Origin of the sequence: Dyadobacter frigoris, assembly GCF_005280585.1 — a bacterium.
In the GTDB taxonomy this organism is placed as follows: Bacteria; Bacteroidota; Bacteroidia; order Cytophagales; family Spirosomataceae; genus Dyadobacter; species Dyadobacter frigoris.
Genome location: NZ_SZVO01000017.1, coordinates 57672 through 115342 on the forward strand (window position 1 = coordinate 57672; position 57671 = coordinate 115342).

General features: G+C 43.3%; 42 protein-coding genes (2 of these 42 cut by a window edge). 33 read left to right on the plus strand and 9 right to left on the minus strand.

All coding sequences use genetic code 11. The annotated features are described in order from the left end of the window. From FDK13_RS28115 to FDK13_RS28160, 10 genes are all read left to right on the plus strand, one after another. Positions 1–1244, plus strand: partial view of a condensation domain-containing protein gene (locus tag FDK13_RS28115; RefSeq protein ID WP_137343356.1) — the 3' portion only. 55 nt of this gene lie to the left of the window's left edge; the window shows 1244 of its 1299 coding nt (coding positions 56–1299); its start codon lies off the left edge, out of view; the stop codon is at positions 1242–1244. After that, entirely contained in the window at positions 1241–2518 is a 1278-nt protein-coding gene (locus FDK13_RS28120; RefSeq protein ID WP_137343357.1) for a condensation domain-containing protein, read from the plus strand. The genes FDK13_RS28115 and FDK13_RS28120 overlap by 4 nt, the downstream gene beginning before the upstream one ends. A gap of 1 nt (position 2519) precedes the next feature. Continuing rightward, complete coding sequence (locus FDK13_RS28125; protein ID WP_137343358.1) at positions 2520–3782, plus strand: condensation domain-containing protein; 1263 nt, start codon at positions 2520–2522, stop codon at positions 3780–3782. 1119 nt (positions 3783–4901) lie between these two features. Beyond that, entirely contained in the window at positions 4902–5504 is a 603-nt protein-coding gene (locus tag FDK13_RS28130; RefSeq protein ID WP_137343359.1) for an RNA polymerase sigma factor, read from the plus strand. Positions 5505–5611: 107 nt separating this feature from the next. Continuing rightward, complete coding sequence (locus FDK13_RS28135; protein WP_137343360.1) at positions 5612–6682, plus strand: FecR family protein; 1071 nt, start codon at positions 5612–5614, stop codon at positions 6680–6682. A gap of 179 nt (positions 6683–6861) precedes the next feature. Beyond that, positions 6862–10482: a SusC/RagA family TonB-linked outer membrane protein gene (locus tag FDK13_RS28140; RefSeq protein ID WP_137343361.1), complete on the plus strand. Its 3621-nt coding sequence runs from the start codon at positions 6862–6864 to the stop codon at positions 10480–10482. Between the two features lie 18 nt (positions 10483–10500). Further along, complete coding sequence (locus FDK13_RS28145; protein WP_137343362.1) at positions 10501–12237, plus strand: RagB/SusD family nutrient uptake outer membrane protein; 1737 nt, start codon at positions 10501–10503, stop codon at positions 12235–12237. Between the two features lie 136 nt (positions 12238–12373). Then, positions 12374–15163 carry an RICIN domain-containing protein gene (locus FDK13_RS28150; RefSeq protein ID WP_137343363.1) on the plus strand — a complete coding sequence of 930 codons (2790 nt, stop codon included), beginning with the start codon at positions 12374–12376 and terminating at the stop codon, positions 15161–15163. A 46-nt stretch (positions 15164–15209) separates the two neighbouring features. Next, positions 15210–21032: a cellulose binding domain-containing protein gene (locus FDK13_RS28155; RefSeq protein ID WP_137343364.1), complete on the plus strand. Its 5823-nt coding sequence runs from the start codon at positions 15210–15212 to the stop codon at positions 21030–21032. 201 nt (positions 21033–21233) lie between these two features. Then, a complete protein-coding gene (locus tag FDK13_RS28160; protein ID WP_137343365.1) occupies positions 21234–22289 on the plus strand; it encodes a serine hydrolase domain-containing protein in 1056 nt (351 codons plus the stop codon). Between the two features lie 433 nt (positions 22290–22722). Here FDK13_RS28160 and FDK13_RS28165 read toward each other — a convergent pair whose 3' ends face one another. Then, on the minus strand, positions 22723–23619 hold the full coding sequence (locus FDK13_RS28165; RefSeq protein WP_137343366.1) for a helix-turn-helix domain-containing protein: 897 nt from the start codon (positions 23617–23619) through the stop codon (positions 22723–22725). Between the two features lie 204 nt (positions 23620–23823). On the opposite strand from FDK13_RS28165, the gene FDK13_RS28170 reads away from it, so the two are divergent. The 9 genes from FDK13_RS28170 to FDK13_RS28210 all read left to right on the plus strand — a co-directional run bounded on the left by FDK13_RS28170 (position 23824) and on the right by FDK13_RS28210 (position 34385). Next, positions 23824–24318 carry a (R)-mandelonitrile lyase gene (locus FDK13_RS28170; RefSeq protein ID WP_229216246.1) on the plus strand — a complete coding sequence of 165 codons (495 nt, stop codon included), beginning with the start codon at positions 23824–23826 and terminating at the stop codon, positions 24316–24318. A 75-nt stretch (positions 24319–24393) separates the two neighbouring features. Beyond that, positions 24394–24579, plus strand: coding sequence for a hypothetical protein (locus FDK13_RS28175; protein WP_137343367.1), 186 nt, complete (start codon positions 24394–24396; stop codon positions 24577–24579). A 44-nt stretch (positions 24580–24623) separates the two neighbouring features. Then, positions 24624–26543, plus strand: a complete 1920-nt coding sequence (locus FDK13_RS28180) for a pyrroloquinoline quinone-dependent dehydrogenase (RefSeq protein WP_137343368.1) — start codon at positions 24624–24626, stop codon at positions 26541–26543. 203 nt (positions 26544–26746) lie between these two features. Further along, positions 26747–27637, plus strand: a complete 891-nt coding sequence (locus tag FDK13_RS28185; protein WP_137343369.1) for a helix-turn-helix domain-containing protein — start codon at positions 26747–26749, stop codon at positions 27635–27637. A gap of 256 nt (positions 27638–27893) precedes the next feature. After that, positions 27894–28940, plus strand: coding sequence for an efflux RND transporter periplasmic adaptor subunit (locus FDK13_RS28190; RefSeq protein ID WP_137343370.1), 1047 nt, complete (start codon positions 27894–27896; stop codon positions 28938–28940). Between the two features lie 102 nt (positions 28941–29042). Further along, on the plus strand, positions 29043–32165 hold the full coding sequence (locus FDK13_RS28195; RefSeq protein WP_220417441.1) for an efflux RND transporter permease subunit: 3123 nt from the start codon (positions 29043–29045) through the stop codon (positions 32163–32165). 159 nt (positions 32166–32324) lie between these two features. After that, positions 32325–33614, plus strand: coding sequence for a TolC family protein (locus tag FDK13_RS28200; protein WP_137343371.1), 1290 nt, complete (start codon positions 32325–32327; stop codon positions 33612–33614). Between the two features lie 8 nt (positions 33615–33622). Beyond that, a complete protein-coding gene (locus FDK13_RS28205) occupies positions 33623–34027 on the plus strand; it encodes a response regulator (protein WP_137343372.1) in 405 nt (134 codons plus the stop codon). A 31-nt stretch (positions 34028–34058) separates the two neighbouring features. Continuing rightward, entirely contained in the window at positions 34059–34385 is a 327-nt protein-coding gene (locus FDK13_RS28210; RefSeq protein WP_137343373.1) for an NAD(P)/FAD-dependent oxidoreductase, read from the plus strand. Between the two features lie 425 nt (positions 34386–34810). On the opposite strand, the gene FDK13_RS28215 is transcribed toward FDK13_RS28210, so the two are convergent. Then, the gene (locus FDK13_RS28215) at positions 34811–35986 is read right to left on the minus strand and encodes a DUF2252 domain-containing protein (protein WP_137343374.1); all 1176 of its coding nucleotides are present in this window, start codon (positions 35984–35986) and stop codon (positions 34811–34813) included. 359 nt (positions 35987–36345) lie between these two features. Here FDK13_RS28215 and FDK13_RS28220 point away from each other — a divergent pair, with 359 nt between their 5' ends. Continuing rightward, positions 36346–38703, plus strand: a complete 2358-nt coding sequence (locus FDK13_RS28220) for an ABC transporter permease (protein ID WP_137343375.1) — start codon at positions 36346–36348, stop codon at positions 38701–38703. A 174-nt stretch (positions 38704–38877) separates the two neighbouring features. On the opposite strand, the gene FDK13_RS28225 is transcribed toward FDK13_RS28220, so the two are convergent. Next, positions 38878–39819 carry a hypothetical protein gene (locus FDK13_RS28225; protein WP_137343376.1) on the minus strand — a complete coding sequence of 314 codons (942 nt, stop codon included), beginning with the start codon at positions 39817–39819 and terminating at the stop codon, positions 38878–38880. Between the two features lie 573 nt (positions 39820–40392). On the opposite strand from FDK13_RS28225, the gene FDK13_RS28230 reads away from it, so the two are divergent. From FDK13_RS28230 to FDK13_RS28285, 12 genes are all read left to right on the plus strand, one after another. Then, positions 40393–41391, plus strand: coding sequence for a helix-turn-helix domain-containing protein (locus tag FDK13_RS28230; RefSeq protein ID WP_137343377.1), 999 nt, complete (start codon positions 40393–40395; stop codon positions 41389–41391). A 622-nt stretch (positions 41392–42013) separates the two neighbouring features. After that, entirely contained in the window at positions 42014–42577 is a 564-nt protein-coding gene (locus tag FDK13_RS28235) for a DUF4136 domain-containing protein (RefSeq protein ID WP_137343378.1), read from the plus strand. Between the two features lie 95 nt (positions 42578–42672). Continuing rightward, complete coding sequence (locus FDK13_RS28240) at positions 42673–43218, plus strand: DUF4136 domain-containing protein (protein WP_137343379.1); 546 nt, start codon at positions 42673–42675, stop codon at positions 43216–43218. Positions 43219–43573: 355 nt separating this feature from the next. Continuing rightward, positions 43574–43807, plus strand: a complete 234-nt coding sequence (locus FDK13_RS28245; RefSeq protein WP_137343445.1) for a helix-turn-helix domain-containing protein — start codon at positions 43574–43576, stop codon at positions 43805–43807. A 236-nt stretch (positions 43808–44043) separates the two neighbouring features. After that, complete coding sequence (locus tag FDK13_RS28250) at positions 44044–44373, plus strand: ArsR/SmtB family transcription factor (RefSeq protein WP_137343380.1); 330 nt, start codon at positions 44044–44046, stop codon at positions 44371–44373. Positions 44374–44421: 48 nt separating this feature from the next. Next, positions 44422–45000 (plus strand): DUF6428 family protein, encoded by a 579-nt coding sequence (locus tag FDK13_RS28255; protein WP_137343381.1) that lies wholly within the window; start codon positions 44422–44424, stop codon positions 44998–45000. A gap of 18 nt (positions 45001–45018) precedes the next feature. After that, entirely contained in the window at positions 45019–45516 is a 498-nt protein-coding gene (locus tag FDK13_RS28260) for a GNAT family N-acetyltransferase (RefSeq protein WP_137343382.1), read from the plus strand. Between the two features lie 4 nt (positions 45517–45520). Further along, the gene (locus FDK13_RS28265; RefSeq protein WP_137343383.1) at positions 45521–45934 is read left to right on the plus strand and encodes an arsenate reductase ArsC; all 414 of its coding nucleotides are present in this window, start codon (positions 45521–45523) and stop codon (positions 45932–45934) included. A gap of 72 nt (positions 45935–46006) precedes the next feature. Next, a complete protein-coding gene (arsB, locus tag FDK13_RS28270; RefSeq protein ID WP_137343384.1) occupies positions 46007–47074 on the plus strand; it encodes an ACR3 family arsenite efflux transporter in 1068 nt (355 codons plus the stop codon). Between the two features lie 8 nt (positions 47075–47082). Continuing rightward, entirely contained in the window at positions 47083–48135 is a 1053-nt protein-coding gene (locus FDK13_RS28275; RefSeq protein WP_137343385.1) for an ArsO family NAD(P)H-dependent flavin-containing monooxygenase, read from the plus strand. 5 nt (positions 48136–48140) lie between these two features. Further along, positions 48141–48917, plus strand: a complete 777-nt coding sequence (locus tag FDK13_RS28280; protein ID WP_137343386.1) for a metallophosphoesterase family protein — start codon at positions 48141–48143, stop codon at positions 48915–48917. Then, complete coding sequence (locus FDK13_RS28285) at positions 48914–49663, plus strand: metallophosphoesterase family protein (protein WP_137343387.1); 750 nt, start codon at positions 48914–48916, stop codon at positions 49661–49663. Before FDK13_RS28280 ends, FDK13_RS28285 begins: the two co-directional genes overlap by 4 nt. A 261-nt stretch (positions 49664–49924) precedes the next feature. Here FDK13_RS28285 and FDK13_RS28290 read toward each other — a convergent pair whose 3' ends face one another. The 6 genes from FDK13_RS28290 to FDK13_RS28315 all read right to left on the minus strand — a co-directional run bounded on the left by FDK13_RS28290 (position 49925) and on the right by FDK13_RS28315 (position 54488). Beyond that, positions 49925–51142: a DUF3570 domain-containing protein gene (locus tag FDK13_RS28290; protein WP_137343388.1), complete on the minus strand. Its 1218-nt coding sequence runs from the start codon at positions 51140–51142 to the stop codon at positions 49925–49927. Between the two features lie 22 nt (positions 51143–51164). Then, on the minus strand, positions 51165–51335 hold the full coding sequence (locus FDK13_RS28295) for a DUF4266 domain-containing protein (RefSeq protein ID WP_229216253.1): 171 nt from the start codon (positions 51333–51335) through the stop codon (positions 51165–51167). A gap of 56 nt (positions 51336–51391) precedes the next feature. Continuing rightward, positions 51392–52321: an FAD:protein FMN transferase gene (locus FDK13_RS28300; protein WP_137343390.1), complete on the minus strand. Its 930-nt coding sequence runs from the start codon at positions 52319–52321 to the stop codon at positions 51392–51394. Between the two features lies 1 nt (position 52322). Continuing rightward, entirely contained in the window at positions 52323–52760 is a 438-nt protein-coding gene (locus tag FDK13_RS28305; RefSeq protein WP_137343391.1) for a thioredoxin family protein, read from the minus strand. A 12-nt stretch (positions 52761–52772) separates the two neighbouring features. Continuing rightward, a complete protein-coding gene (locus tag FDK13_RS28310) occupies positions 52773–53303 on the minus strand; it encodes a Rieske (2Fe-2S) protein (protein ID WP_137343392.1) in 531 nt (176 codons plus the stop codon). 483 nt (positions 53304–53786) lie between these two features. Next, entirely contained in the window at positions 53787–54488 is a 702-nt protein-coding gene (locus tag FDK13_RS28315) for a FadR/GntR family transcriptional regulator (RefSeq protein WP_137343393.1), read from the minus strand. 177 nt (positions 54489–54665) lie between these two features. Between FDK13_RS28315 and FDK13_RS28320 the strand changes: the two genes are divergently transcribed. Continuing rightward, positions 54666–57671, plus strand: partial view of a SusC/RagA family TonB-linked outer membrane protein gene (locus FDK13_RS28320; protein WP_137343394.1) — the 5' portion only. Its footprint extends 381 nt past the window's final position; 3006 of the gene's 3387 nt are visible here — the first part of the coding sequence; its start codon is at positions 54666–54668; the stop codon falls past the right edge of the window.

Genomic DNA, 57671 nt, shown 5'->3' on the forward strand with positions numbered 1-57671 from the left:
CTTTTCACGGTGTATTTTCAGTGAAAATTACCGGCAGAATTGTACACGGAAATTTTCCATTGGCCCTAAAAAAGCTGCAAACCAAATACCCAGCGCTGACTGCCTGTATCGAAGAAGACGAAAAGGGGGACCCTTATTTTGTTCAGCAATCGCCCGCACCTGAAATTCCTTTGCGTATTGTAGAGCGCTTGTCAGATCAGGACTGGATCGATGAATCAAGATATGAATGGGCAACTTCTTTCCAGATCAAAACCGGTCCGCTACTGCGGGTGGTCTGGATACGTTCCGATAATGTGTCGGATCTGATCCTGGCTTTTCACCATTGTATGTGCGATGGTGGCTCGGGGATGGCTTTGCTGACAGACTTGCTTGCAGTTTTAGATAACACAGACCACGAAATTGGCACTTCATCAACATTCTCATCAATCGCTGATCTTATTCCCGCTGATATTTTAAATAACAGAGGGAATAAAATCAAGGCGGGATTTTCTTCTGGCCTGGTAAATACTTCGCTGGCATTTATGTCAAAATTTATTTCGGTAAAAAATAAAGTGCTTCCGCAGCGGGCATCTGACTATTTAATAAGCTGGAAGTTAAGCCAGGAAGAATCCTCGGCGCTTTTTGCTGTTTGCAAGCAGCATCAGGTAACGGTTAATACTGCGTTGTGCCTTGCATTTTTGGAGGCGTTTAAAATGGTTAACAAAACCGCGGCGCATGGTAAGGCTACCTGTCCTGTGGATATCCGCAGATACATGCCAGAAGTAAAAAAGGATACCATTTTTGCATTTGGGCTCGCCATGAATATGCAGCTTGATAAAAAACCGACGGCTAATTTTTGGGTAAATGCCCAAAAACAGCAGGTGCTGATTTCAAAACAAATGGAAAAACTGAACCCGTACGAATTTATCATGGGCATGGAAGGCTCTCACAAAGCGGTCAGGCATCTGATAAAATTTCTAACTTATGCCAAAGCCGGAAACGATTTCATGTTTTCAAATATGGGCAGGCTCGACATCCCGTCGAGCTACCGGACCTTTACGATTGAAACGGTTTATAGTCCAACGGTGATTGGCCCGTTTGGGAATCCGACTACAATTATTACCACCACTTTTAACAAACAAATGGATTTTTCGTTTGTGTCAAACGAAACTTTTATGGCGCGTGAAAATGCCATGAAAATCAAACAGGAAGCCATGAAGTTGATGTTTTCTGAGACATTTGTTGCAGATACTGTTGGCGTATGAAAAGAAAAATGAGCTTTTTGGAAGGCTCCATGTTTGCAGGGAGGAATACACCGGTGAATCTGATTTTTACCGTGACCATTGAAGGATATCTTTCGCGGGGAAATCTGGAAAATGCACTGCGTAAAGTGCAAAACAGACACCCGCTTTTAAAAATTGTGGTGTGGCCGGATGAAAACGAAATTCCCTGGTATGTGTCACCGGATAAAATAAGACCTATACCACTACGAATTGTTGAGAGGAACTCCGATAAAGACTGGCAAAAAGAAGCCGAAAAAGAGTGGCATACATTATTTGAGAGCGAAATAGAACCTTTGGCAAGATTGGTCTGGGTAAAATCAGATCGCACTTCGGAGTTGATTCTGGTTTGCCACCATTGCATTTGTGACGCAACTTCGGTGATTCATCTGATGCGTGAAATACTGGAACTGACCGACAATCCGAATATGGATATTGGTTCTTATCAGGCCATTTCGTCAATCAGAGACCTTGTTCCTGTTGAAATTCAAGATAGCAGAGTTAACATTTTCAAAGCTAATTTAGTTGCCGGAGCAACACGTCTTTATCTTGGAGCCGTCAGCTGGATGAAGGAAAAGAAAAAAGATAATTTTTATACAATCAACTGGAAACTGGATAGTGATATTACAAGTGTTATCCTGGAAAAATGCAAAGAGCAGGGCCTTAGTATCAATACCGTATTGTGTTTGGCCTTTTTGAAGGCATTTGAAAATGTCCGGCATCTTTCAACAAACAGACGGGTGTTCTGTTCTGTGGATGCCCGCCGCTTTTTACCTGAGATTGGTAGCGATCATCTGTTCCCTTTTCCGGTGATGATTGATCTTTCACTGAGGAATAATAAATACTCTTTCTGGGATCAGGCCAGGTTTCTGCGGGATAAACTCTACAAAGAGATTGAAAAAACAGACATCCGTAAAATACTGATGTATACAGAACACTTGGTCCCTTTGCTGCCGAAAAGTATCCGGTACGCGAAAGCAGGAAAGGGTCTTCACGATTTTGCCTTTGCCAATTTGGGAAAGATTAAAATCCGTGAGAACTATGAGAATTTTAGCGTTCGAAATGTGTATAGCCCGTCGTCAAGATTTCCGATGGGAAATCCAACGAAAATTTCAACGTCTACATTTCGTGGACAGATTGATTTTGTCTTTACGTCAGAAGAAGAATTTTTAAGCTATAAGGATGCGCTCGTGATCAAGGAAAATGCCATGCAGTTGCTCTTAAACCAGACCGCCACCCACGAAAGCAGTGTATTTTAATATGAACAGAAGATTAATAGTTGGTGAGAGAATTATGTATGCCGATGGGCTGGCACCCGTCAACTGCACATTTACGGTGACCATTAAAGGAGCGCTCAAGGGAGAACGAATAAGTGATGCGCTGCTGAAATTGCAGTTGAAACATCCGCTTTTAAGGGCAAATATTAAACATGATAAAAAAGGGTTTCCATCGTTTGTTATGAACCCTGACATACCTGCTATCCCGGTCAAGGTTTTGGAAAGGTACGATGATGATCAGTGGGAAAAGGTAAGTATTTCCGAATGGGTAGAGCAGTTCGATGCAGGTAACGATCCGCTTGCCCGGCTTGTCTGGCTGAAATCTGAAAATATATCAGATCTTATTTTGGTTTGTGCACATTGCATTTGCGACGGAACAACCTTTGTTACACTCATGAGGGAGTTTTTGCAGAGTCTGGACGAGCCGGATACAAATTTGACAGCCTATCAGTCTTTCACAGATATTCATGAATTGCTGCCAGGCTCTTACACGCAAAAGGGCGGTCTGAGGCTTAAAGCAATATTCTTTTCTGCTCTTGCAAAAGGTTTGTTTTTTATAACAAACCGCAAACCCAAACTGGAAAACGAGCGTTTTTACTTCATAAACTGGAATTTTTCTTCCGGATTTTCTTCCGCTTTGGTGAAAAAATGCAAGGCTGAAAATACCTCGGTACAGGCAGTGCTGTGCGTGGCATTTTTGCAGGCTTTTGCATTTGAGATGGGAAATGGAGCGAAAAATAAAGTGATAAGTCCGGTTGATATTCGCAGGTATATTCCCGATATAAAAAAGGATAATATGTTTGCTTTTGCGCCAATCGTAGAGCTATCGATCCCGAAAAAAGAAAAGGATAATGATTTCTGGACTATTTCGCGAAGTATCAAAAGTGACCTGGTTGAGAAGGTAGATAAGATCAATATGGCGGAAATTATTGTAATGAGTGAGTTTTTTCATTCAACGGCCCGACAAATGATCGGTCATTTGCTATCGACCAGAGGCAGCCATGACGTAACATTATCGAACATGGGCGTTTTGGACATCCCGTCAAGTTATCGGACATTTTCGGTTGAAGCGCTGCATAGCCCGGCCGTGGGTTTTCCATGGAGAAATCCGAATACGTTGGTTGTAAGCACCTTTCGGGGAAAGATTGATTTCTCATTCTCATCCAACGGAGCGTTTTTGCCAGTCGATAAGGCAAGAGATATCAGAGAAAGAGCGGTGGCTATTTTGTCAGAAGAAATTAGCTGAATTTAAGTAAGTAACTTTTTGAATCCCTGATGCGTATTTTTAAATTTCTCTTAGTTGTTGTAAAGCAAATCCCAAATTCTGTACCGATACTTACTAAAATTATCTCAGAATCTTCCAAAGCCTGAATGTTGTTTAAAGCAACATTTCCGGTTAAAAAACTTTTGTAAGCACCAATAAATTCATTTTCATAGTTGAAATAACCTGTAAGTTCTGCACCATCTTTGACGTAATAATATCGAACAGAACCGGTTAAGATAAAACCATAATAATTACAGACTGCTCCGGCTTCTAAAAAATGTTGTTTTTTTTGTATGAGGCATAGCCAAGATATTGTTTAAAAATTTCCCATTCGGTATCATTAAGAGCAACATACTTTAATAGCTGTTGGCGAAAAATATTGAGTTGGGCTGGAGTTGGAATATTCATCTGTTTACATTTTCAAAAAAAAATCATGGGCACTAATATTTGCAGGTGCTTTTTTTCCTCGAAACTATACTATGAGAACTGGCTATCATATAAAATACTCACGATTTGTTGGACAACCCTTGACCAAACTTAAGATTATTTATGACCCTTTTTTATGGGTTTGATAGAATAGTTCGTTGTTGGCCTGATGTCTTCGCAGAGCTCTACATATCCATTTGTTCCTAAATAATTCCATTCCACCATTTGGAGGATGCAGATAAATATATTACTACTTGAGTGTGTTATGATTTAAGATTCCCGCGCTAATGTATACGACAGCATTGGTCCGGGTTTGCCTGTTCATTGGCAGGCGGCCCGTCATAAAAACTGAACGCAATTTGAGGCCTTTACCTTACAAAGGATCTTGAGAAATATGAAATGATACTTTATGTTAATATTTCTTCTAAATATGATAATTTACTGCCAGTTCTTTGTTGTAATATATATTTTCTTTGTATTGTTAAATTTTTAGCGAATCAATATTTACACAGCTTCGGCTATTTTTTATTTCAATTCTTTATAAAGTCAGCCATGGACTACAAAAATGCTTTGGGCGATCAAATTATGAAAATGTATATTTTATGAGCTAAGCGCAAGGTATTCTGAGTTGTTTTAGACATTGGCGGAGACAATTTTTAAACGTATAGTAACCCGATGACCGAGCAGGAGAAAGATTTATGGAAAGCTTTTCAAAATGGCAATAAAGATGCCTTTGAAGAGATTTTGTGTATTTTTTATCGTCCTATGTTTGATTATGGGTTTAAATTTCAAAAAGATCACGATCAGCTTAGTGATGATATACATGATTTGTTCCTAAGTCTATGGGATAGGCGCGCATTCTTAACACCAACGGCTAATTTAAAGCTCTATCTGTTTAGTGCTTTACGAAATCAGATATGGCGGTCTAAAAAAAGGTTACCATTGATGGAAGAGTTTTCGGATGAAGATGATGATTCCCAGTTTCAGGAAACAGACTATGCTGAGACCAAAATAATCCGTAGTGAAGTCACTGACGAGCAGTTATGCCGGATTGATTGTGTGATGCTAAAACTTACAAAACGCCAACAGGAAATACTTCATTTACGGTTTTTCGAGAACCTGACTAATTCTCAAATCGCAGAAGTATTAAATATTTCAGAACCTTCTGTATATAATCTGTTATCTCTCTCCTTAAAACTCTTTCGTAAATTTTGGAATATATATTTCAATGTTTTACCGTCTGTTTTTTTCTTGTGTAATATTTTCATTATCAGGTAGTTATTGTTGTGTTTGAATTTAATTATCAAATAACTCATATTTTTTGGTGAGATAATAACACAAATTGTACCATATATATGTAGGCTAATTTCTAATTGTGCTTAGGTATGGATAAATATAATAATTATCATATAGATTTTTTTCTTGCAAATGATGAGTTTGTAAAATGGGTTCATTCGGGAGAATCTCTTGAAGGCACATCCTGGGAGATTTTAGTTAATTCTGATCCAAATATCCGGTCGGAGTTTGAACAGGCCCGGACGCTTATTCTAGAGTGGAAAGATCTTCCTTCGCAAATATCCGATAATAAACGCTCTTATGATATAAAAAGGATCATGTCAAGTGTAAATGAAAGGGACCATGTAAAAACAACTTTTTATTTTAATGTCTGGTTTAAAATGGCTGCTATTTTACTCTTGACTATTGGATTGGGCTGGGTTGTCACGTTAAAACTCAGGGATGCAAATAATTACACCTACGAAAAACTTACCCGGCGTGTTGGATCTGAATTAATCGAAATCTCAAATGATCATAGCAGTGACTATGAAATTGCCCTGCCCGACGGGAGTAAAGTAATACTTGCAAAAGGCAACCGCATTAGCTATTCAAAGCATTTATTAGCTGATTCAACCAGAGATGTTTATTTAAAAGGGGATGGTTTCTTTAATGTAGCTAAGGATAAAAAGCACCCCTTTCTGGTTTATACCGGTGGACTTGTAACAAGAGTTATTGGTACATGTTTTAAGATATCCACCAACGGAGTGAAGGTTTCAGTGGCAGTAAGATCAGGAAAAGTTGCTGTGTACCAAATGCAGGAGTTTAATAGCAATAGCAGGAATGATGTTTTACTGACACCAAATCAGCAAGCTGTTTTTTTAAGTGACCAAAATCAGATTTTAAGGAAATTGGTAGAAAACCCGGTTGTTTTGAGGGGGCAAGAGGAAAATCTAAGTTTTGATTATGTTGAATCGCCTGTCTCAAAAATATTCGAGTCTCTGGAAAAAGCTTATGGAATTAAAATTATTTACGATCCGGAGTCTCTTAGGAACTGTATCATAACCATACCACTCAGGGACGAACCGTTTTTTACTAAACTTGACATCATTTGCCGGACGATACAGGCAAACTATAATGTTTCTGATAACAGTGTTATTATTTCAGGCAAAGGCTGTAACTGAAATTTTGTTTAACCAAACCAATTTAATATGAATATAAAAATTACACAATAAAAAAGCCGGTGATGTGTCCAGCATCACCGGTTATGTTTACTCCCCATCTCACGCCTAAATGAAACTCTTTATGAAAAAGAGCCAGGGGAGGGTTTTATCTCTATAAGTTCAAAAACCAATGTCAAATTATGAAAAAAAGAATTACGAGGCACGATTGTGTCCATTTAATTATGAAAATCAGCGTCCCGTTTGTGTTGATACTGTTGATGGCGGGCATTACTTACGCAAGGACCGGCCATGCCCAGGAAATGCTCAACCGTAAGGTAAGTATAGAAGCCGAAAGCGCAGAACTTAAAAGTGTATTGAATCAAATATCAAAATCTAGCAAGGTCCGTTTTTCGTACGTTGCAAGTTTGGTTAATAACCGAAAGGTAAGTATTACTGCCAAAAACGAAAGATTGGAAGTTATACTTGAAAGATTGCTGGTACCTTTACGTATAGCATATTCCGTTTCAGATAATTTTATCATTCTGAATAAAGAGGCCGACCAGGAACAAGCTCCGATAAAAACCGGTGCTCAGGAAATGGACGCATCTCATTCATCCGACTATATAGCTACTGTTATCGAAAAATCTGTCTCGGGGCAGGTTGTGGCAGAAAACGGAGAAAAATTACCTGGTGTTAACATTACGATTAAAGGAACTACAACCGGAACTACTACCGATGCCAATGGTAAATATTCGCTGGTTGTACCTGTCGATAATGCTGTTTTGATATTTTCGTTTGTTGGATTTACTTCTCAGCAAATACTGGTAAATAGCAGGTCAAAAATTGATGTAACACTTCTGGTGGACAACAAAGCGCTGGAAGAAGTAGTTGTGGTAGGATATGGAGAGCAGAAAAAGGCAACTTTAACGGGGGCCATTTCTTCGGTAGACTCAAAGGTATTCCAGGATCGCGGGGTGGTATCGAATCCGCTGGCGACCCTGCAGGGGCAGGTAGCCGGTGTGATTGTTACCCGTAATTCGGCGGCACCCGGACAAGAAGGTTGGAATTTTCAAATCAGAGGAGCGGCTTCTGTCAACGGTTCTGAACCTCTGGTCATCGTGGATGGGATTCCTCTTGTCAATTCAAACGCCCTGAACTCCATTAACCCGCAGGATATTGATAATATCTCTTTTTTGAAAGATGCTTCTGCCGCTATTTACGGTGCCCGTGCTGCCGGTGGTGTAGTGTTAATCACTACCAAAAGAGCTAAATCCGGTAAAGCTACCATCCAATACAATGGCTCGGTATCTCAGAAAAGAATGGGTTTGAAACCATCCTTTTTAAACGGTGATCAATACGGGAAGTACATGTTGGAAGCCATATCAAATGCTTCCACGGGCGGTATACCGGATGAAAACTGGATCTGGACGAAATACGCGAGGGCCTGGATCAACAGACCCGCCAGCGGATACATTGATAAAAATACCCCGGAATACATTGCCGGTGGCGAAACCATAGGTTTTACCGATGTAAAAGACTATACTTTTTTTGATACCAATCCGATTGATATTTTATGGGGTAAAGGCAGGGCTGTCTCTAACCAACACGACTTAAGCCTGGCTGCCCGGACCGAAAACCTGGGTTACCGGTTATCTTTCGGTTACCTCAATGACGGCAGTATGCTCCAATGGGGTCAGAACTCCAGCAAACGTTACAATACCCGTCTGGCCTTTGATTATACCTTTTCGCCCCGGTTTAAACTGGAAACCAATATCTCTTTGGAGAAAAATGATGTAGTTGTTCCCAGCCGGCAAGGGGAAATAAACTTCGGTTCTCAGCCAGGATTCCCGGTGGCTACTATTAACGGCAATCCGTATGCCTGGGGTACACAGCCAGCCCGTAACTGGCTGCTCAAATTGGGCGGAGAAAATAAAACGATGAACAACCGGGTTTTTGTTAACACGAAATTGCAATTCAACATCGCCAAGGATCTGAACCTGATAGCACAGGCTGGTTACAACTGGGCAGCGACCGATGGGCAGAACCAGTACAAATACATTTCGAATATCTATAATTATACCGAAACCTATCAATACCAGGCCAATCCATCTCAATCCCAGTCCGGATACGAGCGCTCCCTAAAAAAAGATACTTATTTCAATACCAATGCCTTTTTGGAGTACAAAAAAGTACTGGCACATGATCATAGCATCGGTGTGCTGGCGGGAGGTAATTTTGAGAAGGATGAATTTAATTATTTCTCAACCCGAACCGGTTATCTGGCTAGCAATGATGTTCCTTCCTTGGGCCTTAGTTTGGGTGATAATACGACCCGTACGAACCTGGAAGTGCGTAACCATTGGGCTATTGCTTCTGCCTTTGGTCGTTTTAATTATGCATATAAGGACAAATACCTGTTCGAAGCCAATGCCCGGTATGACGGCTCCTCCAAATTTGACGCAGCCAATCGATGGAAATTCTACTCAGGTCTATCGGCAGGCTGGCGGATAACGCAGGAAAGTTTTATGCAAAACGTCCATGCCCTGGATGAATTGAAACTTCGTGGGTCGATTGGTACGGTAGGGAACCAAACCGGGATTGGTCTTTATGATTACATCCAGCTGACGAATCTTAGTAACACAGGTGCCGTATTGGGTGGCTATACTTCCAGGTCTGTGACTGCTGCGCCTTCCGATACGCTCGTAAGTACAAACCGGACCTGGGAAACCATCCGGAACTCCAATATCGGGGTTGATTTTGCCGTGCTCAAACATAGGTTAACAGGTAGTTTCGATTATTTCTGGAAACAAAACAAGAATATGCTGTTGCCCCAAACATACTCCGCTGTTCTTGGTGCAGTAGCCCCCACGGCCAACATTGGCCATCTGAAAGTATGGGGATGGGAAACATCTTTGGGTTGGAGAGATAAAATTGGCAGCGTTTCGTACCATATCAACGGAACCCTTACCGACAATAACAACAAGCTGGTGAGTTACGGAGGTGCAAACATTGTGACGGCGGGGAAAAAGAATATCGAAGGCTATGCCCTGGATTCTTATTTTGGTGTGAAATACGACGGTCGTATCCAAACGGAGGAGCAGGCGGTTAATTATGCCCTCCTGGTGCCGGGAAGCAGTATTTTTATGCCAAGTGCCACACAAATGATTAAAGGGATCAACATGTACCAGGATATCAACGGGGACGGCAAGCTTACCAATGCCGGTGCCAACCAGCATTTGCTTGGGCAAAAAGATGCGAATGGCAAAGAAATAGGGGACGGCGATGTGGTTTATTTGGGCAGGAGCGATCCCCGCTATGTTTTTGGTCTCAATATGGGTGCGGAGTGGAAAGGCTTTGATTTCTCTGCTGTTTTCCAAGGTGTAGGGAAGCGAATTGTTTACCGCCGTTCCGACTGGAGTACGCCTTTTGGCGACATTTGGCAGGGGCACGCTAACTGGTGGGTGGGTAAAACCTGGACACCAGACAACATAAATGCGGAATTGCCGATATTAACCACAGCAACAAATAAGGGATTTGGCGGCTACGGTGGTTATAACTACCAGATATCTGACTGGTCCATGCAAAACGGTGCTTACGTTCGCTTGAAAAATATAGTACTGGGATACACGCTTCCAAATACAGTTACCCGAAAAGCAAAAATTGAAAAGCTGCGGGTATATTTTTCAGGAAATGACCTGTGGGAATTTACTAAATCACAAGACAAATGGGATCCTGAACAAAATGTAGAGGCCTGGGTTGGAGGGTCTACACGCTATCCTTTCTATCGCCTGTTGACCTTTGGGGTAAACGTTACATTTTAATCCGAAAAAATTAAAAATATGAAAAAGAAACTATTCAACTACCTGACCATCATAATCGTGGCGGCCGTATGCACTGTGGTGCCTTCCGGTTGTAAGAATGCCTTGGATTTGGAGCCGCTGGACCGTGTTTCAGATGCTACCTACTGGAAAGACGCCAATGAATTCAAACTGGCCGCCAGCGCATTTTATGGTTATTTGCGCACATTTGGCAATGGAAATGGAGATGGGCACACCGGATCCGATTTAGGTCCCGACAGGGGTACTATTGCCAGAGGTACGAACACGATCGTGTCCAATGATGATAATTATAATAATGCCTACAAATGGATACGCAATATCAATTACCTTCTCGCAAAAGCCAAAGACTTCAAAAGTCCGGATCAAATAAAAATATCTGTAGCTGAGGCGAAGTTTTTCAGGGCTTATGTTTATTTTGATAAACTGCTTACTTCTTATGGAGGGGTTATTCTGGTAAAAGACGTGTTAACCACCGAATCTGCCGAGTTGAAAGCTGCACGTAATACCCGCGATGAAACAATTGATTTTATTATCGGGGATCTGGAAGCGGCTATTGCCGATTTGCCAGTAGAAAGTGAGATCGCTGCTGCTGACAAAGGACGGATAAGCAAGGGGGCTGCAGAGGCTTTTTTAGGAAGGGTGTGTTTGTATGAGGGTACGTGGCAAAAATTCAGGAGCGGAAATGCAACCAGGTATAATGCTTTGCTGGATAAAGCAATCAGCAATAATAATGCAGTCATTACCAGCAACCAGTATTCTCTATTCAAACCGGCGGTTTTAGGTGATTCCGCGCTAAAATATTTATTTATTCTGGAAAACCAGAAATCAAATCCTGCAGGCATCACTAAGTCCTCCAATCAGGAATATATTCTGGGTGTTCGCTATGAATCTAACAACCTGCTCAAAACAATACCAAATCAGATTTCTTTCTCCTCATTGGGGGGAGACGCAAGCCGGGTAATGGCCGATATGTACTTGTGCAATGATGGTTTACCTATTGATAAAACCACTTTGCCATTTAGCCGTGCCACGCTGACCTCGGAATATAAGAACAGGGAGCACCGCATGCGTTATTTTATGATGATACCAGGGCTTCCTTATTGGCAAAATGCTGTAAACTATCATATAAACTGGGACTGGAGTGCAGCAGACCTGGCGATTGCACGCATTCACAATGCATGGAATGGTGATGTGACCGGTTATAGCAATCAATATTGGTCAGCAGAAAGACAAGTGCCTAATGGCCAGGAAGGTTGGGATTATCCTGTCATCCGCTTGGCGGAAGTGTATCTGAACTATGCCGAAGCATTGTTCGAACGTAACGGAGACATCTCTGACGTCGATCTGGATAAATCGCTCAACCTTGTCCGTAACCGGGTAAATGTATCCATGCCCAAGTTGAGCAATGCATTGGCCAAGGCCCACAATTTGGATATGCAACAGGAAATACGCCGCGAAAGAACAGTGGAGTTACAGGCAGAAAATTTTCGTATGGACGATTTGAAACGCTGGTACATCGCTCACATTGAGTTGGCCAAGGTGTCATTAGGTGTTCGCTGGAAAGGTACGGAGTTCGAAACGAAATACCCGGATAGTCCACCACCTTTAACTGCTGATGGTGATGTCATTGCAGACCCGGTTACTGAAAGAAAATTTTCTGCGAAGAATTATTTGATTCCACTGCCTACGAATCAATTGCAACTTAATCCCAATCTGGTGCAAAATCCGGGTTGGTAATAAACCCACTTTACGTTTACGAATTTATTTAGTGCAGTCATTTCTGAGGGTAAAAGCTTCCCCTCAGAAATGACTGATTAGGATCTTTTTGCCTTTGCATTACCGGAAACTATTATATCTTCTAAATCTAAATTCTATGAATGCTCAACAGTTATTTCATATCTTTTTTTTCGTTTATGCCATAAACAGGAAGCTGAAAACACTTCTTTCAGCTTCCTGTTTATTAGTCTGTCTGCTATGGTGTACAGCATCCCAGGCGCAGACTTTTGTACACCCAGGCGGTCTGCATACCCTGACCGATCTCAACCGGATGAAAGCCAAAGTGGCCGCGGGAGAGCATCCCTGGATAGATTCCTGGAACGTAATGATCACTGATTGGCAGGCACAAAACACGTATACGGCGGTTCCTTATACCAATATTGGCGGTTCAGGGAATCGTCAACGGGCATCTCAGGATGCCCATGCAGCTTATCTCAATACGATCCGATGGTATGTCACCGGAGATGTGAGCTATGCAGATTGTGCAGTCAGAATCTGTAATGCCTGGGCAAACACGGTAAATCAAGTTGCCAGCGGTGAATTGTTTCAGCTCCCCATCAACAATTTCATGCAGGCGGCAGAGCTTTTGCGGACATACCCGGGTTGGGCGGCTGCGGATATTGCTAAATTTAAGACCATGGCACTCACGTATTTTTACCCTGCCTGTCATAATTCACTGGCTCAGTGCGGGCTCCCTTCCAGTTGGGACAGTCCATTTGCATCATCCATTATGGGCATCGGTGTGTTTTGTGATGATGCAGCCAAGTTTAACGAAGCCGTTACCTATTTTAAAACCGGAGCAGGTAATGGTAGCATATTAAAGGTTGTTTCACAGCCATCGGGGCAAGTAACAGAGATGGGACGCGACATGGTCCATGCCAATATCGGGTTGTCCTGTCTGGCGGAAATGTGCCAGACAGCCAAGAATCAGACCAACTTTGGGCTTGATTTGTACGGCTATTCGAGCAACCGGTTATTAGCAGGTTTTGAATATTATTGCCAATATAATCTGAACCATCCGGTTACCTGGGTACCTACGAATACTTGCGACAATGATAACTTTCTAGGTATTTCTTACTACAATGCACGGGGATTTCTGACGAACAACCCCACCTTTGAAATGGTCTACAATCACTATGGTGTTGTGAAAGGGCTCAGCACGCCATATGTTAAAGCTATGGCTCAACTGGCCAGACCGGAAACACAAAATGCTGACTTTTTTGGATATGGCACTTTTACCCATTCGCTGAATGCAGCGGCTTCTCCTTATCTTCCTTATCCCGTTCCCGCAACACCGACTGCTTTGGTCGCAAAACCCGCTGCATCGAAAGTGTATCTGGAGTGGACAGGTCCAGGTGGAGATGTAGCCAATGGGTACAACATCCTCCGTTCCACCACAGCCGGTGGCCCCTATACCAGCATCGGTTCCTGGACTAATAATACCCTGACGACCTATACCGACTGGGCCGTGACCAATGGTACTACCTATTACTATAAAGTGTCGGCCAACAATCAGTCAGGAACCAGCGGTACCTCCGGTGAAGCCAGTGCCCAACCGGTTGCGACAACGGTGTCGTTACCTACGGGATGGACAACCAAAGATATAGGCAGCACCACGACTGTTGGCAGTGCCGGTTATGGCAATGTCGTCAATAATACTTTTGTCGTCAATGGATCGGGAAGTGGTATGGGTGGTACTTCCGATTCCTTTACTTATACCTACGGGATGGTGACTGGCGATTTTATCATTACTGCGCATATGGCGGTAACGAATTGGGCCTGGACCGGTGGTGATAAGGCGGGACTTCAGATTCGCGAATCGCTTGATCCGGGAGCAAGAATGCTCACCGTATATCAAGGAGAGTTAGGTAACCGTTTTACAGGATTTCTAACAAGAGCTACCGCTGGCGTAACTTCAACTTTTCAGGGTGGCAATAAATTCAGCTTTTCGCCGTGGTACCGGTTGCAACGATCGGGCAACATCTTTACCGCCTACCAATCGACTGATGGAATCACTTACCAGATTATTGGAACGAGCACTCTTGCCATAAACAGTACCTGCTATGTTGGGTTGGCAGTATGCGCGGGCGCAACAGGAAGTTTTTCAAATGTTACTTATGAAAATGTGGCTATTTCCGGAGCCACTCTCCAGCCAGTCCCTGACGGAACGTATAAAATTATTGCCAGGCACAGTGGCAAAGCATTGGATGTATCCGGCGCATCCACAGCCGATGGTGCCAACGTACAGCAGTGGCCCTACGGCGGCGGCGGCAACCAGCAGTGGACCCTGACTCACCTGGGAGGCGGGCAATACAAGATCATTGGTGTGGGCAGCGGTAAATCACTGGATGTTGCCAATAACTCCACTGCCGACGGTGCTAACGTTGATATCTGGTCGTACAGTGGTAACAACAACCAGCGTTTCACATTTGCATCCACTGGTGGGGGATATTACCGTATAACACCTGTGCACAGCGGCAAGGCACTGGATGTAGCCGGTATTTCCACGGCCGATGGTGCCAATGTGCATCAATGGAGCTATAACGGGACAAACAACCAACAATGGCTGATCGTGGCTCCTGCCACTGCTACTGCCAGAATAGGAGCAACCGAAGTAACACCAGAGATAAATACCGGCGAGGTCGGCACTGGTCATGTAATTATTTATCCAAATCCGGCAGCAGACCAGGTTACAGTGAGGCTTGGGAAGGATTTTGAGAAAGGGGCTATGATCACAGTTCGGGATAGTAATGGCCGCTTGTTATCCACGTTGCCGGTAAAGGGTGCCGAACATGTACTTAAACTGGGCAAACTCTCCTTTGGAATTTACTTTATAGAAGTAAGTGATGGGACAAAAAGTATAACGAAGAAGCTGCTGAGAAACTAAGAAAAATCAACTTAATAAATTCCTTTTACATCCAGATCCAACGATTATGAGCGAACGGTTATCCTATTTATTTTTTCCCATTCATCCCACAGACAAGAGGCCAAAAGGACTTCTTTGTGCCTCCTGTCTGTTTGTTTGGATGCTATTTTGTGCAGTAACCCAGGCGCAGGCGCAGACTTTTGTACACCCAGGCGGCCTGCATACCCTGACCGACCTGGATCGGATGAAAGCCAAAGTGGCTGCGGGCGAGCATCCCTGGATAGACTCCTGGAACGTCCTGATCACTGATTGGCAGGCACAAAACACGTATACTGCGGGTCCGTACACCAATATTGGCGGTTCAGGAAACCGCCAACGGGCTTCACAGGATGCCCATGCCGCTTACCTTAATATAATAAGATGGTACGTTACCGGCGATACGACTTACGCAGAATGTGCAGTCAGGATCTGTAATGCCTGGTCATCCACGGTAAATCAAGTTGCCAGCGGTGAATTGTTTCAGCTCCCGATCAACAATTTTATGCAGGTGGCAGAGCTTTTGCGAATATATCCGGGTTGGAAACCGGCAGATATTGCTCAGTTTAAGACCATGGCACTCACTTATTTTTACCCTGCCTGTCATGATTTTCTTGGCGCTTGTTCGCGCCCCGCCAGTTGGGATGCTCCTGCCGCATCATCCATTATGGGCATTGGATTGTTTTGTGACGATGCAGCCAAGTATAACGAAGCCATTACCTATTTTAAAACCGGGGTAGGTAATGGCAGCCTCCTGAATGCTATTCCACTTGAATCAGGGCAAATAACAGAGATGGGACGCGACATGGTACATGCCAATATCGGCCCGGCCAGTCTGGCAGAGATGTGCCAGACAGCCTGGAACCAGGGACTTGATTTGTACAGCTATGGTAACAATCGGTTATTGGCTGGCTTTGAATATTATTGCCAATATAACCTCAACCACCCTGTTACCTGGGTACCTGTTAATGATTGTGATCAGGATAATTTTTTAGGTATTTCTTATTACAATGCACGGGGATATCTGACAAATAACCCGGTCTTTGAAATGCTTTACAATCACTATGGGCTTGTGAAAGGGCTCAGCACGCCATACATCAAAGCGATGGCTAACCTGGCCCGACCAGAAGGGCAGAATGCTGACTTTTTTGGATATGGCACTTTTACCCATTCGCTGAATGCAGCGGCTTCTCCTTATCTTCCTTATCCGGTTCCCGCAACACCGACTGCTTTGGTTGCAAAACCCGCTGCATCGAAAGTGTATCTGGAGTGGACAGGTCCAGGTGGAGATGTAGCCAACGGATATAACATACTTCGTTCAATAACCGCTGGCGGCCCATATACCAGCATCGGTTCCTGGACTAATAATACCCTGACGACCTATACCGATTGGGCCGTGACCAACGGTACCACCTATTACTATAAAGTGTCGGCCAACAATCAGTCAGGAACAAGCGGTACCTCCAGTGAAGCCAGTGCCCAACCGGTTGCGACAACGGCGTCATTACCTACGGGATGGACAACCAAAGATATAGGCAGCACCACGACCGTTGGTAGTGCCGGTTATAGCAATGTCGTCAACAATACTTTTGTCGTCAATGGATCGGGAAGTGGTATGGGTGGTACTTCCGATTCCTTTACTTATACCTACGGGGTTGCAACCGGTGATTTTACCATTACTGCGCATATGGCAGTTACTAACTGGGCCTGGACCGGTGGTGATAAAGCGGGATTTGTGATAAGGGAATCGCTCGATCCGAATGCGAAATCGCTCACATTATATCAGGGTGAATTAGGTAATCGTTTTACCAGATTTGAAACCAGAAGCACCACAGGGGGAAGTACAACCTGGCAGGGTGGCAATAAATTCAGCTTTTCGCCGTGGTACCGGTTACAACGAACAGGCAATATCTTTACCGCCTACCAATCGACTGATGGAATCAACTGGGGAACTATCGGGACCAGCACTGTTGAAATGAACAACACCTGCTATGTGGGATTGTCCGTGTGTGCGGGAGCAGCAGGAAGTTTTTCCAACATTACCTACGAAGAAGTGACTCTTTCCGGAGGAAGCGGTATTGTTCCCGCAGCTCCTACGGGCTTGACAGGAACAGCTGGCAACACCAACGTTTCGTTAAGCTGGGAGAGTGTCAGCGGGGCAGCGGGTTACACGCTAAAACGGGCGACGGCAAGCGGTGGGCCTTATACGACTGTTGCTTCCGGGCTCAATGCACTTAATTATACCGATACGAATCTTCAAAACGGAACGACATACTACTATGTGGTTGCAGCAGCCAACTTCGCAGGCGAAGGGGGGAATTCAGCAGAGGCGGCTATTGCTCCGGTACTAAGTCAGGCACCGGTTCCAACTGAGGTGATTGCTTCGTCGGTTTCAAGTTCTCAGATTAAGCTGAATTGGTCACCAAGTTTGAGTGCAGCATCTTATAATGTCAAACGTTCAACTGTCAGTAGTGGGCCGTATACCGCCATTGCAAGTCCCACGACAACCAGCTATGTAGATAATACCGTTACCACATCGATAACCTATTATTACGTAATTTCAGCTGTCAACGCAGTTGCAGAATCTCTGAATTCTATTGAAGTCAAGGCTATACCAGGACAGGCAGCATATTGGAAATTTGATGAAACCAGTGGCAGCACTGCACTTAATTCCTGGAGTTCAGGGCCCGGGGTTCTGGCTTCCGGTTCGGTTTTTTCGCCGGGCTACATTAATAATGGTGTCAGCCTTGACGGTAGTGCCAACGGATACGTTACGCTTCCTAAAGGAATCGTAAGTTCTTTGACCGACTTTAGTATATCGGCCTGGGTGAAACTGGATATCAATGCTGTATGGGGACGGGTTTTTGATTTTGGCTCGGGAACAGGGTCATATATGTTCTTATCGACAAATAATGCTGTCAATTCAACGGTTCGTTACGCGATAACGACAGGTTCGGGCGAGCAGGCGATTGGAACCAGTACAGTGATCGCGCCGGATACATGGACGCATCTGGCCCTGACACAGGCCCGTCAGGTATGTATTCTTTATGTTAACGGCATAGAGGTTGGTCGTAACAGTAATATGAGCCTTAACCCTTCCAGCCTTGGAAATACCACTCAGAACTGGATCGGAAAGTCTCAATGGGCTGATCCTATGTTTGTGGGTAAAGTCGATGATTTTCGTATCTATAGTCGTGCGCTGAGTGCGTCAGAAGTGCAAGGTATGACTGTCGCTGCAGGTCCTCCTGCCTCCCCAACTGCTCTCAGCGCTGAACCAACCAGCAATAAGGTGTCTTTAAACTGGACAGCTTCGGCTGGTGCGACCCGGTATAAAGTCAAGCGTGCCACAGTAACCGGCGGTCCTTATACAACAATTGATAGTGTAACAGTGACTAAATTTGCGGATATAACTGCTATCAATGGTATTGTATACTATTATGTGGTGTCCGCGTCAAATACACTCGGGGAAAGCTCCAATTCTACGGAGGTTAGAGCTAAACCAACTACTGCACCATTAAGTTATTGGCGTTTCGATGAAACCAGTGGCTCCATAGCGGCCGACTCAGCAGGCATTCGAAATGGAAACCTTGCCTCTGGAGCAAGCTGGCAGGCTGGTGTGCTCAACAACGGTTTGCATCTGGACGGTAGTTCAAACGGATATGTAACCTTGCCGGTTGGTGTAGTCAAGACCCTTGATGATTTTAGTATATCGAGTTGGGTTAAAATAGATGCAAATAAAGATTGGAACCGTGTTTTTGATTTTGGTTCCGGTTCTGCTGTGAACATGTTTTTATGTCCAAAAAATGGAAGCACAGGAACTTTAAGATACGCAATTACCACAGGTTCAGGAGAACAACAGATTAATTGCAGTACCGTGATGCAAACAGGTGTTTGGACGCACCTGGCGGTGACACAATCTGGTACCGTGGGTATCTTGTATGTAAATGGTGCAGAAGTTGGACGTAACAACAATATTACACTGAAACCCTCCAGCTTGGGTAATACCACTCAGAATTGGATTGGCAAGTCCCAGTGGAACGATCCTGCCTTAGCGGGTTCTGTGGACGAATTCCGGCTTTATGGACGTGCGCTTACCCCAGCCGAGGTAACCAGATTAGCGACAATTCAGCAAAGCCAGAACATAGTCTTCCCGGCACTTTCCATCAAAGTTTTAGGTGATTCTGCCTTTGTATTAGGGGCCGCTGCAAGTTCGGGTTTACCTGTAACCTACGAGAGTACTGATACAACGGTGGCTCAGATTGTAAACGGGTCCGTTCATCTGTTATCAGCAGGCAGTACCACAATTACTGCTAAGCAGCAAGGCAACTTTTACTATCTGGCAGCCAGTCCGGTCACTCAGACACTAACCGTGGTAAAGCGGTCGCAAAACATTACATTTATTTCTTTGGTGAAAAAACTCGGTGGTGATGCAGATTTTCCCCTGACAGCAACTGCCACTTCCGGCTTACCTGTGAGTTACATAAGTTCAGACACGACAATTGCCAGAATTATAAATGGAGAGGTTCATATTGCTGGCATTGGAAATACAACGATTACAGCTTCTCAGAGTGGAAATGCTATTTTTTCTGAGGCGACTTCTGTTAATCAGATTCTAACGGTGACTCCTCTGAAACTAAAAATTCTATACCAGAATGCTGATAACAATCAACCGGCTAACAATGTGATCAGGCCGAATCTGAAAATCGTTAGTGAGGATTCTATTTCAATTGCTTACAATGAACTTACCGCCCGGTATTGGTTCACAGCCGAGAATTACGCCGGTATCAATACCTGGATTGACTATGCACAGTTAGGCAATAGCAAAGTGAAGATACAATACGTTGCACTTGGTCAGCCGCGTAACGGAGCTTATGGTTATGTAGCATACAGCTTTGATGTTTCGGCTGGTAATCTGGGAGTAAAAGGAAACTCAGGGGAAATCCAGTCAAGGTTTGCGAACACTGACTGGTCTGTACTAAATGAACCGGACGATTATTCTTACCTGGCATCATCCGGTTATGTTCAGAATGAGCACATCACCCTTTATCGCAATGGAATACTGGTTTGGGGAATAGAGCCGGCTGCCACCGCACCGGTTGTCGCGCTCAAAGTTTATTCAGAAAATAAAAGCCCGAATGTGAGTTCAAACACGATCAGCACCTATCTGAAAATCAATAACGAAGGGAATGTACCTGTAAATTATGGTGATGTTAAAGTTCGCTATTGGTTTACCAAAGATGGCATAACCAACCTGAACTACTGGACAGATTATGCAAAGCTTGGAAGTTCAAATATAAGCGGACAATTTGTTACACTTAGTCCGATTTTGACTGGTGCAGATACTTATCTGGAATTGGGGGTAAATCAATCTGTCGGAGCATTTTATCCGGCAAGCAGTACGGGCAATATCCAGTACCGGATCGCTAAAGCGGATTGGTCTGCATTTGATCATGTGAATGATTATTCATACAAACCAAAAGGGGACTTTATTGAAAACGGCCATATTGGGGTGTATTATCAGGGTGTACTCATTTATGGGACAGAGCCTTCAGCAGCTACTGCCCGGTTGTCGGCAGAGACCGCTGATTCGGAATCAATGCCTTTTCAGGTAACGATCCTTGGAAATCCTGTTATCGGTGACCAGGCAATTGCCCAGATACAGGGGGCCGGCGGCCAGTCTCTTCAAATGACGATAACCGATATGAATGGCCGACAGTTGATAAAGCAGGATTTGGAAATAAAATCAAATCTGGAACGTCATACCTTTAAGTTAAGCCGTCAGGCAGCCGGATTGTATTTGCTTCGGATAGCAGGTAAGGGAAAAGCTGTTACCGTGAAATTGATTAAGCAATAAATTCTTATCCGTCGGATGTTTTTTGGCATCCGACGGGTTTAAAGTAAATACCTTCCTACTGTGATTTATTCTATCAGAGATGAGATTGTTTAGAGGCTGCCTTGTTTAGGGTAGCTTTTCTTTTAAATTAATAGGTGTAAAGTGATGTATAAAACAAATTCTAATATTACAGGTCAATTAATAATTTGAAAAATAAAAAATATGAAAAAAATATTCCTGGTATTTCTGCTTACCATAAACCTGTTTGACCATACTTTGCAGGCTCAAAGGCAATACAATTTTTCGCTTGTTGACACAAAAATACAAAGCTGGATAGACTCCGGTTTTTATAAAGGCGCTTCCATTGTCATTGCAAAGGACCATCAAATCATTTTCAATAAATACTTCGGAAATTACAAGCCCGAAACCGTTGCCTACATTGCATCTGCGGGGAAATGGCTGGCCTCGGCAACGATAGCCGCCGTAGTGGAGGAGGGGAAGTTGAGCTGGGATGATCCGGTAGAAAAGTGGCTTCCCGAATTTACTGGTCAGAAAGGTAATGCAACCTTACGCCAACTGTTATCGCATACCGCTGGTTATCCCGATTATCAGCCCCAGGGTGTCCGTCCCGATAATTACCAGACATTAAAGGAAGCGGTTATCAATATTGTCGATCTGCCTGCTGATACGATTCCAGGTACAAAATTCAGATATGGTGGCTTGGCTATGCAGGTAGCCGGACGCATGGCTGAACTGGCTACCGGGAAATCCTGGGAATCTATTTTTCAGGAAAAGATTGCACTACCGCTGGAAATGAAAGACACCCATTTTACGCCGGTTGATGAAACGCCTGGCCATAATCCTATGCTGGGTGGCGGAGCCAGATGTCGTTTGGATGATTACGGACATTTTTTAGATATGATACTTCACGATGGTGTGTTTAAGGGAAAACGGATCTTATCTCAAAAATCAATTAATGAAATGCAAAAGGATCAGGTGAGAGGCGCTGCGGTTAGAAAAGGAGAATATGTTGAGAGAGCCCGCGGTGAAAGACGGAGAGACATTTACGGGCTGGGAGAATGGCGGGAGGAAACAGATGCGTCAGGAAATCCGACTTTGATCAGTAGTCCGGGCTGGGCAGGAGCCTATCCCTGGATCGACAAAAAGAACAATGTCTATGGTTTTTTTTTGGCAAGGATCAGTCATACCAGGAATGGGTTTTCAAGTTTTTATGCAAGTCCGGTATTACCGATGTTGGTGAGAGAGGCGCTGAAATAGCAGTTCGTTTTCAGGTTTTGATAAGTGCGTAATTCGGAGCCACTGATCACAGCAATTCAGAAATTAAGGACATGTTGTTTCGCTTGGAATTGACCAGTTTAAATGATTAACAGTTATTTAATTCGTGCTGAGTACTAATTTGCTGATGGTCAATTTGCCACGGAATTAGATGGTCAACGCATCCGAATTCCCCATGTATGGCCTCTTCCACGACACAATCGGTATTAAAAAGTACTCAACTATTGAACCCTCAATGTAAGGATAAACAGTGATTACACGGATGTAACTAACCTTGTAGTGCAATTAATTGGTTACCAGAATTTTTATTCTGATTTCCAGCTGAATGTATCGCTGAAAACATTAGTTATTGGTACGTGCCTTGATCTAAATGTATATAAGTGGTCCAAAATAGCGGCAGACCTTTAACCGGTATTTAATTTGGCGATCGGTAGTCCTGTGGTGCAAGACCGGTAGTCTTCTTAAAAAGCCGGGTAAAATGCTGCGGATATTTGAACCCCAATTCAAAGGCTATTTCGCTGATTGATTTATCCGGACTCAGTACTTTTTCTTTGGCCAGATCCATTACCTTCAACCGGATATATTCGATGGCTGTTTTACCGGTTTCCTTTTTTATCAGGTCCCCGAAATAATTGGGTGACAGGTGCAGCTGCTCCGCACAGTAAGCGACCGCAGGCAGGCCAATGGTTTGAGGTTTGTCGGACTGAAAATATTGATTAAGTAAATCTTCAAACTTTTCTAATGTATCCTTATTGACATCAATGCGGGTAATAAACTGACGGTCAAAAAAGCGGCTGCAATAATTCAGGAAAAGCTCGATGTTTGAGGCAATAAGTTTCCGGCTGTGTTTGTCTGTTCCCAGTTCAAGTTCATATTTAATTTTCTCGAAACAATCCAGGACGATTTTTCTTTCCTTTTCAGATAAATGCAGCGCTTCCTTGCTTTCATAAGAGAAGAAACTGTAATCATCCATGTGTTTTCCCAAAGCAGTGCCGCGAATTAGATCCGGATGAAACATTAAGGCATAACCCTGTGGCTTGTAATCCGTATTGATGTCCACATTGATGATCTGGCCGGGAGCCACAAATACCAGTGTTCGGTCCTGATAGTCATAGGTATGACGTCCGTACTTCATATCTCCGCATTTTACGTCTTTCAGGTATATGGCATAGAACCCAAAATTCATGCGCGAAGCATACATCTCAGGCGTCCTGCCGTTAAAGTTGATCACGCTCACCAGCGGGTGCAGGTTTTCGTGATGGTAAAAGGCATCGTGTTCGCTTACGGTATCAATCCTTAAAATGGTCTTCATATTCTTTTATGATTTGCGGATATAAATTTACCCGATATTTTTGGCCAACCACATTTGTACTGCGGGATCAGTAAAAATGGTAGGTAAACCTGTAACCTGTATAAGCACAGATTCTCTGAGGTATATGACCTTTGTACTCAGATCATATTGATATAATCGCCCTGACTAACCCGAATTCAACAAAGAATGCAAATTATGGAAGTAATGAAAAATTTCATCCTACTTCTGGCCGCAGGTATCTTAATATCACTTTGTGGCTGCAGCAGGAAAAACCATCAGCAAACCATGTCAGAGCAAACAAGTGCTTCTATTTTCTCAAAAGGCGAACGGTTGCCAGCTTCTTATTTTAGCGGTGATGCGTTTCTTTATCCATTGGTATCCAAAGACAAAAACAATGAGTTTGCACTGGGCAGCGTAACATTCGAACCAGGCGCGAGAACATATTGGCATACCCATCCGAAAGGGCAGGTGCTGATTGTTACAGAAGGAGAGGGCTTTACCCAGGAGCGGGGAAAGCCTGCACGGGCTTTGAAAAAAGGCGATGTAGTCAACATTGCTGAAAATACCGAGCACTGGCATGGGGCCTCTGCTAATAGAAAGCTTGTTCATATTGCGATAGCCAATTACAAGGGAAATGAAAATGTGGTATGGCTTCAGCCGGTGACAGAACAGGAATACAATCAGGTAAATCAGAAATAAAAAACCGGTAATCATGAAAAACCCTGGTTTTATACATGTATACTTTTAGCTGGGTTTCTATTGATCACCATGACAATGAAAGCGCAGCATAATGCAGTCGGAGATTTACTGAATCTAAAAGCACAGTTGAACGCGGTCCTTGATGCAGATACTTCCAGCCAAAAGATCAGCTCTGCCGATATGGGTTATAACCCGCTTCTCAGGACAGTATTTGTGCCGACGCTCACGCATAATACAATAAAAGCTTACTTTATTAAATGAACATAATATTAGACGATCAATAGACATCTATCACGCCTTGCAATATGAAAAAAAGAAAATTAGGTACACAGACTTTGGGAAGTCTTGCCCTTTTTGCGTCCATTTTTTTTGGCGCTTGCAAAAAGGATCATCAAAATGACAGGACATGGTCGGTCTATAAAGCAGATGCTAAAAGTTCAAATTATTCACCTTTGGATCAGATCAATATCTCAAATGTGAGCCATTTAAAGCCCGCATGGACATTTGCCATGAAGGATAATGCAGCTGGAACCCGTCCCAGTCAATGCAATCCCATTATTGTAGATGGAGTAATGTATGCTACTTCGGGAAGTCAAAGGGCATACGCTGTAAATGCAGAAACGGGTGAACAGCTCTGGTCTTTTGATCCTTTCGACGGCAAAGAGAGTGGCGGCGAAGTAAACCGTGGCCTAACTTACTGGGAAAGCGGTGATGACAAAAGGATCTTGTTTACAGCCAATAACAATCTTTTTGCATTGGATGTGCATATGGGTGAGCTCATCCCTTCATTTGGCAGTGCGGGAAAAGTTGATATGAGAATTGGCCTACGTGATACTTCCGAAGATATTTACGTCTCTTCCACATCCCCGGGGATCATTTATAACGATTTGATCATTATGGGTTGCCGTGTGCCGGATGTGTATGGAGCCCAGCCTGGTTATATCAGGGCATATAATTGTTTCACCGGAAAGCTCGTGTGGACCTTCCACACTGTACCGCTGCCTGGTGAGCCTGGCTATGAAACCTGGTCAAAAGATGCCTGCAAGGTAGTGGGTGGTGTCAATAACTGGGCGGGTATGAGCCTGGACAAAAAGAGAGGGATGGTTTTTCTTGCATTAGGATCGCCATCTTATGATTTTTATGGGACTGACCGCAAAGGCGAGAACCTGTACGGCAATTGTGTGCTGGCGCTGAACGCGGCAACAGGAAAACATGTATGGCATTTTCAGACGGTGCATCATGATCTGTGGGACTACGATTTGCCAGCGCCGCCAAACCTTGTCACCCTTAAGCGCGATGGAAAGGATATTGACGCGGTAGCACAGATCACCAAACAAGGGTTTGTGTTTGTTTTTGACAGAGAAACGGGAGAGCCCATGTTTCCAATTGAAGAAAGGAAAGTGCCCGCTTCGAATCTTCCCGGTGAACATTCTTCACCTACACAGCCCTTTCCGGTGAAACCCAGGCCTTTCGCGCGGCAGTGGGTTACCGAAGCAGATCTGACCAATTATTCCGATGCCGATCATGACTCGCTTGTCAAAAAATTTAGGTCCATGCGCTATGAAGGGCTTTTTACGCCTCCTGATCTCAAAGGGACGCTTCAATTGCCCGGTACGCGCGGTGGTGGGGAATGGGGTGGTGCCGCTTTTGATCCGGCAACTAATTTTTTATACATCAAATCAAATGATGCTCCCGATCTTATAACGATCATTAAAGGAGACCAGGCAAAAGCAAGCAGCGAATCCGCATCCAAATCGGGTCAGTCAAGCCAGTTGGGAACCATAGAACGTAACGCACATGCGGACCAGTATTTGAATTCAACGGGTTATAAGACCTGGAAAGATCCTGGCGGGAATCCGGCTATACAGCCGCCTTGGGGAACTTTACACGCGCTAAACCTGTCAACAGGCGAATATGAATGGCAAATTCCATTAGGAAACGATAAAGCTCGGCAAGTAAAAGGAGCACCCGAAACTGGTCAGGAAGGTAAAGCCGGCCCTATTGTGACTGCTGGCGGTTTAGTCTTCATCAGTGGAACTGACGACAAAAAGTTGCGCGCCTTTGACAAATCCACGGGTAAGCTGCTTTGGAAAACAACCCTGCCTGCCCTGGCCAACGCAACAGCATGCAGTTATCAGGTAAAAGGGAAGCAATTTGTGGCGCTTTCGGTGGGTGGTACGAGCGAAAATCCATCGGGCTTTATCATGGCTTTCGCTTTGCCTTGAGTTTATAATGTGGCTGGTACTATGCCAGCTACATTATTCATTTGATTAAGCCAGGCAATATTACCATTTTGAATTTTCCACTGAAACAATTCTTGCCACAGTTTGTTTACGCGCAACTCCTTGAAAAAGATTTAATAATAATTGGGTCAAACTTTTCGCTGTCAAATTTCGTTCCAAACAACCAGTAGTGACGGCCAACAACAATGAAAAGAATAATTCATAAACACGAAGAGCTTTTACAGACTTTCGACTCTGAAAGTGAGGTTGTTATCGGTGGTTTTTCGGTAAAAATCAATGAGGTTGTTAAAAAAGAAGATTTTACCAATGAGCATTTCAGGTCAGATTATATTATCATTTGCATGGTCACATCGGGCAGTATGACCCTGGGCATCGATTTGAAAAAGTATCACCTTCCGGTTAACGGATTTATTCTCGCACCGCCAAATGCGCTGAAGCAATTTGTCCAGGCCAGCGAGAACGCAACCCTTTCAGTTGTCAGTTTCACCGGAGATTTTTTAAACCGCATCGGTATTTCAAATCTTAAAACTGAACTTTTTGAATACTTTTCTACCAAATTTTCGCCATACTGGCAACTGGATCAGACAGCAGCGGACATGATAAAAAATTTGATGCACGACCTGGAACGCCGTAGCCTTACCGCTAACACACACCCGTTTGGTAAAGAATTATTGTATACATGTTTTCAGACTTTTTTATATGAAATTGCAGGATTAAGTAAAATATATTCTGAGCCTGTCAATACCTACCTTTCAAGGAAGGAAAATCTTGTTATGGAATTTTTACAACTTGTTCAAAAGCATTTTAAAAAACAAAGAAGTGTCAACGCCTATGCTGATATGCTGAGTATCACAGCCAAATATCTTACCGAAACGGTGAAGGAAATTACGGGTAAAAATGCAGGTGAAATGATTGACGATATCGTCATGCTTGAAGCAAAATATTTACTTAATGACCCTGCATTAAGCATTGGCCAAACGGCAGATCTGCTAAATTTTAATGACCAGTCTTTCTTTGGAAAGTTTTTTAAAAGACACGCCGGAATGTCACCGAAAGAATACCGGAATTCTCTGTAAAACAGCGTTTTTTCTTTATTGCGAGAGATTGAACAGACGACTTTTTTACCAAAGTAATTTGTTGTCCTGAGTATACAATATAACCATAAAGAATACGGATAAATGGGAAAAGGCTGATCTTTAAATTTAAAACTTTTACATAAATCTGATAAAACCGACTTTTTGACCAATCTAACCGATTTGTGAACCTTTTAAATAGTGGCTGTAATATCAACCTTTGCAAACCAACTTTTAAGGTTATACGATTATTCGAAAAATGAAAAAATCTTACTTTAATAAACCGGTCATCATGCCGGTTTATGTACTTGCCTCTCTCATGATTTTGTTTGTTGGCTGCGCGGCCAAAGAAGAGAAAAAAGAAAAACAAAGCACTGTAAAAGTCACCATACAGCAGATTCAGCATCATGGACAAGCCGAGGAGCTGAGTTTTTCCGGTACCATTGAAGCTGATAATTCCGTTCAGATTGGTTTTTCTGCTTCCGGAACAGTAAGTTCTGTTAAAGTGAACGAAGGTCAGCAGGTAAATGCCGGACAGCTTTTGGCCACCATTGATGCAACCGAATATGATAATGCGCTGCTGATTGCAGGTGCGGGCCTTGAACAAGCCGAAGATATGTATACCCGTTTAAGTGGGTTGTATCAAAAGGGGAGTCTGCCTGAGAAGGATTTTATCGAGATTAAAACAAAACTTGCACAGGCGAAAGCCAATAAAAATCTATCAGTCAAACGTGTTTCTGATACTAAATTGTATGCACCAATGTCAGGGATTATCATAGCAAAATCCATTGAGCGTGGCGCTATGGCCGCCCCGGGAGTCCCAGCTTTCACAATCATTAAAACAGATCAGGTTTATGCGAGGGTAACCGTACCGGAAAGTGAAATCGGAAAGATAAGAAAAGGCCAGCGTGCAAAGGTTTTTATTTCCACTTTAAATGAAATTCTAACCGGGGAAATCGCTATCATCAATCCTCAGGCTGACCCTGTTAGTAAATCTTATTCTGTAAAAGTGCAGCTTCAAAACCCCGATGGGAAACTGCTGCCGGGTATGATCGCGCAAACAAAAATAGCAACAGGCAGATCCCTGGATGCCATTACCATCCCTGCAAGCGCTGTGCTCCGTGATGCCGATGATATTACCTATGTTTTTGTGGCAGGGGATAATCAAAAAGCGGTAAGAAAAAGAATCACAGCGAGCGGTGTTCAGGGAAATGACGTGATCGTTTCCGATGGTTTGAAGCAGGGCGACAGGGTTGTTACAGCCGGTCAGACGCGGCTGAAGGAGGGAGCCGTGCTTACGCTATAACGTGCTGTTTGAACCAAAACCAAAATTCTGAAAGCCTATTCATCTGTGCAGAATCGTTTCTGTACGGAACAGAACCTTAATGTCCAAAATTCCTCATAATCAATGGAAAAGCATAAAATGAACTTTATTGAAGCGGCTATGAAGTATAAGCAAGTGACCATTGTAGTCACACTGCTTCTGGCTTTGCTTGGAATAAATGCGCTGCTGAACATGCCGCGCAGTGAAGACCCCAAGATTGATATGCCCGTTGCCATGGTCATGGCTTTTTATCCGGGTGCGGATGAATTGCAAATGGAAAAACAGGTAACCAATAAAATTGAGCAGTACCTGTTTTCTTTCGAAGAGATCAGAAAAGACAAAACCAAATCTTCAACCAAGGACGGACAGGTATTTATCACTGTGGAACTTCACACCAGCGTAAAGGACCGGAAGAAATTCTGGTCAACGTTGCAGCACGGATTAAATATGAATATGCGTTCAGTGCTCCCACAGGGTGTTTTAGGGCCCATTGTAAACAGTAATTTTGGTGATGTGGTTGCGCAAATGATAACAGTATCCTCTTCCAAACGCTCTTATGCAGAGATTGAAAAATACCTGGATGATCTCGAAGATGGCCTGAAAACCATTCCCACGGTTTCAAAAATAAACAGGACTGGCGGACAAAAGCAGCAGATCTACATCAAGGTCGATAACGACAAACTGCGACAGTATGGCTTTGATGTGAGTACTTTGGCAAGGGCATTGCAAATGCAGAATGTTACCGGTTACTCGGGAGAACTGACAATTGCGGCCAGCAACATACCGATCTTTGCCAATAGCCAGTACAGGACAGAATCAGACATAGCAAATCAGATCGTTTACAGCAATCCGGACGGAACCGTTGTCAGGTTAAAAGATGTCGCCCGGATCGAAAGACGTTACGAAGAAGTTTCTTCGTATATCCGTATGGGTGAGGACAAAGTCATGATGCTTAGTATCGAAATGCAGCCGGGAAATAATATCGTACAGTTCGGAGATGTGGTGCAGGATAAAATAAGAGAAATTCAGTCCACACTTCCCGAAGATGTGAAAGTGACTACCATTGTTGACCAGCCCAAAGTGGTTGGTGACAGTATTTCGCATTTTATGGTCGAGTTTGGGATTGCGATACTCGCCGTTATTTTAGTGGTCATGTTTCTTCTTCCTTTTCGCGTGGCATCGATCGCTTCTGTGGCCGCGCCGATTTCCATTGCCATTACCTTTGGTATTATCAATATCATGGGTATTGAGCTGCATCAGGTTACGTTGGCAGCCCTGATCATCGTGCTTGGAATGGTGGTTGATAACGCGATCGTAGTGGTTGATAATTACATTGAAAAACTTGACGAAGGGGTAACGCCCTGGACGGCTGCCTGGCAATCGGCCACGCAGCTTTCGCTTCCCATTTTCACCGCAACACTGGCCATTATTTTTGCGTTTGCCCCACTGGCATTTTTCCTGGACGGGATTACGAAAGACTTTATTGCAGCCTTGCCGCTAACGATTGCCGTTGCACTGGTTGCATCGATGCTGGTCGCACTTCTTTTGACGCCTTATATGTGTTATGTATTTATCAAAAAAGGCCTGAAACATCAGGTAAGCGAGCGTCCGCCTAAGAAGAGTTTGCTGGATTATTTGCAAAATGCTTTTAATATCGGTGTGGAATTTTGTTTCCACTGGCCAAAAGCTACCATGGCCGCAGCCGTGATTTCTGTTTGCCTTGCTTTTCTGATCGCAGCCAATGTTCAGCAGGAATTTTTCCCGAACTCGGAGCGCAATCAGTTCAATATCGAAGTTTGGCTGCCAAGCGGAGCGTCGCTGCCGGCTACGGAAGGTGTTGTAAAGAAAGTTGAAAATATATTAAAGCAGGATAAAAGAGTCGCAGGATTATCGAGTTTCGTAGGGACGAGCTCACCGCGTTTCCAGATGACCTATGCGCCGGAAACACCCAGACGAAATTTTGCGCAGATATTCATTACGACCATAAGTCCGGAAGCGACCAATGAAATGGTCAAAGAATATCTGGATACATTCGATGGGCTGGTGCCGGATGGTTATGTTCGCATCAAGCAATTGAGTATGCAGGCTGGCTCACCGATTGAGGTCCGTGTGATCGGAAACAATCTGAATGACCAGAAAAAGGTAGCCGCGCAAATAAAAGAAATTCTGGAAAAACAGGAGGGTACCAACTGGGTCCGCAGTGATTATGAACAGGACTACATGGGTGTCACAGTTAAAATCAAAGACGATGTAGCAAACCGTTTAGGGGTTTCCAGTCAGGCTATTACCCAGACGCTTGGCGCGGGTTTAAAAGGGTATTCTGTTTCCACTTTGTGGGAAGGAGACAAGCCGATAGATATTTTCATGCGCCTTGACGATGCCAGCAGAAAGAACTTCAACGATTTGGATAATCTTTATGTCAGCACGCTTTATGGTGGAAAAGTACCCTTGAAAGAAGTGGCGGAGCTGGTTCCTGCCTGGCATACGGGAACCTTGGCGCATCGCAATGGACTACGGACGCTCACTGTTCAATCCGAGGCGCAGCTCGGTATAAAAGCTTCAACGATCATGGCCAGGGTTTTACCTGAAATCCAGAAGCTCGAATTACCGGAAGGAATCCGGATCGGTTACGGCGGAGAGCTGGAATCCAGTGGAGAAAGTGCTCCGGGTATGGGCTTTTCGCTGGGTGTAAGTTTGATTCTTATCTTCCTGACGCTGCTCTTTCAATTCAAAAATTTCGGAAAAACGCTGATTATTCTCGCAACGTTTCCACTCAGTTTGCTAGGCGCGTTCTTAGGTCTTTATGTTACGGGCAATCCCATGGGGTTCACCGCTTTCATGGGCATTATCAGTCTGATCGGTATTGTGGTTCGTAACGGAATTATTCTGGTTGACTACGCCGACGAGTTAGTAATTGACCACGGTTATACGATCAAAGCGGCGGCGCTGGCTGCGGCAAAAAGAAGAATGCGCCCGATCTTTTTAACATCTGCCGCCGCAGCGGTGGGAGTGGTACCCATGATAGTCAGCAAATCGCCGATGTGGGGGCCGCTGGGCAGTGTGCTGGCGTTCGGTCTGATCGTCTCGATGGTACTGACCTTGTTTGTTGTGCCGGTTTTGTATTACCGGTTCATTAAACCAGTACCCGAACCTGAAATGCCCGAGCCTGCAAGCGAGCACATTCAGTATAAACCTTCTCATGCTTAAAAGTTGATTAATTTGGAATATGTAGTGCTTAATCCATGTGGCTGCACCGGTGGTCGTCACATGGATTTTACCAGACTAACTTCCTTTTAATACAATCTTATGCTGATTTAAATCAGCAAAGTCCCGTCACTTAATTACAATAAATCGAAATCGTAGAAAATGGGGAAATATCCTGATATATTAAAGATCATTAGCTCGTCTTTTCTTTGCCTGGTTTTACTTTCGCAGGGGGCCACTGCCCAAAAAAGTATCACGTTGGCACAGGCGCAGCAGATGGCTTTAACACAAAATAAAAGGCTGAAATCAGCGCAGTACAGTATCGAAGCGGCCAAAGCTGCTCGCGAGGGAATCAACGGAGCGGACAAGCCTATGGTGGATGGTTCGGTTATGGGTTTTTATGTTGGAAAGCCCTTGAATACACTGCTTCCTGAATACGGCGTAAGTCCATCCGTCATTGTAAAACAGTCCATTTATGCGGCTGGTAAAATAAAACTGGGAAAACAGGCCGCTGATAAAGGAATTGAGATTTACCAGGAACAGAAAGCAGTGGCAGAATCCGAAGTATTGTTCAATGTTCAGAAGGCCTACTGGCAGGTTGCCAGTGTTAACGAAAAAATTACGCTGGCAACCACTTTTAAATCCCTGTTGGAATCACTGCTTAAACAGCTTACCAATTTGTTTAATGCCGGAATGATTTACAAAAATGATATGCTCAGGGTTCAGGTGCAGCTCAATGATGCAGAGCTTAATCTGAACAAAGCAAAAGACGGGCTGGTTATGGCTAAATTAAATCTGGCACAAACGATTGGTATGCCAGCCGACGCGGAAATTATCCTGGCAGATTCTGTCGTGGGGGCTTTCAATCCTTTGCTTAGTGAAAGTTATCTTAGTGCCGCAGAAAACCGCTCAGAGATCCGGTTGCTAAAAAAAGCCCTGGAGGCTGAGCGGTTACAGGAAAAAATTTTGAAAGCAGATTTTAAACCTACGGTTGGGCTTCTTGCCAGCGGGTTTGCAAGCATCGGGCCAAAAATGAATTTTGAGAATGGTAATAATGTTCTTTCCTCTTATGTTGGGCTGGTTAGTGTGAGCATTCCGATCTGGGACTGGGGACAAAAAGCAAGTAAAGTAAAAGAACAGTCATTTAAAATCAGCGCACAGCAGTTGCAGATGGAAGAAACGCGCGAACTGATTTCTTTGGAGGCTCAAAATGCCTATTTACAGCTAAATCAGGCCGCCAAAAGAATTGACCTTTCCCAGGCTTCTGTGCAGCAGGCAGACGAAAATCTTCGCTTAAGTAATGACCGTTTTAAAGCAGGGACTGTCACCGGGCAGGATGTTCTGGAAGCTCAAACCCTGTGGCAGCAGGCATATAGCCATGTGATCGATGCGAAAGTGGAATATAAAGTAAGCGAAGCCGCCTATAAAAAAGCGGTAGGGAACTCTCAATAAAACGCGTCATGCCGCTAATTTCGAAAACCAGACCAGTCATTCTATATGCCGATAATGAAGTCGGGAATCTGATTTCGTTCCATGCTATCTTTCGCAGGGACTATAAAATAATCTCTGCCAGTTCGGTAAAGGAAGCTTTGGGGGTTCTGGAAAAAGACCGGGTTGAGATCATTATTTGCAGTAAATATATCAATGAAATGAGCGGTATTGATTTTCTGGCGTTAACCCTTTCCTTGTGTCCAAATTGCATACGCTTGCTTGTGTCGGATTATATAAATCAGGATTTAGAAAACAAAGCCAGGATTTTTGATTATCTGATCAAACCATGGGATGAAGTTCAGCTTGGAAAAATCCTTCAAGAGGGACATGAATTATTTATGATTAAGGAACTCATCACAAACAATTTCTGGTAAGAGCCCCCAACAAGCAATTAAATTTAAAATCATGATGATCAGGACAGATCTTTGCATTATTGGGTCCGGGCCGGTTGCTTTGTTTGCCGTTTTTGAGGCGGGACAGTTAAATATGCGTTGTCATCTCATTAATAGCCAGTTCGAACATCAACGTTTAACTGATTTAGAAGACAAACAGTTATCGGAATTTTTACTGGATAAAATTGGCGTTTTTCAACCAAGTTTTTCAGCGGATGAATGGGTTGAAAATATTGAACAGGATGAAAATGGCAATTTCACTGTGATTACCAACAAAAGGACAGAAATATGCTGCAAGTCGCTGGTGATTGCCGGCAATGTTGAAAAAGAGCGAAATTAAGTTTGCAAGCGTGATTTTTACTATTATAAAGTTTAAAGCAGACTGGCTATTGGAATTATCATTGAAAATTAAATCCGTTTTGAGGCAACTGATACAGTATTTAGTATGAATTTGTCTATAGATTTCGGGATTAACTTTGATCGTTTTACTGTGATTATAAGTTATTTTAACTGTTTTACCGTAATGATTTTACCATGCTAATCGAACTCTTTTAAGTTTATATATTTTACTTAATTTTTTAAGTATTTTAAACATTTTACAGTAGTTATTAACACTTTTACTGCTAAACAACCCGGCATTTTCATGAAATTAGCAGGAAACCAGTGGCTGGAACGCATTAATATCGATGATTTTATCGAGAACAGATCCCGGCGAATCCTGAACCTTAAAACATGATCATATCAATGTCCGGTGCGTCACCGGGATTAATGTTGGCAGAAGGTAAAATAGTCCTGCCTGACCTGCTCTGCATACTTTTTGCTGTATTTCAAAAGTCGTGACTTCCAGTCTGATGAGGTCTGAAAGAAAGCGATCAGCTCGTCGGTTGTGCCTGAGCCAAACCTACCGGTTGCACGCAGGTGAGCCGATGCTGAAATTTCGGCAAAGGTTTCGATCACCTCCAGGAGTTTTTGAATATTTCCCTTGCATAGTTTCAGGTTCATCATATCAGCCTGTGGCTGTAATTTTTTTAACACAAATGGTTTGTGCTTGTAGATCAGCGTTTCAAGAACCGGCGGGGATACATTCTGCATGAGATTTTGAATACCTGTAATACGTTTTGCATTGTTTTTCCATTCAGGCTGTAAAATTTCAATGTAGGGTTTAAGGCAGGAAGTAATGGATTCTTTCATATCCAGCAGAAAATATTTTTTCAGTGCTTTGTCTTTTACCAGAAGTACATAACGGTCAAGTCCTAAACTGCCGGTTCCTGCAATCCGGTGGGCGGCGTCATAGACTTTCCAACTTTGATGTTTATGCTTGTCTGCCCAAACAGAGACCAATTCGGTAATGCTTTTCTTTTCTTCAGGCATGATCTTAACGGTTTTACCTTCAATGATTTTCAACAAGATCTTAGATCCCTTCACTTCGGTTCTCTCAGAAAGTAAATCCTTTGATTTTCGTTTCTCAACCGATTTGATGAACCTCCTGATGAGTCCCTGCACAGTGTTTCGTTCAAAGGCCACGGGTTTTCCGGACATTATTACGTCATGAAAAGTTTTAAAAAACGTTGTGGCAAGCCCTTCCGCAGATTTTAAAGGCAAACCGAGTGAATCCACTGCCAGGTATATGCTGGTCAGCGTTCGCAGAATTTCCCAGCTCACCGGTGCAAGAATAGCTTCATCAAAATCAACCACATCAAAATAGACCTGACTGTTAGCTGCCTTATAACTTCCGTAATTTTCAAGATGCAGATCACCGCAGATCCAGGTTTTTGTCGGATCCTCAAAAGGTGTGTTTTTTGAAAGGTCTTCATAAAAAAGATGGCAGCTGCCCCTGAAAAACCGGAAAGGATTTTCCCGCATGGCCTTGTATTTGAGTTCGAGAAAGTCCGGATCTCTTAGCTTATTATACTGGTCTATTCTTGAAATGAGATTTGTCATGATGAGAATAAGTTAGGGAGCAACGCGCCAAATCTTTAACGCGATTTAGTAGAAGAAACAGGGTGCCATTTGCATGGGTAATATACAAAATATTTGAAATAGCGCAGGTTGAACAAATCTGTAAAATACTTTTTCAAAAAATGTATTGGCCGGAAGTTAACCAGCTTCGGCTTGCATTGATAAAGGATTGGCTAATGCACTGCTTTTAAAATAGCGCTTATCTAAAAAAACGGACATAAATGTTCGAAATCGTACATTTTATTTTTTAAAATCTTAGCTGAATTGCTGGAAATTCACTTTGTATGAACTGGTATAGAATTTTTGAGATTTTATTAAGATTTTTAGACCAACCTTTTTGTATGTTACAAAACTACTTCAAAATTGCCGTAAGGAGTATATGGAAACACTGGCTTTTTTCGGTGATCAATATCTTTGGTCTGGCTTCGGGGCTTATGGTTTGTTTTCTGGCCATTGCGCATATCAAGGGAGCTTTGGACTATGACAATTTTCATCCAAATCGCAGCCGCATCTACCGGATTGTGACAGATATCGTAACCAAAGAAAACAATAAAGCAGCCTTTGCTACATCACCGCTACCGCTGGCCGAAAGTTTGAAAAGAGATTACGAATTTGTTGAAAATTCAGCAAGAGTGGTCCGTACTTATGGGCAAGTTGAAGGTAATGGCAAACAGCTGGACTTTCTCACGTTTGCCGTCGATGGTTCATTCTTTGGGCTGTTTGGCTATCCTGTCGCATCCGGGCAGATCCCGGGTGAAGGCGGTACAGCAGTGATCAGTGAGAAAACAGCGGAAAAATTGTTTGGCAAAAAAAATCCGATTGGCCAGGTATTGACCCAGGAAGGTATCGGCTCATCGGTCATCACGGGTGTTATGAAAAATACCAATGTCCGTTCCCACTTACTGTACGATATCTTATTTATACTGCCAAAAGAAAAAATAAGCCGGTTCGCCGGGGGCAAGGACTGGCAAGAATTTTCAACGGGATATACCTATGTTCTTTTGAAACCGAAAATTTCGGCCTCGCAGCTGGAACAGGTGCTATCAGCCATTTCCAGGCGGGAAAATGCTAAGATTCAACTTGAAAACATTAAAGAATATAGTTTTCGCGCGCAATCACTTGCAAGTATTTCTCCTTCAACGGAGGAGCTGACAAACGGCACTTACGAGCCCCCACTCAGTGGGCTAATGGCTGAAATGGGTGTAGGGCTTGTAACTTTGTTGATGGCCGCTTTTAATTATATTAATCTTACCTTGGCGCGTTCTATGAGCCGCGCGCGGGAGGTTGGGATACGTAAAACTTCCGGCGCGCTCCGCTGGCAGATTCTGGGTCAGTTTGTGGCCGAATCCGTAATTCTTTCATTACTTGCATTAGCACTGGCTTATGTGATGCTGGAACTTGTCACGCCTATGGCTTTTGTTCAGCAATGGCTTATCGGCGGAGTAGTCTGGGACTTGAAGTTGTGGGCTGCTTTTGTTTGTTTCAGTGTTGTAGCAGGGCTGCTTGCCGGCTTGATCCCGGCAAGAGTACTTTCAAAGTTTCAGCCCGCAGAGGTGTTACGAAGTCAAAACGGCCTTAAAGTAATCCGGGGAATTTCGCTGCGTAAAACACTTATCGTTGTCCAGTTCAGTATCTCAATGATCGCTATGATTGCATTGGTGACCATGATGCGTCAGCAACAGTATATGGCGACCGGCGAATATGGATTTCGTAGTAAAAATGTACTGAATATTCCACTTGGCAATATCCCTTATGAAAGGCTTGCCGGTGAAATCACAAACCTTGCCGGCGTGGAACATGTTTCCGGGATATCAGAGCCCTTTGGCCATCATGGATCCACTGAGCGGATAAAGTTGAAAAGGGATGATTCCGATCCGGTCATGGCTTTTACATTTGACATCGCCCCTGACTTTATAAAAACGCTAAATCTTTCGCTTGTTTCGGGTAAGGACTTGCCAAAAGGAACGGCTTCGGCTGATCTGATATTGATCAACGAAGAAGCGGTCCGAAAATTCAATTTGGGCGGTAGCGGGGATGCGGTCGGCAAAGCCTTATGGTTGAATGACAGCACTGAAGTTCAGATTGCAGGCGTTGTAAAGGATTTCCGGTTTACGAGCTTTAACTGGAAAATCATGCCCTTAATTCTTCGGCAGCAAACTGGCGGAGTACGCTACATGCAGGTGGCAGTCGCAGATGGTTCGGAAACCACAGTTCAGGCAGAAGTTAAAAATGCATGGACAAAACTTAAACCATATGAATCCTATGAGGGCAAGTGGTTTGACGATTTTCTTTATGAACGTCATGCGCATATGGAGGACATCCGTTTTATGGCACTGCTCCTTGGGATTTCATTTTCAATAGCCTGTCTGGGACTTTTGGGAATGGTAACTTACAGCACCCAAACCCGAATCAAAGAGGTTGGAATCAGGAAAGTAATGGGTGCAGAGGTAGCGCAGATTATTTGGCTGCTATCCCGCGATTTTGTAAAACTGCTCACGATTGCAGCTGCCATTGCGCTACCGCTGGGTTACATGGCCGGCTATGCTTTTCTTATCAGTTTTGCCTATCATGTCTCGATTGGTTTTGAAACGCTCGGACTTTGTTTTGGGGTATTGCTTGTATTAGGTGGACTTATTATCAGCACCAGAACTTACAAAGCCGCTACGGACAATCCCGTAAAGGCATTAGGAAATGAATAGGGAAGTGCGATTTCGAATCCGGCCCTTCATTGAATAAGCTTCAAAATTCCGGAATTTACAGACCTAGTCTACTTAACACTAAAGTTCGATTGATCCTAAGGAATAATCGAGTCGGGTTTGCTCTTTTCCTAAAAGTGCTCGGTTCATCAAAATTGATTCAAAAGAAATCATAAGTCACCAGGGCTTATTATCTGTCAGTTCACGATCGGTAAAGCCATAATCCGAAATTAGTTTTTGGTAGGACATTTTTTCTGCCCTGAAATAAAGTTCCTGATTATTCATCGTGCTCATACCCGAATTGGCTTCTCCTTCACGACCAGTCCACACATGGGTAGCATGTGAGCCCAGCGGAACATTTTTAAACTGTAAACCATGGTTGTTCATATGATGAAACCACCTGACAGCCGTGTCCAGATCCATCTGGCCAAAAAGTATATCCTTGTAATAGGGAAACTGATAGGGCGCTGTTTGCTCCCGGTCAATGAGTGCCGACCACTCATTAAGCCGACATTCAGGAAGTGGCCAGTTTCCTTCATCGTATTTAAAAAGATCATAAATTTCTTTTCTGGGAGCATGATACTTTTGTGCCAGTTCAGAAAATTCTAATGTTGTTGGGCGGTAGTTCAAGTAATTGTCTGATGAACAATGACCAGAAGAATGCGCAGGACAATTCCAGCACATCCCGATAGGTCCGACACCAGCATAGCTTCCACATTCAATGTGATTTAAATACATGCCTAAAATATCGTCATGAAACAGCACATCATTGTGTATAATGTACAGGTATTTACGGTCACTGTTTTCAAAGGCATATTGGTATCTAACCGAGTTCCGGTAGAACTGCCACTTAAAAAAAAGCTTATTTGCCGGTAAAAGTCCATGAAAAAGATAAGGCCGGTAACGGATCACTTTGTCGGGGTAATGTCTGGCTATAAACTTGCCGTTGGCACAAAAAGGTTGTTGTCTTTCCTCGATAAGATAAATCTTGTTAATCCACCTACCCGAATTTTTAAGTAGGGAGCTAATTGCAACAGCAGTCATCAAGGGCTTGCCGTGCATTTGAATAGCAACGTCAACTGAATTATTGCGGAGGGAGTTATTTAAAATTGATTCCATAATATGAAAAAATGTATGGATTAAGCGGAATTGGGGTTCAGCTAAACGATGTGATATCTGTTACAGTTTCAATTGTGATTTTTGTAAGGCCAGCAACTAAACATATATATTGAAGGGTTAATTTATAAAAAGGCTATCTTCAGTAATCCTTGTAATTTAAGTTACAATGCTTGTAAAGATTATAATTATTATTTAGATTTTATAATTAATTGTATTGTACCTACCGGATATTTGTTTAATCATTTAATTTTCATTAAATCTATATTATCATAAGGCTAGAATATCCCATGCTCATTTTAGACTTTTAAGGTTAACCTTGATGATGTGGCCCGCTTTCTGCCTGATAATCCATGTTCTTCAGTACAAAAATTTAATGTGCCCGCCAGGACCAAAATGAAAACCGGATTTTGGGGAGTGCTTATGGAGTATTGGCCGGAAACCGATTCTTTTTTATACATTACCCATCTAAAAAATGGTATATGCTGATAAACTGGTCTGATTGATTTTTTGAATGGAAGAACCGATCATCTTGTTTGATACAAAACCCGGACTTAAACGTAAACTATTTGAAAGATGACCTCTGCAAAACCTTTCACTATAAGCTACAAAAATGACGATAACTGGTTTGCCCAGGTTGCACCGCAACTGAAGGCATCTTTTGATGAAGATAAGTTATCATTTGACAATGAAATCGGGAAGGGAGACTTCTATCGGGTGGATATTGATCTCGGTCTGCGGGTCAGGAAAATAGAAGTGATGTTTCATAAGACCGTAATTTTCAAACGTAAAAGCACGCAAAACCCGGGATATTATGTTTTGGTGTCGAATCTGAGTGAGCAATACCTTGAGACCGAAACCGGAGAGCAGCAGTTCAATCTTGGTTACGGGAGTGAAAATGGTTTGTATTTCAGTTCCCCGTTGTTGACAGCATCGTATACATTTAAACCGGGCATTCATTACCACCTGATCTTTATAATCCTTTCACACGAACGTATCAGGAATTTTATTACCAGGCAACCGGAAACGCAGCAACAATTACTTTTATCCTTTGTTGATAAAGATCGTCCTGTGTATCATGTAGAATGTCTTGATGTCAATTCTATGAATCTTTTAAAAGAGATAGACCGGCATTTGCACGATGACCGGGGCAATAATCTGCTGATACATGCCCGTACGCTTGAGCTTTGTTATCACACCCTGCAACGTGTAGAAAAACGTCAAAGCAATAATCAGCCAATACAAATCCATAAAGACGATGTTTTGAAGCTCAATGAAATACGTCGTTCCCTGCTTGACAGCTATCAGGAGTCATGTCCGCCTATTAGTGAAGCGGCACAACGGGCAACGATGTCACCTACTAAATTTAAAATGCTTTTCAAACAGATGTTCGGACATTCCTATTATCAATTCTACAAAAATGTCAGGATGCATAAGGCAAGGGAACTGTTACTCGTACAAAAAATGAATGTTTCGGAAGTTGGTTATATGCTGGGATATAATAATCTTAGCAAGTTTACCCGGGCTTTTAAACATGTTTTTTCCGTAACACCTGGCAGACTAACCGGCCCTTAAATATTTAATTTTCAAATGTCCGAATGAATTATCACAGGGTCGGAATGGGCTAATTTCATAGGGGGAAGGGCTATACCTTTGTGTTCATAAATCAAATGTTAGATTTCAAAAAGAATGACCATGAAAATCAAAGTAATGACTCCTTATCGCCTTTTTTATATTCTCAGCGCTGATGATTGCCTGTAAAAAATACGAGGTAACTCTAATAAACGAATCTTACCTGCTACAACATATTTTTGAAGTGGGCAGTTGAACACGGTAAGCGGGTTTTTACATATATAATTACATTTTAAGTACTTCAATTTATCAATTCCGGAACTGTACTCTTAAATGCAATCCTCTTTTGAAAATTCTAAAGGTGAAGAGGGTTATGGAAGTCAAAATCGAAGTGATGTATTTCCAGACAGACTGAACCGTTTTTAAGTAATAAGCTCTTGAAAACCAGCTCCAAAAAGGTATTAATGTCTTTTCGGGATATCTCTCTGCCGTTCCGGGCTAACATAGCCGATCTGCGATCAAGTACCTTTGTCATGTTAAAATAAATTTTAGCCTTGACAAAAAAGAGATTCTGATTTATATCATTCAGGCTTAGGCAAGGTATATTTCTAAAACTTGAAAAAAGATGAAAAATGCAATATTGAAATTGAAATTTTGGGTAGCAATGGCAATGACTATTTTTGTGGCTGCCGCTTGCAGTCGAGCCCCCCAGATTGGTCATGACCGCGATGAATCGGTCAATCTGAGAAGTTTCAGCACATTTAAAGTGGAGGCTGAAAAGGAAATAGCAAAAGATCCTTTATTGGGAAGCGAACTTAATCAGAGAAGGATGACAGCGGGCGTTATCCAAGCCATGGAAAAGAAAGGTTATGTTGTTGATGAGCTGAATCCTGAGATTGTAGTCCGTTTTACAGTAGATGTTAAAGATCGCCAGGAGGTAAGCGGCGGCAATAACTATTATCCATACAGACGTTGGTGGAGTACCCCGGGCAATGATATCACAACCTATAACTATCAGGAAAGCAGATTGATTGTTAATATCTACCAGAAAGGGACCGACCGTATGATCTGGCAGGGATGGCTATCCGGACAGGTAAAGCCTGCTGGTAAAAAAGACAATGCGAATGAAACGTTGAAAAATATTGTACTGGAAATCCTTCAGACATTTCCGGAATCGACCAGGATATAAAACAACTGGCGTATGTAAGCTGACTTTGTCAGTATACCGATTTCCGAATGTTGCTTCCTTCTTTTTTATTTTAAGTGATTTTAATTTAATACAAAATGATTAAATACATAAAATATTCCATTCTTGCATGGTCTTTATTTCTGGCAAGTTGCAGTGCAGGATATCACAGTCTGAAAACATCAAAAGAAACGGATTTTACAATCAGTGATTATAGTACTTTTGGTTTTCAACATGACACGGTCGATAGTGACAGTCTTCCCGAACCGTTTTTTAAAAATATAGAGCTTATTAAGAATGCTATTGCGGATAATTTGGTTTCCAAAGGGTTAAGGGAAAGTCAGGATCCTGTTTTGATGATAAATCTTTCAGCTCGAATGGGAGATAAAGTGCAAACAAGACAAACCGATTTTCGAACTGACGGTTTACCCCGCTACACCGGGCAGCGGCGCTATTCCTGGAAAAGCGAAGAAGTACCTGTTGGTAAATACAAAGTAGGGACGCTCTTTTTGGACATATCTGAGACCAGGCAGGACAAGCAGGTCTGGCGTGGAGAAATAGAAAACATTCTTCCGGGAAAAGAAACAAAAATCCAGACGCAGCTTGTAAAAGCGGTAGATGATTTACTGGATAGGATTAAATAAATCGTTTAGGAAGAATTGTGAGGCTGTTCTAAGTGCCCTTAGGATTTTCCGGAACTCTGATTTTCTATGGTCAAAACTGAGAACACCTATCAATTTTATATCTGAAACTGTAAATAACATTATTGCAAAACTTAGCCCAATTTATCATTGAGATATAGTACTGATGCGTTAAATTTTACTCATCAAATAAGTCCCATTGTTCATTGGCATTTTGATTGATTTGACATTCAGTAAGGAGCTCTTTTAAAGGGGTTTTGTCAAAAGCAGATATGCCTGGTATTTGCATGATCTCATATATGGAGAGATTGCTTTTATTACTGGGTTTGTCTGGTTCGGGACATTTAGGTAGACTTGGATCAGGAGATATCGGCTACAAAAAGCAGCCATTCTGCTTGCGCAGGGAGAAACCGCTGCACAGGTGTCCTATGAGGTTGGCTTTGAAAGTCCATCGTACTTTTCACAATGTTTTAAAGAACAATATGGCGTTACACCCAGCGAGTTTGCACACAACTCGCTGGGTGTAAGAGAAGTCGACTTTTCAAAAGCGGCCTCTTGTCTCTATAAATTGGACTTCTTTGACTCAAACTAAATTGTTCATAATCGGCATACTAACTGAGGTGGACTAAAACACACTGAGATTCTGGTTCTGATGCACTAAAAAGCGGATCAATTAATGAAACCTTTTCAGCAGATTCCATTGCGGTATTTTCGATTATGGTTTCAGTGGAGGCGAGTACATTTAAAGATACAGTTAGGAGCGATGGTTTTTTTTAGAAATATTCATCGTATTATTGCAATGAATAAAATATTAATTACCTTTGATGCATGGGAGTTACAAAGACACAGGTTTTCACGGAGAAACAAAACCGTATCGCTGATTTAGCGAAGGCACTGGCGCATCCGGCACGCATTGCGATCATTCAACATTTATTAAAGGAGAAATCGTGCGTTTGCGGTGATCTGGTCGAAGTGTTGCCTCTGGCACAGGCTACGGTTTCTCAGCATTTAAAGGAGCTGAAAAATATTGGTATCCTGCACGGGGAGATCAATCCGCCTCGTGTTTGCTACTGCATCAATGAAACTGTTTGGCAGGAAGCCAGGTTGATTTTTGGTGAGATTTTCGAATCGGAGGTTGCGGCAAAATGTTGCAATTAAACAGGATAAATGCTCATTTTTTATATTTAATTCAATCGTAATATAGCAATGAATAACTTAAATCCAATGAACTGGGAAGCGTTCAAAAATACGCTTTCAGAAAACCCGGACAAGGTCCTTCAATTCCAATATGCAGAGGGACACTTCGTCGATGCATCTTATCACATTACTGAAATCAAGCAGGCTCCGATTGTCTCGGTGGACTGTGGGGGAGTGATGAACAGCTGGACAGAGATTATTGTGCAGCTGTGGGAGCCGTCAGTAGCGGAGACAGACCGTGCGATGAAGGTAAGCAAAGCGCTATCGATCGTGAATTTGGTTGAGAAATCGCTGCCGCTCAATCCGCTTGGTGTAGTTAAAATTGAATTTGGTAATTCAAAATTTGATACCCGCCAGATGTATCCCTCCGGGTTTATTTCGGAAGGTGATTCTTTTACCGTGAAGCTGGCAGCCGACTTCACACAATGCAAAGCCATTACCAGAGGAGGAAGCTGCGGGACAACACCATCGGGGGAAGAATGCTGTGTACCGGCTGTAAATACGGCAGCACCTGTTAAGGAAACACCTGCGCTGGAGATTGTCGGTGCTGAAAACCAAAGCTGCACACCCGGCAGTGGATGCTGTTAACAAGTCAAGCCATCAGACATGAGCACGATACGAAATTTAGAACCTGGTGATTGGCGGGAAGTCCGTGAAATTTACGCGCAGGGGATCGCTACGGGCAATGCTACGCTAGAAACCAGTCCGCCCGAGTGGGAGGTATGGGATAAATCACATACGCAGGAACTGCGCTATGTGGCAATTTCTGATAGCGGCGAAATTACCGGCTGGGCCGCGCTGACACCGGTTTCGGGAAGGTGCGTGTATGCTGGTGTGGCCGAAGTAAGCGTGTATGTGGACGGCAGATTCAGGGGGCAGAAAGTTGGAGATATGCTTTTGAAGCATCTGATCAGGCAAAGTGAAAAGAAAGGGTACTGGACACTTCAAGCAGGTATTTTTTCAGAGAATCTGGCTAGTATGAACCTTCATACCAAGAACGATTTCCGTCTGATCGGCTACCGGGAAAATATAGGTAAAATGAATGGCGTCTGGCGAAGCGTCAACCTTCTGGAAAGAAGAAGTCAGGTAACCGGAATCAATTAATAAGATGAAAAAAATATTAGTACTTTGCACCGGCAACAGTTGCCGGAGTCAGATAGCCGAAGGTTATCTCGAAAAATTTACCGGTGATAAAGCCATCGTATATAGTGCAGGGGTTGAAACCCATGGTGTCAACCCAAGGGCTATTGCTATCATGGAGGAAGATGGTATCGATATTTCAAAACATACCTCCAATAACATAGAAGAATACAAAAACATTGATTTTGATTATGTGATCACGGTCTGTGACAATGCCAAAGAGCGCTGTCCTTATTTTCCTACCAAAGCAAAGAAATTCCATTACAACTTTCCGGACCCCGGCAAAGCTACTGGAAGTGAGCAGCAGATAATGCAGGAGTTCAGAGCTGTAAGAGAAATCATTAAGGGATATTGTTTTGATTTTGTAGCATCGAATCTTTGATTTGGGTAGTGGATTGTCGAAAATAAAAAATTTGTGGAGTGTATTTTGTAGAAATTAATAATTAACAGTAAAATGAATAATTGCGCCCCGGCGGCAAACCGAAAGAAACTCAGCTTTCTGGACCGCTACTTGACTTTATGGATTTTCATCGCCATGGCTATTGGCGTGGGACTAGGTAATTTTGTGCCTTCGATCCCTGCTTACATCAATACTTTTTCAAGCGGAACAACCAATATTCCCCTTGCCATTGGACTGATTTTGATGATGTATCCGCCGCTTGCCAAAGTGAAATATAACAAAATGGGCGAAGTATTCAGAAACACGAAAGTGATGAGTGTTTCGCTGATCCTGAACTGGATCATTGGTCCGGTGCTGATGTTTATTCTGGCCGTTGTCTTTCTTCCAAACCACCCGGATTATATGATCGGCCTTATTTTGATCGGGCTTGCCCGCTGTATTGCAATGGTACTTGTCTGGAATGAGCTGGCAGAGGGAAGCCGCGAGTATGCGGCAGGTCTGGTGGCGCTTAACAGCGTTTTTCAGGTTTTATTTTATAGCTTCTATGCTTACTTTTTCATCACGGTTTTGCCGCCTTTGGTCGGCTTGAAAGGACTGGAGGTCAATATCACCATTGCTGAAATTGCGGTCAGTGTCGGTATTTATCTGGGCATCCCTTTTGCCGCAGGCGTGCTGAGCCGCATAGGGCTGACAGCATTGAAAGGGGAGCAGTGGTATGAGCAGAAGTTTATCCCTTTTATTTCACCAATCACACTGGTTGCGCTGCTATCCACGATTATTCTGATGTTTTCGCTTAAAGGCGAGCTGATTGTGCAGCTGCCGGGGGATGTGTTTTTGATAGCCTTGCCGCTGGTGATCTATTTTGCTATTATGTTTTTGGTGAGCTTTTTTGTGGCAAAATCGCTGGGGGCCGATTATGAACAGAACGCTTCAATCGCCTTCACCGCTTCGGGTAACAATTTTGAGCTGGCAATCGCGGTTGCCATTGGTGTATTTGGCATCAACTCCGGACAGGCTTTTGTAGGGGTGATCGGGCCATTAGTCGAGGTGCCTGCCTTGATTGCCTTGGTCAATGCAGCTTTCTGGCTTCGTGACAGGTATTATAAAACAGCAGTTGTTTAAATTACCACATGGAAGTATTTGATCTGATTATTATTGGCGGTGGACAGAGTGCTTTGGCGTGCGGCTATTTTCTTCGTCGTGCGGATCTGAAATACATTATTTTGGATGACCAGCAGCAGGGCGGAGGAGCCTGGCAGCATACCTGGGATTCTCTGACTTTATTTTCGCCTGCTGAGTACAGCTCGCTGCCCGGCCGGATGATGCCCAAATCAAAAAATGAATTTCCTTCCAGACAGGAAGTGCTGGATTATTTAAGTGCTTATCAAAAACGATATGATCTTTCTATTCAGCATGGTATCAAAGTGACGAATGTTCAAAAAGAAGGGGCCATTTTCACGTTAACGACTAATCGGGGTGATTACCAGAGCAGGGCTGTGATCTCTTCCACAGGCACTTTTCAAAAGCCGTTTATACCAGATGTTCCAGGTAATGATCTTTTCAAAGGAGAGCAGCTGCATTCAGCGCATTATAAAAATGCAGACCCTTTTAGAAATAAAACGGTGCTGATCGTTGGTGCGGGAAACTCGGGCGCGCAGATCCTGTCCGAAGTTTCCAAGGTGACAAAGACGGTTTGGTCATGCCAGAATGAGCCTGAATTCCTGCCGGATGATGTGGATGGCAGGGTGCTGTTTGATGTGGCATCCGCCAAATACCATGCGATGAAGGAAGGTAAGGAGTTTACAGCCTCACAATACAACGTAGGTAACATTGTGATGGTGCCTACGGTTAAAGATGCCCGCAAGCGCGGTGTGCTCAAGACCCGTGAAACCTTCAAGGCTATTTATGAGGAAGGAGTCGTTTGGCAGGACGGAATCCGGCAGCCGTTTGATGTGATCATCTGGTGCACGGGATTCGGGTTTGCAACGGATCATCTGAAAGGTTTGGGCGTCTTGAAAGAAAATGGAAAGATAGATTGCCAGGGTACAAAATCGGCTGACGCAGCAGGTCTTTGGCTGGTAGGTTACGGCAGCTTTACGGGCTTTGCGTCAGCGACTTTAATCGGGGTGGGGCGCTCTGCGCGCCAGACGGTCAATGAAATTATTGAATATTTAAAAATATAGAAACGATGAGAATTGCTCTTTTTTCAGACATTCACGCCAATCTGCCAGCCTTGGAGGCATTTTTTAAAGACGTTGAATCCCGCGACACCGATGCGATCTATTGTCTGGGTGATCTGGTGGGCTATAACATCTGGCCCAACGAAGTGGTAGACGAAATCAGAAAACGGGGTATCCCGACCATCGCCGGAAACTATGATTTTGGCATCGGCAGAAGCAGCGATGATTGCGGGTGCGCCTACAAAACCGATGATGAAAAAGCAAACGGCAAGGTTTCGATATCCTTTACAAACAAAATCATGAAAGATGAACAGAGGGCTTATCTGCGTACTTTGCCTGCCCATATCCGCCTGGAATTTCAACTCAATGACAAGCCGCTTTCAGTGCTTCTCGTTCACGGAAGTCCGCGCCGTATCAACGAGTATTTGTTTGAGGACCGGGAAGAAAAAAGCATGATCCGGATCATGGAGCAGGCCAGTTCCGATGTGATGGTTTTTGGCCATACACATAAACCGTATCACCGAATCCTGGATTCTGTGCAGCCGGAAGGCACACACCATTTTCGTCATGCGGTCAATATCGGATCGGTTGGTAAACCCAAAGATGGAGATCCAAGAGGCGGCTATGTGATCCTGCATATCAACCAGGATGCATCCGTAGCAGACAAAGAAAGTATTGCAGTAGAATCTATACGCTTTGATTATGATGTTGAAAAGGCGGCCAAAGCGGTGGAAGACAGCGTTCTTCCCAACGCCTATGCAGAATCCTTACGAATTGCCAAATGAGAATAGCCCTTCTATCGGATATCCACGCGAATCTTCCTGCTTTTGAAGCGGTACTGGAAGATCTTCAAAAACAAAAACCAGATGCAGTGTATTGCCTTGGCGATCTTGTCGGCTATAATGTGTGGCCCAACCAGGTAATTGGTTTGATCCGCAGTCATGGCATAGCCACCATTGCAGGAAACCATGATCTGAAAGTCTCGAAAATACATCCCTCAAAAGAGACGTGCAGCACAGAAAAAAGCAGTGAGTACGCCTATAAGCTGGTGGGAAGTAAAGAGAGAGATTATCTTTTGACACTGCCCAGGCATTTGAAGGTTGAATTTCAACTCCATGAGGATACTTTGAATATGCTGCTGGTACATGGCAGTCCCCGCAGTATCAATGAATACCTTTTGGAGCAGCTGCCTGAAGACTACATGATTGAAATGGTCAAAGAATTCAAAGCCGATATTTTATGCTTTGGGCATTCGCATAAACCGTATCACCGCATTATTAATTCCCGAGAAAATGGTGCAGATCACTTTCATCATCTGATCAATACGGGCTCGGTGGGGAAACCCAAAGATGGCGATGCGCGGGCCTGTTATGTAATGCTGACTATCGGCCCCCCGGCAAGTACGAAAAGTCATGATGGTGTTCAGGTAGAATTTATTAGAGTAAAATACGATGTAGAAAAAGCGGCCCAGGCCGTTGAGCTTGGTTTTTTGCCTGATGCATTTGCTGATAATCTACGAAAAGCATACTAACTATATCAAAATATGGTTTTGATATAGTTAGCTAGTGGTCAGATTTATAGTTGGTTATATTCAAAAGGTGTGGTTAAGGTCAACATTGCAGAAATTGCTCAAAGTGAATTGATTGCGATGCACTGCTATCAGCAAGTGCATATAAAGATCAGATTGAATAGATATTTTATCTGGCGGGCAGCCAATTGTGGAAAGTAAGAGGTGATTTTTTCAACGCTTACCTTCCATAAAGAATCACTGTTAACCGTTTTACATCAGCTCCTATTTAAACTTAGCCGCCAACGTAATAATATTCGACTGCATTCCTGTTCCCGCATTCCGGTAAAAATGACCATAACGCAGTTCAAGTGATGCAAAATGTCTAACGCCCATAATCCCGCCAGGAGGAGCAAACCTGATTCCCGAGCCGACAAAATGGCTTTGAAAGGCCGATAGATCATAATCGCTGGAATAGTATTCTGCATTTGGATCGTGCTGCATATAAGGTGCAAAATACCGGATCGATGTCTGTGTATTAAACCTGTAAAAAGGACTTACAGAAACAAAGGGCGTTATTTTGATAGGTGTTTCCAGCGAGAACGTATGTGCCTTCATACCCCAGTTATCTGCATAAAACCGGTAAAAAGTTCGCAGGATGATTTTATCACCAAGAAAATAACTTCCACGGAATCCGATTGGCAGTTTGAACCGGGTTCCTGGTAATTTTTCAACCTTCTCCGAACCATCGGTGAAATAAGTCCGGTGAAAAGGGGTACTCAATAATCCTTCCTGATAGGTGGGTTCCACGATCATCAAAACCTGTAAACGTTTGTTTACAATTTGGGATAAAGAGATAGATCCGTTATACGTATTGCGCGGCTTATGGTACAAATTGGACTTGTCACCCTGAGCACCCGAGCTGTATCCGTTGGGCCTCAGCTCTGAGGGAAGTATCGCCGTGTAAGTGTCCTGGTAGGTTCCGGCCTTGAAAGTGATTTCCCGGTTATTATCTTTCGAGGATTTTGAAAAATTGACGTTGAACCCAAGCGACTTATAGTCATATTCGGTGGAGTAGGAGAACATTGCGCCGCGGGTTGTGTGGTTCTGGTCATTTTTCATGTTCCAGGAGATGGTCGGGTAGATATGCGTATCCGTTTTTGAGGCAGACGATATAGTCAGCGGGTCAATATTATCCTGTGATGCAGAAGAATAAAAATCGATATTAAGCTCACCAGAAATCGTATGTACCCGGTTGCGCCTATCCGTTTTAGTTAGTTTTATTTCCAATGAATTGGCAACATCAAACAACTTTTCTGTCCCGATACCACCTGTTATAGCCGAGTTATTTCCGTTCTGATTGTAATAACCGGAAACGAAATTTACTTCTTCAATTTTTAATTTTTTTGCTTTATATCCTGTCGGAATGCTGTCCTGGATTTGCGCAGACACCGAGCCGAACCAGCCCAGCAAGGCGGCCACTGTTAGGGTAATCTTTTTCATTTAATTTGTCTAAAGAAGTGAGTCAATTACATCCGCATCCACCGCCGCTTTTTCCGCCATTCGCGCCGGAAGCTCCCTCACGGTACAGATAAAAACTTTGCTCGAATTTCTCCGCTTTCCTCGCCGATAAATCCATTTCAGAGTCGTTGATCCTGTTTTTCTGGTATTCCTTTACGGATACGCACGAGGCCATACATAAGCCGAGGGCCAAAATAGCCAGGCTCAGCCGAACGGTAGTGGTTATATGAATCATGTTATTTTGATATTTTTAGAGGTAAATATTTTATTATGATCGTCAATAATGATGCACGCAATCTGCTTCATCTGATTGATCAGATCGAGCCCTACTTTTACCCCCAGCACGGTGACCGGCGTGGCCAGCGCATCGGAAAGTTCAGCATTAGGTGAAATGATGGTCACACTTTTGATCCCGGTCACAGGCAGTCCTGTTTTGGGATTTATCGTATGCGAATATTTTCGCCCGTTAATCATGACAAATTTTTCGTAATTTCCAGACGTTGCCACGGCCATATCGCTGATTTTCATGTAGGAAAATGGCTGATCTTTTGAGTCAGGATCCGCAATTCCGATGGTCCATTCCAACCCGCCTGGCTGTTTTCCCCAGGTAGTCAAATCGCCCGATGCATTTACGACGCCACTTAAAGCACCGTTTTTAATCATCACCGCTTTGGCCATTTCCGCAGCATACCCTTTTCCAATACCTCCAAAACCAATCCGCATCCCTTTTTCTTTGAGAAAAACAGTTCTTTTTTCAGGATCGAGCAATATGTTTTTATAATTGATCAGCCGTACCATTGCCTTCGCTACCTCTGATGACGGCAGGGATTTCATACCCACATCAAAATTCCATAACGACTTGTCCACAGACCCGTAGGACAAATCAAAAGCACCCTGTGTTAAATCAGAAATGCGGATGGATCTGGCTATCAAATCAAATACTTCCTGATCTACTTTAACTGCGTCAATGCCTGCTAAATCATTGATCTGCTGCGTTTGACTGCTGTCGTTAAAAGTGGTCAGCAGTTTTTCAATTCGCTGTATTTCTAAAATGCCATAATCTATAATGTGATTCGCCCGGCTTTCATCGTTTCCTACCGCACTGATATCAAACCGGTTGCCCATCAAGCGGACAACCTTTTTGAAGATTTTTTCATCCATATTATTTTTTTGTAACCGAATGCGAGCGAAGATCAGTGATAAAAGTTTCGGTTGAGGGCTGAAATCCTTCCCATTCTTTAACAATATTTCCTTTGCTGTCAATAAGTACCGTCAGAGGGAACAGGCCTTTGGGATTGTATTTCTCTGCCAGAGCTTCATTTTTTTCTATCTGTACTTTATCCAGCTGGTTCTTCTTTTGCCTTGGGAAATCTGCGCGAACCAGTACCAGGTTTTCAGAAGCATATTGCTCAAAGACTGCCGATTCAAAAACTTCTTTTTTTAGTTTAATACAAGGTCCGCACCAGTCCGATCCTGAAAAATTGAGCAATATCATTTTGTGATCGGCATCTGCCTGAGCCTTTGCTTCCGTAAAATTAAGCTTCCAGTCAACAGGCAGCGTTGCCATGAAAGCCAGAACGATTGTGGTTAATAATTTCATATTGATGTTAGGTTAATAAATGACAACCGTATTTCCGTCCGTAGCAACTTTGTAAATCGTCAGTCCGTTTTTTCCAAATGTATTCAATCCGGCACCGGTCAGGCTAAACCTCGCACCATGCTGTGTACAGTAGAATTCCGTTTTGTTAAAAATAATTCCTTTTTTAGGTTCATGCGTACAGGTTTGAGTAGCCGCCACCAGCACTCCCGAGGTTGACTGAGCCACAACAATTCCACTCTGGATAAGATAACCGCCTACTTTTAGCAGCGCAGCATTTGATGAGGATGTTAAATCAATTTTAAGTTTTACACTTGTAATCTTATTAAGCACCTCGGTGGTGATCGCCAGAGAAGAGGGCAGCTTAACGGTAGTACCCGTGCCGGTGATTGCAGTAGCTGTATCAATTATAGCTACCGTTTCAGGCACGGGAGCAATGGTCAGCGCATCGATGACTGTATCTTCTTTGTTGACACAGGACGTTAGCAAAGCCATCAGGGCCGGTCCTTTAAAGCCCATGGATTTCAAAAAATCAAGACGTGTCATTCGTTCAGTTTAGCAGGTTCTTCATTATTATCCATTACGAATTAGTAAACAGGATTGTTGCGCTGATTGAAAGGCCGTTATATCGTTTTGCCAAAATTTGAAAACAAGTACCTAACAGATACTTATTATTTGTGCGGTTTTTGTAAATTATTCGGCAGTTATTTTACTTGACTTTGTCGTATTATTATGTTGATTATCAATTAATTGAATTTGATTTCTGAGTTTAAGTATGCAATTTTTATTTAGAATTGAACCAGTGAAGCATTGATAAAATTTTTCTGTTTTGAGGTAAAATTTTTATGTTTAAAACCCTCAGCCTTCTGCCGTAGCAGGTAACCGGCGTTTCATTTTCAAACTATCCGCCGGTTATGTTGCCTTTAAGGTAGTGATTTTGTTCTTCTGCCCATAACGCTCCTTCGGAATGATGATCAAATACAAAAAGAGTACATTAAAATTTAATTCAGCAGCATACGGATTGGCAAACTACTGAAACAATCGGGCGAAGTGATTTTCCAGGTGGCTGCGCATGGCGTTTCGTAATTTCTCAGGATTTCCGTTTTCTATGATTTCTACAAGACCCTGGTGTGAGACAAAATTCGCAGTGGCGGCATGTTTGCGCAACAGCCCGCTTTTATGAACATAATCAAAAACGGGAAGCAGCAGCCGCTGAAATTTTTTCATCGTTTCATTGCGTGTAATTTCATAGAGCTTGCCATGAAATGCAATCTCATGATCGATCTGGAAAAGCATTTTATCCGAAGAAGAAGGCTCGTTTTTCACCAGTATTTTTAATGCAGCGATATCCTCGGCTGTAACACGTTCCATAATGAAATCGGCCATTCCTATTTCCAGTGAAAGCCGCATTTCGAAAATTTCTTTCAGTGTATTGTCATCAAGTATTTTCGGATTCATACTTTTTTCGAGGATCGAGACCAGATCCGGACTCGTGATCACAGCTCCCCGGTGCTTTTTAGATTCAACCAGTCCCATAAGCCGTAAGCGCAGCATCGCTTCTCTGACCACAGTCCGGCTCACACCCAGCGACTGAGCCAGTTCCAATTCCTTGGGAATAGAATCACCAACCTTGAAATTCTGCTGTATAAATAATTCGATCAGGTTGCTTTCAACCTTGTCGACCAGTGAGCTGGTGTCTATGCTTTTTATGCTTTGAAAGATATCGTCCATGGAATTGCTGATGTATTATGTCTGACAAAAATGGTGGTTTTTACCCAATTCCCAAGTAGTTTTTTTTGTGCAAATATTAAACCCGAAAAATAAATTTTGCAATAAGCTTGGAATCAAGGTTCTAATACATCTACCTTTATTATGTCATACATAATACAAATCTAAACTTAACCTTTTATGAATTTAACAATTACCCGATTTAAGGTGCTGTTCAGCCTGGTCTGCGTTTTCGCAGCAGTGCTTTTGCAGGCCCAGCCGGTCAGGACACTTACCGGTAAGGTAGTTTCTGACGACGATAAGCAGCCACTTCCGAATGTTACTGTTCTACTTAAAGGAAAGAGCGTTGCTGTTGAAACATCAGTAGATGGGATGTATTCGATCCAGGCGGGCGGAGCGGACGTGATCCAGTTCCGAATGGTAGGATATGTGTTGCAGGAAATTCCGGTAGGTACTTCAGAAAAGCTTGATATCTTTTTAAAACCGGACGTTTCTTCATTGAATGAAGTCGTTGTAACAGGCTATGGGGCCAGTAGCAGAACCAAAATCACATCCTCTATTGCCAAGCTGGACTCGAAAATACTGGAAACCGGAATGCGATCTAATCCGGCCCAGGCGCTGGCGGGTACGATTGCAGGGGTACGTGTTTCGACGGCTACGGGTCGTCCGGGTTCTATTCCAACGATTACCCTGCGTGGCGGGACGAATTTCGACGGAAGCGGAAGTCCGCTGATCGTGGTTGACGGACAGGTACGTGCATCGCTTAGTGATATCAACCCGGATGATATTGAAAGCATGGAAGTTTTGAAAGATGCTTCTGCAACGGCGATTTATGGTGCCAGGGCAAGTAATGGCGTTATTTTAATTACCTCAAAAAGAGGAAAATCGGGATCTTCATCCATTACCTTCAAGTCCAAAACCGGGTTTAATTTTCTTAATACTCCCTACGACTATCTGAATGCGGAAGATTATATTAAATGGACCAGACTTGGGGTGGTTGAAGCAATCAAAAATGGTGTGACGACTTCTTCACTTTTAAACGGTGTTGGTCCGCGTAGTACCGGGAACCTGTATAAAGATGCCAATGGAACAATTCTTGATGGAAATTATGATTCCCGCGCGATTTGGAGTACAATGCGTTTGACCGACCAGAACCGGGAGCTTCTCAGCGCCAATGATGGTTGGAAAACAATGAAAGATCCGGTTAAAACCAATGCGGCCGGAGCCTATGACCCGAATGGGACCAATGCAGATCTGATCTTTAAGGATTTTAACTACGGCGATTACGCTTTCAAATCACCTGCCATTTCTCAGGATTATAATATTGGAATGAATGGCGGAAATGAAAAAGGCGGATACTATGCAAATCTGGGTTATTATAATGAAGACGGATTGTCGCTTGGTACCTTTTACCGTCGGCTGACTTTCACTTTAAATGGGGATTACAAGATTAAAAGCTGGCTGAAATCTGAAAGCAGTCTTTCTTTTGCACGCGCCAACTGGCGGGATCAAACACTCCAGAATGGGGAAGCCAGTTATTGGGGCAGGATGCTTTCGGCGCCGCCTACCATGCGGGGTACAAACGCAAACGGAGAATTGATTTTGGGCCGCGATGCCAACGATGGTAATCCCATTCTGAACATCGATAAATATAAACGCAATAACCAGTCAGACAAATTTACACTTGGTCAGGCTTTCAAGGTAGATTTTAGTAAAGATCTGTTTTTCAAGATCGGCGGGATTATTATGTACGATGAATCCGTTGCAGAATCTTTCAACAAAGATTTCCGGATTGGTATAATGAGCACTTCTAATGCGAATACGGGCTGGAACCGTGACAGGGCATCTTCTGCCGTCTTCGACCGTACCATCCGCCAGACTTATAACGCTATTTTGAATTACAAAAAAGCATTCTTTGGTAAAAATTACATTGATGCCATGGTCGGTTCAGAATACTATGACGAAGCCAACAGAGGATTCAGTGCGGCAGGTAAACTTGCCCCAACGGACGATTTTCAGGATTTAGCGTTGACGGTCAATGATGCCAACACCCGTACAATTGATTCTTATCACAGTCAGGAACGCATTATTTCTGCTTTCGGCCGGTTGAACTATGATTATGATGGAAAATATCTGGCCTCTTTCACAGTAAGAAGAGATGGATATTCACGGTTGATTGGTGACAACCAGTTTGGTACGTTTCCTGCTTTCTCAGCAGGCTGGCTGCTGCACAAAGAAGGCTTTATGGTTTCAACACAAAAATGGCTTTCGTTTATGAAAGTCCGCGCAAGCTATGGTAAAAATGGGAATATCGGGATTGGAACAAATAATGGCATTGGCGTTTACGAACTGCAAGGGGCATATAATTCTCAGACTGCCTACAATGGAACCATCGGCTTTTTGCAAACCGGCATTGCCAATCCTAATTTGAAATGGGAGAAAAGCAGTACACTGGAAGGTGGCGTGGAAATGGGCTTTTTCAATAACCGGATCACCACAAATATTGCCGTTTACAACCGCGTTACAACCGATAAAATTGCCAGTGTAATCCTGCCGACTTCGTCCGGAATATCAAGCATTCGCACCAATAACGGAAGTATGCGAAACAGGGGTGTGGAACTGGAAGGTATTTTTAAAATGATTGAGAAAAGTGATTTTAGTGTTCAGATTGGTGCGAATGCGGCCTGGAACAAAAACCTTGTGTTAAAACTGCCTTTTAATGGCAATGAAAATAACCGCCAGGGTGGCCAGCGGATTTACGATCCAAAATCGGGAAAAGTGATTTGGGCGGGAGGCTTGCAGCAGGGACAGGAGTACGGTGAGATTTATGGCTATGTAAGCGACGGGATTATCCGTACCCCAGAGGATCTGGCTAAATATAACAAAGTTGATATTGCCGCCGGCGAAGTCCAGTATGGCGGCTCGGCCGGAAAAAGAGTAGCGAGCGCATCGCTGATTTCCTCACAAAATTTAAGTAAAACCACTTATATCTCGACGCAACTAGGTGATATGATGTGGAAAGATATCGACCAAAACGATACCATTGATACCCGGGACATGGTATCGCTGGGACGGACCATTCCACGGTGGACAGGAGGTTTCAATACGAGAGTGCGCTGGAAAAATCTTTCGCTTTTCGCACGAATGGATTTCGCTTTGGGACATAAACAAATGGATTTTCAACAG

Excerpts from the sequence above, each read along its gene's own strand:
- FDK13_RS28200 (WP_137343371.1), top strand. The coding sequence starts at position 32,325 with ATGGGGAAATATCCTGATATATTAAAGATCATTAGCTCGTCTTTTCTT.
- FDK13_RS28170 (WP_229216246.1), top strand. The coding sequence starts at position 23,824 with ATGAAAAATTTCATCCTACTTCTGGCCGCAGGTATCTTAATATCACTT.
- FDK13_RS28235 (WP_137343378.1), top strand. The coding sequence starts at position 42,014 with ATGAAAAATGCAATATTGAAATTGAAATTTTGGGTAGCAATGGCAATG.
- FDK13_RS28160 (WP_137343365.1), top strand. The coding sequence starts at position 21,234 with ATGAAAAAAATATTCCTGGTATTTCTGCTTACCATAAACCTGTTTGAC.
- FDK13_RS28205 (WP_137343372.1), top strand. The coding sequence starts at position 33,623 with ATGCCGCTAATTTCGAAAACCAGACCAGTCATTCTATATGCCGATAAT.
- FDK13_RS28195 (WP_220417441.1), top strand. The coding sequence starts at position 29,043 with ATGGAAAAGCATAAAATGAACTTTATTGAAGCGGCTATGAAGTATAAG.
- FDK13_RS28140 (WP_137343361.1), top strand. The coding sequence starts at position 6,862 with ATGAAAAAAAGAATTACGAGGCACGATTGTGTCCATTTAATTATGAAA.
- FDK13_RS28130 (WP_137343359.1), top strand. The coding sequence starts at position 4,902 with ATGACCGAGCAGGAGAAAGATTTATGGAAAGCTTTTCAAAATGGCAAT.
- FDK13_RS28260 (WP_137343382.1), top strand. The coding sequence starts at position 45,019 with ATGAGCACGATACGAAATTTAGAACCTGGTGATTGGCGGGAAGTCCGT.
- FDK13_RS28185 (WP_137343369.1), top strand. The coding sequence starts at position 26,747 with ATGAAAAGAATAATTCATAAACACGAAGAGCTTTTACAGACTTTCGAC.
- FDK13_RS28175 (WP_137343367.1), top strand. The coding sequence starts at position 24,394 with ATGAAAGCGCAGCATAATGCAGTCGGAGATTTACTGAATCTAAAAGCA.
- FDK13_RS28210 (WP_137343373.1), top strand. The coding sequence starts at position 34,059 with ATGATGATCAGGACAGATCTTTGCATTATTGGGTCCGGGCCGGTTGCT.
- FDK13_RS28230 (WP_137343377.1), top strand. The coding sequence starts at position 40,393 with ATGACCTCTGCAAAACCTTTCACTATAAGCTACAAAAATGACGATAAC.
- FDK13_RS28150 (WP_137343363.1), top strand. The coding sequence starts at position 12,374 with ATGAATGCTCAACAGTTATTTCATATCTTTTTTTTCGTTTATGCCATA.
- FDK13_RS28305 (WP_137343391.1), bottom strand. The coding sequence starts at position 52,760 with ATGAAATTATTAACCACAATCGTTCTGGCTTTCATGGCAACGCTGCCT.
- FDK13_RS28145 (WP_137343362.1), top strand. The coding sequence starts at position 10,501 with ATGAAAAAGAAACTATTCAACTACCTGACCATCATAATCGTGGCGGCC.
- FDK13_RS28135 (WP_137343360.1), top strand. The coding sequence starts at position 5,612 with ATGGATAAATATAATAATTATCATATAGATTTTTTTCTTGCAAATGAT.
- FDK13_RS28125 (WP_137343358.1), top strand. The coding sequence starts at position 2,520 with ATGAACAGAAGATTAATAGTTGGTGAGAGAATTATGTATGCCGATGGG.
- FDK13_RS28315 (WP_137343393.1), bottom strand. The coding sequence starts at position 54,488 with ATGGACGATATCTTTCAAAGCATAAAAAGCATAGACACCAGCTCACTG.
- FDK13_RS28190 (WP_137343370.1), top strand. The coding sequence starts at position 27,894 with ATGAAAAAATCTTACTTTAATAAACCGGTCATCATGCCGGTTTATGTA.
- FDK13_RS28310 (WP_137343392.1), bottom strand. The coding sequence starts at position 53,303 with ATGACACGTCTTGATTTTTTGAAATCCATGGGCTTTAAAGGACCGGCC.
- FDK13_RS28120 (WP_137343357.1), top strand. The coding sequence starts at position 1,241 with ATGAAAAGAAAAATGAGCTTTTTGGAAGGCTCCATGTTTGCAGGGAGG.
- FDK13_RS28220 (WP_137343375.1), top strand. The coding sequence starts at position 36,346 with ATGTTACAAAACTACTTCAAAATTGCCGTAAGGAGTATATGGAAACAC.
- FDK13_RS28165 (WP_137343366.1), bottom strand. The coding sequence starts at position 23,619 with ATGAAGACCATTTTAAGGATTGATACCGTAAGCGAACACGATGCCTTT.
- FDK13_RS28155 (WP_137343364.1), top strand. The coding sequence starts at position 15,210 with ATGAGCGAACGGTTATCCTATTTATTTTTTCCCATTCATCCCACAGAC.
- FDK13_RS28300 (WP_137343390.1), bottom strand. The coding sequence starts at position 52,321 with ATGGATGAAAAAATCTTCAAAAAGGTTGTCCGCTTGATGGGCAACCGG.
- FDK13_RS28265 (WP_137343383.1), top strand. The coding sequence starts at position 45,521 with ATGAAAAAAATATTAGTACTTTGCACCGGCAACAGTTGCCGGAGTCAG.
- FDK13_RS28250 (WP_137343380.1), top strand. The coding sequence starts at position 44,044 with ATGGGAGTTACAAAGACACAGGTTTTCACGGAGAAACAAAACCGTATC.
- FDK13_RS28275 (WP_137343385.1), top strand. The coding sequence starts at position 47,083 with ATGGAAGTATTTGATCTGATTATTATTGGCGGTGGACAGAGTGCTTTG.
- FDK13_RS28290 (WP_137343388.1), bottom strand. The coding sequence starts at position 51,142 with ATGAAAAAGATTACCCTAACAGTGGCCGCCTTGCTGGGCTGGTTCGGC.
- FDK13_RS28225 (WP_137343376.1), bottom strand. The coding sequence starts at position 39,819 with ATGGAATCAATTTTAAATAACTCCCTCCGCAATAATTCAGTTGACGTT.
- arsB (WP_137343384.1), top strand. The coding sequence starts at position 46,007 with ATGAATAATTGCGCCCCGGCGGCAAACCGAAAGAAACTCAGCTTTCTG.
- FDK13_RS28255 (WP_137343381.1), top strand. The coding sequence starts at position 44,422 with ATGAATAACTTAAATCCAATGAACTGGGAAGCGTTCAAAAATACGCTT.
- FDK13_RS28295 (WP_229216253.1), bottom strand. The coding sequence starts at position 51,335 with ATGGCCTCGTGCGTATCCGTAAAGGAATACCAGAAAAACAGGATCAAC.
- FDK13_RS28240 (WP_137343379.1), top strand. The coding sequence starts at position 42,673 with ATGATTAAATACATAAAATATTCCATTCTTGCATGGTCTTTATTTCTG.
- FDK13_RS28180 (WP_137343368.1), top strand. The coding sequence starts at position 24,624 with ATGAAAAAAAGAAAATTAGGTACACAGACTTTGGGAAGTCTTGCCCTT.
- FDK13_RS28285 (WP_137343387.1), top strand. The coding sequence starts at position 48,914 with ATGAGAATAGCCCTTCTATCGGATATCCACGCGAATCTTCCTGCTTTT.
- FDK13_RS28215 (WP_137343374.1), bottom strand. The coding sequence starts at position 35,986 with ATGACAAATCTCATTTCAAGAATAGACCAGTATAATAAGCTAAGAGAT.
- FDK13_RS28280 (WP_137343386.1), top strand. The coding sequence starts at position 48,141 with ATGAGAATTGCTCTTTTTTCAGACATTCACGCCAATCTGCCAGCCTTG.